This is a genomic window from Pantoea sp. SJZ147 (assembly GCF_007828605.1).
Taxonomy (GTDB): Bacteria; Pseudomonadota; Gammaproteobacteria; order Enterobacterales; family Enterobacteriaceae; genus Pantoea; species Pantoea allii.
In genome coordinates, this window is sequence record NZ_VIVB01000002.1 from 115,344 (window position 1) to 173,014 (window position 57,671).

The window sequence follows — 57,671 nt, forward strand, 5'->3', positions numbered from 1 at the left end:
CACCACGTCCAGCGCGTCGTGAATTCCGTGAGCGTGACGATCGTCGTGAGAGCCGTGATTCACGTGAAGCACGTGGCCCACGCGAAAACCGTGAGGGCGGCGACCGTCCACGTCGCGAGCGTCGTGACGTTGGCGATATGCAGCTGTACCGTATTGAAGTGGGCCGTGATGACGGTGTTGAAGTTCGTCATATCGTGGGCGCTATTGCTAACGAAGGCGATATCAGCAGCCGTTACATCGGTAACATCAAACTGTTCGGTACGCACTCCACCATCGAGCTGCCGAAAGGCATGCCTGGCGATGTGCTGCAGCACTTTACCCGTACACGTATTCTGAACAAGCCGATGAATATGCAGTTACTGGGTGATGCTCAGCCGCATGAAGGTGGCCGTGGCGAACGTCGTCCGGGTGCCGGTGCTGGCGAGCGTCGTGGCGGTGCTGCGCGTCCTGAAGGTCAGGGCCCGCGTCGCTTCTCTTCTGAGCGCCGTGAAGGCGGTCGTGATGGTGCACGCCCTTTCAATCGTGAAGGCGGTCGTGGTCCACGTCGTGAAGACGGTGCTGCTGCACCACGTCGTCGTGACGCGTAAGCGAGCTTATTCGGTGTAATAAAAAGGGAAGCCTACGGGCTTCCCTTTTTTTTGTCTTGTCGTTGACCCATCACAGGATCACCGCCGCTGGCTACAGGCTGCTGGCAGCTTCCATGGCCAGCTTAAACGAATGCAGGCGCGCTTCGGTGTCGTAAATTTGCCCGTTAACCATCACCTCATTTGCCTGAGTTTCACGCAGCAGTGAAGCCAGACCATGCCGCACCTTATCCACATCGCCAACCAGAGACATGCTCAGCGCCTGCTGCACGCCATACTGTTCTGACGGCGACCACAGGCTGTCCATATTCTGTACCGGTGCAGGCAGCGGACCCGGTTTACCACGACGCAGGTTAATAAATTGCTGCTGCATGGAGGTAAACAGAAAACGCGCTTCACTTTCGGTGTCAGCGGCAACAATGTTTATGCACACCGTGGCGTACGGCTCGGCAAGGCGCGCGGAAGGCTTGAAGTTCTCACGATAGACGTGCAGGGCCTGGAACAGCTGGTCCGGCGCAAAGTGTGAGGCAAAGGCAAACGGTAGTCCCATTTTGGCCGAGAGCTGAGCGCTATAAAGGCTGGAACCTAACAGCCACACCGGAATTTTCATTCCTAAGCCGGGAACCGGCTGCACCGGCGGCTGCGCACCTGCTTCCGCATCAAACCAGTCGATCAGCTCGGCAACATCGTCCGGGAAGGTATCGGCATGAATGCCCGACAGATGACGACGCAGTGCCAGCATCGTGCGCTGGTCCGAACCCGGTGCACGGCCTAATCCCAGATCGATACGATCGGGATACAGCGAAGCCAGGGTACCAAACTGCTCTGCAATCATCAGCGGTGAGTGATTAGGCAACATAATGCCACCAGAACCCAGACGTAGCGTGGTGGTGTTGGCGGCCAGATAGCCAATCAGCACGGCGGTGGCCGCACTGGCAATGCCAGTCATATTGTGGTGCTCGGCGAGCCAGTAACGTTCAAACCCCAGTTTTTCTGCCTGACGCGCCAACGCGAGTGAATTATGGAAAGCATCACGTGGCGTCGCGCCCTGCGGAACAGGGGCAAGATCCAGAACGGAAAGGCGAACGTTTTTTTTATCAGACATGGGTACTCCAGAGTGTATAGCGCAGGTGTCAGACCCTGCACCATCAAGTATTGCGTAACATCCGCCATATTAAAACTTTTTACACTCTCAGTATGTTGCCTGTATGTGCCTTTCAGTCGGTGGTCAGTAAAACCATCCCCGCCAGCTTGCGCCAGTAGCCGTTACAATCCCGATTTTTCTCCAGATCCAGCGGGGCCTGGCCTTCCTCGTTTTGGCGAAACCGGTCAATAAGACTTAAGGTTTGCGTGTCCTGAGGCGACAGCCGCACGATATCCACCCAGTTGCGCATGCCCACCAGATCGTTCCCCAGGTTATAGCAGTAACCGCTCATGGTCTGGATACCGTTTAAGACGAAGACCTGCTGTTGCTCCTGCGACAGGACCTTGCGGCCGTTAGGGTAATGAATGCAGCAGGTTTCGCAGTCATCTTTGGCGCGATTCTCCGAGCGAGCCGTAAAGCAGCGAGCCGACAGCGCCAGTGGCAGATGGCCATAGCCCAGCACTTCCACCTCGAACTGCTGGCGTATGCCTTTGGTTTCGCACTGCTGTAGCAGTTGCACCAGCCAGTCGCGTGGCATTTCAACCGGCAAACACCAGCGCGTCATTCCCTCTTTCACCAGAAGCTGCAGCGTATCAGCGTTATACACATTCAGCGTGGGGCCCGCGACAAAGGGCAGCTTGCGTTCGGCTGCCATGTTGACGGTGCCAACGTCGTTGGCCTCAATAATAAACTCGCCATTTTCAACATAGCGCTGCAGCTCTTTGAGCTCAGAAGGGGATTGCAGCAAAGCCAGCGTACTGATGACCACCTGCTTACCACTGGCTGACAGCTCACGCGCCAGGCTCATCCAGGCAGCAAAGGGCGTCGCACGCCGCTTGCTGCAGACCGTTTCCCCAAGATAGATGATATCGGCGCTGCTGCTGGCGGCGAGTTGATAAAAGTGTTCCAGCGTGGCGGTTGGCCAGTACCATAGCACTGGCCCAAGGGCGTATTTCATGGGTTTTCCTTACTGCCAGTCACGATGATAAGCGCCTAACGTGGTTTGCGAGCCCTCAGACAGCGCGCCCAGCGTCTGCATCCACTGCTGCGCCACGTCAAAGTTATCCGGCTCGGCTTTACAACGATCGATCGCCTGACGCCAGACGCGGGCCACATCGGAAACATAGGCAGGGCTGCGCTGGCGCCCCTCAATTTTCACCGAGGCAATGCCTGCCCGTAGCAACTCTGGCAACAGTTCAAGCGTGTTCAGACTGGTGGGTTCTTCCAGCACATGGTAGCGCTGGTCGTCGACCTGATAGCGGCCTTTGCACAGCGTGGGATAGCCCGCGCTCTCCTCCGCGTCATAACGATCGATCAGCACCTCATTGAGACGTGCCTCCATGCCGGCTGGCGTCTGTTGCCAGCGCACAAACTTCGCGGGTGAGCAGGCACCTTTACTGTTCGGGGATTCACCCGTTAGCCAGGAGGAGAGATAGCAGCGGCCCTCCGCCATGATACACAGGCTGCCAAAGGCAAAGACCTCCAGCGGAACAGGGGTACTGCGCGCCAGCTGTTTTACCTGATGAATCGACAGAACGCGCGGCAGCACCACACGGTGCAAATGAAAATGGCGATGGTAAAAACGAATGGCTTCAAGGTTAGTGGCGGAAGCCTGTACTGACAGATGGCGTTCAACATGTGGATAGCGTGCGGTGGCATATTCCAGCGTCGCCATATCGGCCAGGATCAGCGCGTCCGCGCCGCTGTCTGCCGCCACGTCAATGGCCCGCTGCCAGCGATGCATGCCATCGGGATGTGCAAAGGTATTGATCGCCACGTGCAGCTTACGACGATGCTGATGGAGATAATGTGCCGCCTCAAGCAGCTTCTTATCAGTAAAGTTTAACCCGGCAAAGTGACGCGCATTGGTGTCATCTTTCAGCCCGACATAAACCGCATCGGCACCATTCTCAACGGCGGTTCGTATTGCAGGCAGGTTCCCGGCCGGACACAGCAACTCCATACTCAATCCTCTCGACATGCAGATGGAGCACGAGTCTAGTCATGGCGCTTCGGGGAAATGTTGATTTGGGGCAGTGAAACCGTCATTGATGAGATAGCCTGGCATTTTTTTTAACCCTTCAGCGGCGGGTTTTATTGATCTCACCAGCGGCGAGAACCGCTGTCTGTGGCAATATAGCTAAAATTTTTTGACGGGAGTGCAAAGCGTGTTCCAGCGGTTATCTGCCAGTTTAGTGAAAAATGGCCCTAAAATCCTCAGCTTACCTGTAACATTCGCCCCGTTCACGTTGAAGCAGCGGCTCTTGCAACAACTCTTAAACTGGCAATTTCGTCATGTTTTAGCCGAAGGTGAGTTAGACTTCCTTCAGGGACGCTTTTTGGGTATTGAGATTAGCGATGTTAATCTCACGTGGATCACCACGCTGGAAGGCGGTCGACTGAGGGTGTTGCAGAATGCCGAAGCAGATGTCTGGTTCCGGGGCAACGCCAATGATTTGTTGCTGGTAGCAGCACGCAAAGCGGATCCAGATATGCTTTTCTTTCAGCGCCGACTGCTGATTGAAGGGGATACGGAACTGGGACTGGAGGTTAAGAACGTAATGGATGCAATTGAACTCGACACCATGCCCAAGGGGTTACGTACCGCCATTCAGCAGATGGCTGCAATCGTGGAGACAACAATGCAACAGGACGCGAAAGCCGCACAGGCACGCGCGGGTGGCTCATGTTAATACGCACAGAAATTGGCGTGGATGCCGCCGGTATCGATGCATTACTGCGACGTTGCTTTGCCACTTCAACTGAAGCTGAGCTCACTCAGGCCCTGCGCGAAGACGGCCTGTTAACGTTGGGCGTGGTCGCGACTGACGATGAAGGTCAGGTGCTGGGTTATGCCGCGTTTAGCCCGGTCACCATGCAGGGCGAAGATCGCAATTGGGTCGGGCTGGCCCCGCTGGCCGTGGATGAAAGCCTGCGTGGACAGGGCATCGCGAAACAACTGGTTTATGAAGGCCTGGATACGCTGAATGAGTTTGGCTACAGTGCGGTTGTGGTGCTGGGCGACCCCGCACTGTATCACCATCTGGGCTTCGAACCTGCGGCCCGGCACGGTTTGCACTGCCGCTGGCCGGGCAGCGAAGCGGCCTTCCAGGTTTATCGTCTGGCGGACAACGCGTTTGACGGCGCTGAAGGACGTATTGAGTATTCCGCGCCCTTTAATCAGCTGAGCTAAGCCACGCTTCAAGGCGAGTGGGTTGCTCGGCAACCAGCTGCAGTTTTCGTTGGCGCGTCAGCTGCTTAACCTGATATTCCAGCACGGAAGCCTGCGCGCGGTCACCCGCCGCGCAGGCATAAACCAGCGTTAACGGGCCTTTACCGCGCAAGGCTCGGGCACCGCGACCCTGCTCATGCTGCCCAAGGCGGCGCGTGACGTCAGTCGTGATGCCGGTATACAGGCTGCCTGCGGCCGTTTGTATCAGGTAAAGTTGCCAGTGCTGACTCATAATCTGTCCCAGAAATGCCTGCCCGGCAGTGTATCGTGCTTCCTTGCGGTGCGCTATCCATCGCCCTTACCGGAGTTGATTGTGTCTGATCTTTCCCATCTTGTTCGTTACCTGAAAAAGCAGCATGTGCTTTCATTATGCTGCTGTGCCGACAACGATTTGTGGTGTGCAAACTGCTACTACGTGTTTGATGAGTCACGCATGGTATTCTGGCTGATGACCGAGCCAGATACGCGTCACGGCCTGCTGGCGATAAAGCACCACAGCGTGGCGGGCACCATCAATGGGCAACCGAAGACGGTATTGCTAATAAAGGGCGTGCAGTATCGTGGTCAGATCAGGCAGCTCAGCGACGTAGAGGCAACGGAAGCGCGCACCGCCTATCAACGGCGTTTTCCGGTTTCGCGCAAAGTCGCCGCGCCCTTATGGGAAATTACGCTGGATGAGCTGAAAATGACGGACAATGCATTGGGATTTGGTAAAAAAATTGTCTGGCAACGTGGGGCGTAAATAAAGCGCCCCCTTCCTGGCGGAAAAGGGCGTAAGGCCGTTACAGCGCCTGCAGAATACGCAGGGATTCACGGTTAAACGCGGGCAGGTCCGCAGGCGTGCGGCTGGTGACCAGTTTGTCACTGTCAACCACCACTTCCTCGTCGCGGAAGTCGGCACCCGCATTGATCAGGTCAATGGCAATGGCTTTTACGCTGGTCATTTTACGACCGCGCACACCATTCGCACTGATCAACAGTTGTGGCCCGTGGCAAATAGCAAAAATGGGTTTGCCGCTCGCCACAAATTCTTTGGTAAAGGCAACAAAGCGATCGTCACCGCGCAATGCATCCGGTGAGTGTCCGCCTGGCAACAGCAGGGCATCAAATTCTGCCGGACTCACTTCGTCGATGCTGCGATCGATAGTGACTTCAGCCTCACCCTGTTTGCCTTTCACGGTTTTGCCCGCTTGCTCCTCAATCGTTACCACTTCATAGCCTGCGCGTTTGTAGATCTCGGCTGGCGAGGTAAACTCAGAGTCTTCAAATTCATCGGTGATCAGAACCGCAATTTTGGTGCTCATCTTTACCCTCCTTTAGGCATGTTAGGCGCATACTGCGCTATCCTGATTACCTGTTAAGTCTGGTTGTCGATTCTGAGAACGCAAGCCAGGCGGCTCACATTGGCCAGATTTTGCACGGCTGGCGGCGAAACAGGGAATATTCCGAGATGAATCGTATATTACTGACGGGCGCAACCGGGTTAGTGGGATCGCATCTGCTGCGTTTACTGATCGATGACCCGCGCGTTGATGAAATTATTGCGCCGACTCGCCGTGCGCTGCCGGCAATGGATAAGGTGATCAATCCGGTTGAAGCCGATCTAACCGATGTCCTGCGCCCGCTGGACACACCCTTGACGACGGTATTTTGCTGCCTGGGCACGACCCGCAAACAGGCGGGCAGTAAACAGGCATTTATCCACGTAGATTACACGCTGGTGGTGGATACTGCGTTGAACGGTTTACGTCTGGGCGCCAGACAGATGCTGGTGGTCAGCGCGCACGGCGCAAATCGTCATTCCCCTTTTTTATACAATCGCGTTAAGGGTGAGATGGAAAATGCGTTGCGCCATCAGGACTGGCCGCACCTGACGGTGGTCCGGCCTTCACTGTTGCTGGGTGAGCGAAAAGATAAACGCCGTGGGGAAAGCCTGATGGCCCCGCTGTTCGCCTGGCTGCCTGGCAACTGGCGCGCCGTCTCGGCCCAGGATGTAGCGCGCTGCCTGCATCACCAGGCGTTTGCTGAGGAAAAATCCGGGTTCACGCTGATCGCGTCGGGTGATATACCGCGTGCGTCAGCGTAAGTACCAGATTTGCTGATTGCGGCTGCCACGCCACAGAAGCGTGGCATCTTTCTCTGCCGCTTCAAACCGCCCGTCAATCATGACGTCTATCCAGGGCAGGACTGCCCGCTGCGCCGGGCTGAGCGTCTGCATCTCATAGCCGGTCCACAACCAGATGTCTTTGCCGGCGCACTCCTGTTTGACCCGTTTCACCAGGCGACGGATATGCGGCACATTGTGGGGATGCAGCGGATCGCCGCCGCTCAGCGATAAACCCTGACGCGGGATGCGCGTATCTTTCAAGTCAGCCAGTAGCTGCTCTTCCATCGCCAGTGTAAAAGGCACGCCAGAATCCAGCCGCCAGGTGCTCTGATTGTAACAGCCACGGCACTGGTGCTCGCAGCCCGAAACAAACAGCGTACAGCGTGTGCCGGGACCGTTAACAATATCGACATCATAGTAGCGATGGATGCGCATCATCCCAGCTGTCCGCTATCAAGGTGTTTAACCCGACGCTGAACCTCCTGCTGTTTACCGGCGTTGAACGGACGGGCATCCGGGCTTCCCAGGTAACCACACACGCGCCGCGTAACCGAAACCCGCGCAGGATCGTGATTGCCACAGTTGGGACAGGTAAAGCCACGGCTGGTGCAGGTAAACTCACCGTTAAAACCGCAGTCGTAGCACTCGTCAATGGGCGTATTGGTGCCGTAGTAAGGCACCCGGTCGTAGCTGTAATCCCAAACGTCTTCCAGCGCTTTCAGGTTGTGCTGCACGTTGGGATATTCGCCGTAACAGATAAACCCGCCGTTAGCCAACGAAGGATAGGGCGCTTCAAAATCGATCTTATCGTAAGGATTCACCTTCTTCTCGACGTCCAGATGAAAGCTGTTGGTGTAGTAGCCTTTATCGGTAACGCCGTTTACCACCCCGAACTGTGCGGCATCCAGACGGCAGAAACGGTCACACAGGTTTTCACTGGGCGTGCTGTAAAGGCTGAAGCCATAGCCGGTTTCGTCTTTCCAGGCGTCGGTCGCGGCGCGCATCCGTGCCACGATGGCAACGCCTTTGGCACGCAGTGTCGCATCATCGAAAGGATGCTGTTTTGCGCCACTCAGGGCGTTCAGGGTTTCATGCAAACCGATGTAGCCCAGCGACAGCGAGGCGCGACCGTTACGAAAAATCGGGCCAATCTCATCATCGGCATTGAGCCGGACGCCGCAGGCTCCTTCCATATAGAGGATCGGCGCAACGCGGGCTTTGGTTTTTTCCAACCGGGCGACGCGCGTCATGAGTGCCCGCTTTGCCAGCGCCAGCCGTTCATCCAGCAACGCCCAGAAACGGGTTTCGTCGCCAGCGGCTTCCAGTGCAATGCGCGGTAAATTCAGGCTGATGACCCCGATGTTGTTGCGGCCTTCATGAATCTGCTTGCCGTTTTCTTCATAAACGCCCAGGAAGCTGCGGCAGCCCATCGGGGTTTTAAAGGAGCCGGTGACCTTAACGACCTGATCGTAATTAAGAATATCGGGATACATCCGCTTGCTGGCACAGGTCAGCGCCAGTTGCTTGATATCATAGTTAATATCGTTCGCACGGCGGTTAATGCCTTCACGAATCGTAAACACCAGTTTAGGAAACACAGCGGTTTTGTGGTTTTTACCCAGCCCAGCCAGGCGGTTACGCAGAATGGCGGTCTGAACCAGCCGTGCTGCCCAACTTGTGCCCAGGCCAAAACCAAAGGTTACAAACGGCGTTTGGCCATTCGCCGTATGTAACGTGTTCACTTCGTATTCCAGCGACTGAAAGGCGTCATAGCACTCTTTTTCCGTGCGCTCGCGGGCATAGGCTTCCGCCTGAGGAATGTGCCAGCTCTGAGCCACGGCAAGGTGCTTAGCGAAGCTCTTTTCCACATAGGGTGCCAACACTTCATCGATGCGATTCAGGGTGGTACCGCCATAAATATGGCTGGCGACCTGAGCAATAATCTGCGCCGTAACGGCCGTTGCGGTGGCAATGGATTTCGGCGGCTCGATCTCGGCATTCCCCATTTTAAAGCCGTTGGTCAGCATGCCTTGCAGATCGATCAGCATGCAGTTAAACATGGGAAAGAAGGGCGAATAGTCGAGATCGTGATAGTGGATCTCGCCGCGCTCATGCGCCTGCACGACATCTCGTGGCAGGATCTGCTGCTGGGCGTAGTGTTTTGCCACGATCCCGGCCAGCAGATCGCGCTGTGTCGGGATCACTTTGCTGTCTTTATTGGCATTTTCATGCAGCAGGGCGGCGTTGGTCTGATCCACCAGACCGCGAATGGCGTGATGCAGCTGGCTGCGGCGTTCGCGCTCTACGTCGCGATCGTGACGATACTCAATATAGGCGCGTGCCAGCTGAGGATAAGGCCCCGCCATCAACGTTTCTTCCACCGCATACTGGATATCACCAATATCCACTTCCTCGCGATCGGCCAGTTGGGTACTGACCCGATCGGCCACCGTAGCGCACCAGGGTGCATCTTCCACATTTGCTGCCCGTGCCGCGGCCGCCACCGCTGCAGCGATACGCTGTGCGTCAAAGCCTACGCGGCATCCGTCGCGCTTCACCACCACCGTTGCCATTTTCTCTCCATTAACTACATATAGGTGTGTTTTTGGATTTTAGGCTCAACATGTAGTAATTGCAGCGAATTAATTGGCTTGTTTTTGACCTGAAGCAAAGAAGCCGTGAACAAGGAGATAAAACCAGCGCCGGAAAAAAACGACCCAGGATCGCCTTACTCTGCGCGCTAATTTGCTTACCGCCGCAAAATGGCTTAACTCTGTTTATCGTTCTTTTTTGCCATTGGCTCGCAGGGAACCGCGTGCCAGTGTCGTCACGCCGAAAGATGCTGTGCATTGACCTTTTCCGTAGCCTTCCTGCAACACCAATGCCCTGGCTGAGTCCACAGAACGCAACGGCTGAAAGAGGAGGACGGGAAAAGCACTCTGCACACGGGGGTGGCGCGCTCCGTGTGGGTTGAATGCCGCGCTGAGCGCGCGGCATGATAAAGGTGAAATCAGGATGAGGTAATCGGGCCACCAACCGAATGGCGACGTACCAGCGTAGGGCTGAACATATTGGTCACTTCGGGCAGCGGCTGTTGATGCGCGAGAGCCAGAGCCAGTTCGGCGGCCTGCTGGGCCATCGTGACAATCGGGTAACGCACGGTGGTTAAACGCGGGCGAACGTAGCGGGAAACCAGCACGTCATCAAAGCCGATCAATGACATCTCTTCCGGCACCTGCACGCCGTTATCGCTCAGCACCGCCAGCGCACCGGCTGCCATGGAGTCGTTGTAGCAGGCCACGGCGGTGAAGTTTTTACCCCGTCCCAACAGTTCGGTCATGGCCTGTTCACCGCCGACTTCGTCCGGTTCGCCCCAGGCGACCAGCCTGTCATTGCAGGGCAGACCATGCTCCTGCAGCGCATCGTAATAACCCTGCAGGCGATCTTCGGCATCGGAAATGGTGTGGGTGGAGCAGATAAAGGCAATATTCTGGTGGCCCAGTTGAATCAGATGGCGCGTGGCGAGCCAGGCACCGTAGCGGTCATCGAGCGCGATACAGCGCTTTTCAAACCCTTTCAGCAGCCGGTTCAGCAACACCATGCCCGGCATTTGCTTCATCAACACTTCCAGCTCGCTGTCGGGGATTTTTTTGGCGTGAACCACCAGCGCCGCGCAGCGATGCCGCATCAGTTGTTCAATCGCCTGGCGCTCTTTTTGCTCATTATGGTAACCGTTACCAATCAGCAAAAAGTTGCCCGTCTGGCCTGCCACCTCATCAACGGCTTTAACCATCGCGCCGAAAAAAGGATCGGAAACATCGCCAACCACCAGCCCCAGGGTTTCGGTTGACTGCTGGGCCAGCGCCCGTGCATTGGCGTTTGGATGATACTGCAGCGATTCCATGGCCTGACTGACAGCCTGACGTGAACTGTCACTGGCTTTAGGTGAATTATTGATCACGCGGGAAACCGTGGCGACAGAAACACCCGCCAACCGGGCAACATCCTTAATGGTAGCCATGCGTTTACCTGATTTTGGGGAAACGTTTACACATCGCACCAGTGTTACGGAAAAGCGGGCGCACATCAAGACAACAGAATGCCAGCGCTGTCGCAAACAGGGTAAAATCAGACGGTTGGTGATGCCTTCTGCCAGGGGCCTGGCCCATGCTATGCTGCTTATCCCAACACCTGCCAAAGCGATGACCATGAAAATAAAAGTGCCACATCTGGCGCACTGGGGCGCCTTCACTGCGGTAAGCGAAAATGACCGTCTTATCGGCTGTGAACCTTTTTTTGCTGACGCCGATCCCTCGCCGATGCTCAACACCATTCCTGAACTGGTTTATTCAGACAAGCGCATTCGCCAGCCGATGGTGCGCCGCTCATGGCTGAAATCCCGCGAAAACAGCGACCGTACGCTGCGCGGACGCGAAGATTTTGTTGCCGTTGACTGGGATACCGCACTGGATCTGGTGGCAGAGGAAAATCGCCGCATTCGCGAACGCTACGGTGCGTCGGGCATTTTTAACGGCTCTTACGGCTGGTCATCGGCAGGACGGGTTAACCATGCGCGTACGCTGGTGCGCCGCTTCTACTTCCAGGGCGGCGGCGGGGTCGATCAGCAAGGCAACTACAGCTGGGGCGCCGCGCAGTTTTTCCTGCCCTACGTGATGGGCACCTACATGCCGCTGACCGGGCGCGTCACCGACTGGCCGCAGGTGGTGGAACATGCGGAAGTGTTTGTCGCCTTCGGTGGACTGGCGCTGAAAAACGCGCAAATCGCATCCGGCGGCGCAGGCCAGCACAGCCTGAAACCGGCGCTGGAGCAGCTGGCGGCGAAAGGCACGCCGGTGATTAACATCAGCCCGATGCGCGACGACTGTCCTGCGTTCGTTAACGCAGAGTGGATACCGATCCGGCCCAATACCGATGTGGCGTTGATGCTGGCCCTGGGCTATGAAATTTATCAGCGCGGCGCGACCGACGAGGCGTTTCTTTCCCGTCACTGCACCGGCTGGCCGCAACTGCGTGCCTATCTGCTGGGCGAAAGCGACGGCATCGCCAAAACTGCCGGCTGGGCAAGTAAGATCACCGATATCCCGGCGGATCGCATTGTGCAACTGGCACAGCAGCTGATCGGCAAACGCAGTTTTATCACCTGCTCCTATTCCGTCCAGCGCGCCCACCGTGGCGAACAGCCTTACTGGATGATGATCGCGCTCTCTTCCATGCTCGGGCAGCCGGGCTTGCCGGGCGCGGGCTTCTCGTTTGGGCACGGCTCAATGAACAGCGTAGGCAATCCGCGTCAGGAAGGCCCCGCGCCGATGATGAGCACCGGGCCGAATCCATCGGGTCTGTCCATTCCGGTGGCGCGCATCAGCGACATGCTGCTTAACCCCGGCCAGCCTTACGGTTTCCAGGGCGACACTCTGCACTATCCGGACATTCATATGGTGCACTGGGCGGGCGGCAATCCGTTCCACCATCATCAACAGCTTAACCGGCTGGTGGAAGGCTGGCAGAAGCCCGATACCGTGGTGGTTCAGGATATTGTCTGGACGGCTGCTGCACAGATGGCCGATATCGTACTGCCCGCTACCACCACGCTGGAGCGCAATGATATCGGCGGTTCATCGCGTGACCGTTTTGTGCTGGCGATGCATCAGGCGATTAAGCCGCAGCATCAGGCGCGCAATGACTTTGATATTTTTGCCGATCTGGCAGAGCGCTTAGGCTATCGCGACACCTTCACCGAAGGGCGCAACGAGATGCAGTGGATAGAACATCTCTACCAGCAATGTGCGGTGGCGCATGGCCGTCGTGGCATTCCTTTCCCTGAGTTCGCTGAGTTCTGGCAGCGTGGCTTTGTGGAGATTCCCGAAGGCGGCAAGCCCTACATTTTTATGGAAGATTTCCGCGCCGATCCCGAGGCCAACCCAATTCAGACCGCGAGCGGTAAAATTGAGCTGTTCTGTCAGACCATCGCGGATTACCAGCTGGAAGATATGGCCGGGCATCCGGAATGGCGTGAGCCTCAGGAATGGCTGGGCGCGGCAGCCAGCCGTGATTATCCGCTTCACATGATCTCCATTCAGCCATCGGACCGGCTACACAGCCAGTTAGATGCGACGGCCAGCGTTCAGGGCAACAAAACCGCCGGGCATGAAACCCTGTATATGCATCCGGCGGATGCGGCGGCGCGTGATATCGAGGACGGCGATGCGATTGAGGTCAGTAATGCGCGCGGTAAAATACTGGCTGGCGTGCGGTTAACAGAAGGGCTGAAGCAGGGCGTGGTGATCATTGCCACCGGCGCGTGGTTTGATCCCGGCTTTGGCAAAGCGTGGCAGCCCTATGACCGTGCAGGTAACCCGAACGTGTTAACCCTGGATATCGGCACATCATCCCTGACGCAGGGGCCCAATGCCATGAGTTGCCTGGTTGACATTAAAAAACATGCCGTTTGCACAAAAGCGTAAGGATCTCATGGCTGGTTACATTTTGCAGGCATCTGTTGCGTTTCAGTCGTGGCAAAAAAGCCGCACCGCTTGCTACAGTCAGGGTCCCAGAGGTATTGATGGGTGAACATCAATTGATTTTTTCTTGATTACACCGACCTGCGTAGATACGCAGGTTTTTTTTGCCCTGAACAAAATGAACGATAACGAACTGATACACAGTTTTCCTGTGTTTTTGCCAGCGCTTTGATTATAACTGCTGGATTGACCTCTTTTTTTTTAAGCGCAGCGGATTGCCATGCCCCGGATTAAAAAATTACTGGGTAAAGACCAGATAAAAGCCCCGTTTAACCCTTTCCGTTTTCGTCTGATCTGCCTCGGCGTATTTACCTGCCTGGCGGTTCTGCTGGCGCGCGTGGCTGATTTGCAGTTTCTTAACCAGCCGATGCTTGAGCATGAGGCCGATCAGCGCTCGCTGCGCACCGTCACCTTGCCCACCAGCCGCGGCACGTTGCTGGATCGCAATGGCGAAGCGCTGGCGCTCAGCGTGCCGTCGCGGGACGTGATCGCCGACCCGCAGCGCGTGCTGGAGAGCAATCCTGATTTTACCAGCGCCAAATGGGCCTATCTGGCGGCGGCGTTGAGTATGCGACCCGAAGAGGTGGCGGCGCAAATCACCGCGAACCCAAAACGTCGTTTCCTCTACCTTGGTCGCAAAGTCGAGCTGGGGATCGCCAAAGACATCAAAGATCTGAAGCTTAAGGGCATCAGTGAAGTTTACGATGACAGCCGTTTTTATCCGATGAGTGAAGCCTCCGCACCGCTGATAGGGATTGTCGGGGCCGATAACACGGGCCTGAACGGTCTGGAAAAAGGCTTCGATAAAGTCCTGCAGGGCCAGCCGGGTAAAGAAGTCTATCGCCAGGATGCGGCGGGCAATATCATCTCAATGATCAGCTATCAGCCGCCCACGCAGCCGCCCACGGTCCAGCTCAGCATCGATAAATTCAGCCAGTACACGCTGTACAGTAAGCTGCGCGATGGCGTGCTGTTAAACAAGGCCGATTCGGGCGCGGCGGTGTTGGTCAAAATTGACACCGGCGAGATTCTGGCAATGGCCTCTTATCCGTCGTTCAATCCCAACAACTATCAGGGGGCAACCCCGGCGCAGATGCGCAATACTGCCATTAACGACAGTTACGAACCGGGCTCGACGGTAAAACCGCTGGTGGTGATGGAAGGGCTGGAGCGCCACCTGGTGCGGCCGGATTCTGTGCTGGATACCACGCCTTACCGGGTTAACGGCCACCTGATTCGCGACGTCGGCCACTGGCCACGTCTGACCATGACCGGTATCTTGCAAAAATCGAGCGACATCGGCGTGTCGCATATTGCCCTGGCGATGCCGGCAGAGGCGCTGGTAAACACCTTCTATGCGTTTGGTCTTGGCAAACCGACCGGGTTAGGCTTAACCGGTGAAAGCGTGGGCTACTTCCCGTTGCACCGCACGCGCTGGGCGGATATCGAACGCGCGACCTTCTCCTTTGGCTATGGTTTGCGCGTCACGCCGCTGCAAATTGCCCGGGAATACGCCACGCTGGGTTCCTATGGCGTTTATCGTCCGCTGTCGATCACCAAAGTCACGCCGCCGGTGCTGGGCAAGCAGGTCGCGAACCCGGAAACGGTGAAGGAAGTCGTGCACATGCTGGAAAGTGACGTCTTACCGGGCGGGACCGGCGTCAAGGCGGCGGTGCCGGGCTACCGTCTGGCCACCAAAACCGGTACGGCGGAAAAAATGGGCACCAGCGGGAAGTATGACGGTGGCTATGTCAACTACACCGCCGGGATTGCCCCGGCCAGTCATCCCGAGGTGGCGCTGGTGGTCATGATTAACCATCCGACCGCAGGCGATCACTTCGGCGGCTCCGTGGCTGCGCCGGTGTTCGGTAACATCATGGGGCCGGTGCTCAAGCACATGAATATTGCCCCGGATGCTATCTACAGCAAGCCTGTGGATAGCGGTTCAGATAAATCCTAACCAAATCAAACTGTAAGCGAGGTGTGGATGTTTTTACACCTCGTTTCATTTCGCCGAATTCATTTTCCTTTTTCATCTGTCCCTGTCCCTCACAGAGTGAGAAGATGGAAATCCCAGAGGTATTGATGGGTGTGAAAACGGGCACTGCTCCGGCAAGGCCAATCGTTATTACACCAACCCACGCAGATGCGTGGGTTTTTTTTGCCTGAAGCACAGGCCTGCCTTCGTCTCCGGCATGGTCAGCCATCGTATCCACGCGCCCTTTCTCTGCGCGCTCGCCTTGCTGACAGCAGACTGGTAAGGTTTCTTAACGCAAACCTTACGGTTTGGCGATGGAAAGTCGTAACACAAGTAGCTGATAATCTTTGCTGATGCCGTTTCGATGAATCCTCCTCCTGATGAGGATTCCCTTTTTCCTCAATATCTGAAGAGTTCGATGACTACTTACGTCTCCCGTTCCCGTGGTTCCCGCTGGCTGAAATGGCTGCTTCTGCTCATTGTGCTGCTCATTGTCGCCGGCGTGGCCTGGCGCTTGCTGGGCCATAGAGGCGCAGGGGGCAATATGCCCGCCGGTGGTCATGCGCGCCACGCGGGTCCCGGTATGCTGAAGGGCGGTACGACGCTGGTGCACAGCGGCACCGCCAGCACGGCCGATGTGCCGGTCTATCTCAACGCGCCCGGCACGGTTATTCCTAACGCCAGCGTGACGGTCACCAGCCGGGTGGACGGTCAACTGGAAAAGGTTTACTTCACCGAAGGGCAGAAAGTTGAAGCGGGCCAGCTGCTGGCGCAGATCGATCCCCGCAGCTACGAGGCAACGCTGAACCAGTATCAGGGCGAGCTCAGCGAAAACGCGGCATTGCTGAAAAGCGCCGAACTGACGCTGGCGCGCTACCGCAAACTGGCGGCTCAGGACTCCCTGTCCCGACAGGATTTGGATACGCAAATCGCGACCGTGGGGCAGTATCGTGGTGCGGTTGCCGCCGATCAGGCCCAGATCGCCAGCGCCAGGCTTAACATCGGCTACGCGCGCATCACCGCGCCCGTCAGCGGTCGGGTAGGGCTACGTCAGGTCGATCCGGGCAATATGATTCAGAGCAGCTCAACCACCGGGCTGGTAACCATTACCCAGATGCAGCCTGCCGCCGTCACCTTCAGCGTGCCACAAAGCCATATCCCGACGCTGGTGAAAGCCCTTCATCACGATCAGACGCTGCCCGCCACCGCCTTCGATCAGGATAATCAGCATGTGCTGAGTCAGGGACAGGTGAAATTTATCAGTAATGAGATCGACACGGCGACCGGCACCATTGCACTGAAAGCGATGTTTGCTAACGACGACGAGGCGCTGTACGCCAACCAGTTTGTCAACGTTCGCCTGCAAACCAGCGTGCTGAAAAACGCCACCATCATTCCGGCGCAGGCGTTGCAGCTGAGCAGCGACGGCAGCTTTGTCTTTATCATCAATAAAGACAACACCGTCACCCGGCAGCCGGTCACCGCAGGCCCGGCGTATGGCGAAGCGTGGCAGGCTGTTCTGCAGGGCGTGAAGCCCGGTGACCGCCTGGTTACAGAAGGGATCGATCGCCTGACCAACGGCAGTAAAGTCGCGGTCGCAGACAGCACTCAACCGACCGCACCTGCCGAGGCCCAATGAATCCGTCACGCCTCTTTATCCTGCGACCGGTCGCCACCATCCTGCTGATGGCCGGCGTGCTGATCGCCGGTATTTTTGCCTACCGGTTTCTCTCCACCTCGGCGCTGCCGCAGGTCGATTACCCCACCATCCAGGTGACAACGCTCTATCCCGGCGCGAGTCCGGATGTCATGGCCTCGACGGTGACTTCGCCGCTGGAGCGCCAACTGGGGCAGATGTCGGGACTCAGCCAGATGACCTCGACCAGCTCCAGCGGATCGTCCATCATCACGCTGAAGTTCAGCCTGGATCTGTCGCTGGACGTGGCCGAACAGGAGGTGCAGGCCGCCATTAACGCAGCCAGTAATCTGCTACCGACCGATCTGCCGAATCCGCCCACCTATAAGAAAGTCAATCCGGCCGACAGCGCGGTGATCACCTTAGCCGCCAGCTCGGACACGCTGCCACTGACGCAGGTTCAGGATCTGGTGAATACGCGCGTGGCACTGAAGCTGTCGCAAATTTCCGGCGTGGGCATGGTGACGCTCGCGGGCGGCCATCAACCGGCGATTCGCGTACAGATGAACCCTCAGGCGCTGGCGGCCCATGGCCTGACGCTGGCAGACGTGAATACGTTAATCAGCAACAGCAATGTTAAAGGTTCCAAAGGCGGATTTGACGGTCGCTATCACTCGGTGACGATCGATGCCAATGACCAGCTGCGCACCGCTGCCGAATACGGCAACCTGATCCTGACCTACCAGAACGGGGCGGCGCTGAGGCTGAAGGATATCGCGCATATAGAACAGGGGCCGGAGAACAGCTTTCAGTCTGCCTGGGCCAACGGCAGCCCGGCTATCGTGATCGGCGTGCAGCGGCAGCCCGGGGCCAACGTTATCCAGGTGGTCGACAGCATCAAGGCGCAGTTGCCGACGCTGCAGGCCGCGCTGCCCGACGGCGTGAAAATGACGGTCCTGTCCGATCGTACCCAGACCATTCGTGCTTCCATCAGCGACGTGCAGTTTGAGCTGATGCTCTCGATTGCGCTGGTGGTGATGGTGACGTTTCTGTTCCTGCGCAACGTGGCAGCGACGCTGATTCCCAGCGTGGCGGTGCCGCTCTCGCTGGTGGGAACCTTTGGCGTCATGTATCTCGCGGGCTTCAGCCTCAATAACCTGTCGCTGATGGCGCTGACCATTGCCACCGGCTTTGTTATCGATGACGCGATTGTGGTGGTCGAGAACATTTCCCGACGGCTGGAAGCGGGCGAGCCACCGATGGAAGCGGCGTTAAAAGGATCGCAGCAGATTGGCTTTACCATTATCTCGCTGACCTTTTCCCTGATTGCGGTGCTGATTCCGCTGCTGTTTATGGGCGATGTCGTAGGACGCCTGTTTCGCGAGTTTGCCATCACGCTGGCGGTGTCCATTCTGGTCTCGATGCTGGTCTCGCTGACCTTAACGCCAATGCTCTGTGCCTACCTGCTGCGCCATATTCCGCCAGAGAAACAGTCCCGCTTTGCGCGCAAAGGCGGCGAGATTTTCGACCGGCTCATTCGCGGCTATGATCGCCTGCTGACCCTGGTGCTGGACCATCAGAAACTGACGCTGCTGGTGGCGCTGGCGACCTTTGCCCTGACCGCGCTGCTGTATATGATTGTCCCGAAAGGCTTTTTTCCGATCCAGGATACCGGGTTGATTCAGGGCGTAACGGTGGCTTCTCAGGACGTTTCCTTTACGGAGATGGCGAAACGTCAGCAGGCGCTGTCTGCGGTGATCATGCAGAACCCGGCGGTCGAGAGCGTCTCTTCGACAATTGGTATCGATGGCAATAACACCAGCCTGAACAGTGGTCGGTTGCAGATCAACCTGAAGCCCTTAGGTCAACGCGATGACAAAGCCGGTGCGATCATCAAACAGCTCCAGCAGGCAGCAACAGGCGTGGTCGGCATTCAGCTCTACCTGCAACCGGCACAGGATCTGACCGTCAACGATCAGGTCACGCCGAGCCAGTATCAGTTCACCCTTGATGATGCCAACAGCGAAGACCTGGTGACCTGGTCGCCGAAACTGGTGGCGGCTTTGCAGAAACGGCCAGAGTTCAACGGCGTGGTCAGCAACCTGCAGGATCAGGGCCGGGTCGCTTATGTCGAGCTGAACCGGGACAAAGCCGCGCGCGTTGGCGTCACCGCCGCGGACGTGGATACCGCGCTCTACAGCGCGTTTGGGCAGCGTCTGGTCTCGACGATCTTTACCCAGTCGAATCAGTATCGCGTGGTGCTGGAAGTTGCACCGCAGTACCAGCAAAGCCCGGCCTCATTTGATGATGTGTTCCTGAAACCCTCTGCCAGCACGAACAGCAGCGCATCAGGCAGTACGTCCACCAGCACCAGTAGCACGGAAACCACGTCAACTTCGACCGCCAGCAGTCCCACGGCAACAACGACCAGCAGCAGCGGCATGGTCAAACTCACCTCCATCGCCACGATCCACCAGCGGACCGGTTCGCTGATGCATATGCGGCTGAATCAGTTCCCGGCGGTGATGATCTCCTTCAACCTCAGTGACGGCTATTCGCTGGAAGACGCGCAGAACGCCATTAGCGAGGTGACTGCACAGCTGCATCTGCCGTCGGCAGTGACGCTGCGTTATCAAGGGGAAACCTCGGCGTTTCAGAGTGCCACCAGTAACACGCTGTGGCTGATCCTGGCGGCGCTGCTCACGATGTATGTGGTGCTGGGCATTCTGTACGAAAGTTTTATTCATCCGGTGACCATTCTCTCGACGCTGCCCTCGGCGGCGGTCGGCGCGCTGTTAACCCTGCTGCTGGCCAATACGGCGTTCAGCCTGATTGCGCTGATTGGGGTCATTCTGCTGATCGGCATCGTCAAGAAGAACGCCATTATGATGATCGACTTTGCGCTGGAGGCCGAGAATAAGCAGCATCTTTCGCCCCGGGACGCGATTCACCAGGCCTGTCTGTTGCGTTTCCGACCCATTCTGATGACCACCATGGCGGCGCTGCTGGGCGCGCTGCCGCTGATGCTGGCTTCCGGATCGGGCGCAGAACTGCGCCAACCGTTGGGGCTGGTGATTGTCGGCGGATTGATCGTCAGTCAGGTGCTGACCCTGTTTTCTACCCCGGTCATCTATCTGTGGTTTGACGGCATCGCCCAGCGCGGCAATGCCTGGGTGAAACGCCGACAGCAACAGGCGCGGAGCGGGCAATGAACCTGACCCGGCTGTTTATCTTTCGCCCGGTCACCACGCTGCTGCTGACGATGGCGATCCTGCTGCTCGGCGTGCTGGGCTACCGCCTGTTGCCGGTGGCCCCGCTGCCGCAGGTGGATTTCCCCACCATTATGGTTAACGCCAGCCTGGCCGGTGCCAGCCCGGAAACGATGGCGGCAACCGTTGCCACCCCGCTGGAACGGTCGCTGGGACAGATTGCCGGTATTACCGAGATGACCTCGAACAGTTCACAGGGCACCAGCACCATCATTTTGCAGTTTGAACTTAATCGCGATATCAACGGCGCGGCACGTGACGTACAGGCGGCGATCAACGCCGCACGCAGCCTGCTGCCGAGCGCGATGGCGTCGCTGCCGACCTACCACAAAGCCAACCCGTCGGATGCGCCGATTGTGATGCTGGCGCTGACCTCCGCCACCCGCACGCCGGGGGAACTCTACGATCTGGCCGAAAGCAAAATCGAACAGGCGATGGGGCAGGTCAAAGGCGTGGGTGATGTGTCGCTGATGGGGAGCGCACTGCCCGCGGTGCGCATCGATCTGCAGCCGCTAAAACTCATCCATGCGGGTATTTCGCTTGATACGGTGCGCAGCGCAGTGGCCGACAGCACCAGTAATCTGCCCAAAGGCTCGCTACAGGGCAGCAGCCAGTCGTGGATGGTGGACGGCAATGGACAGCTGGACAAGGCAGCCAGCTACCGCAACCTGATTATCAGCAACAAAGACGGCAATGTCGTGCGCCTGGGCGACGTCGCCAGCGTGTACGATTCAGTGGAGGACCGCTATCAGGCGGGCTTCCTCAATGCTCAACCGGCGGTCATGGTGGGCATCAAGCGCCAGGCGGGCGCCAATATGCTGGACACCATTGACGCCATCAAAGCCCAACTGCCAGCCCTGGAAAAAGATCTGCCTGCCGATACCCAGCTTAAAGTGGTGGTGGACCGTTCACCGGGCGTGCGCGCCTCGCTTTACGATACCGAAGAAACGCTGCTGATTGCCGTGCTGTTGGTTATTGCGGTGGTGTTTGTCTTTTTACGCAACCTGCAGGCCGTCATGATTCCGGCCCTGGCGTTGCCGGTCTCGCTGATCGGAACCTGTGCGGTGATGTACCTGCTGGGCTACAGCCTGGATAACCTCTCCCTGATGGCGCTCATCATTTCGACCGGCTTTGTGGTCGATGACGCCATCGTGGTGCTGGAAAACATCACCCGCCATATTGAAGCCGGACATCGCCCGCTGCGAGCGGCACTGCGCGGTGCGCGCGAGGTCAGCTTTACCGTACTGTCGATGACGGTATCGCTGATCGCCGTGTTTATTCCCATCCTGCTGATGGGCAGCCTGCTGGGTCGGCTGTTTCGGGAGTTTGCCATCACCTTGACCGTGTCTCTGCTGATTTCGATGTTTGTTTCGCTGAGCCTGACGCCAATGCTCTGCGCACGGCTGCTGAAGCCGAAACCCAGCGTATATAAGCGCCCACATCCGTTCTATCAGTTGATTGAAAATCAGTTAAACCATGCACTTGCGGCTTACTCACGTGGCCTGAACTGGGTGATGCGCCATCAGAAACTGACCCTGTTCAGCCTGCTGCTGACCGTGCTGCTTAACCTGTTTCTTTATACGGTGGTGCAGAAGGGCTTCTTCCCGGAACAGGATACCGGCCTGCTGATGGGAGCCTTACGGGCGGATCAGAATATTTCGTTTCAGGCGATGAAGCCCAAAATGCTGCAGTTCACCAACATCATTCGGTCCGATCCGGCGGTTGAAAGCGTGATGTCGTCCATGGGCAGCGGGATGTTTGGCTCGCGCAACAACGCCGACTTTTTTGTCCGGCTAAAAGATTTTGATCAGCGTGATGCCACGGCCAGCGAAGTGGCCAACCGGTTAAGTCAGAAAACCAGTAAGATCCCCGGTGCGCAGCTGTTTCTGATGGCGGCGCAGGACCTGCACATCGGCGGACGCAGCGCCAATGCCAGCTACCAGTACAGCCTGCAGGCGGACGATCTTGCGCTGCTACGCGAATGGACGCCCAAAGTCCAGGCGGCGCTGGCGGCGATTCCGCAGCTCAACAGCGTCGATTCCGACGCGCAAACCGGCGGTCAGGAAGTGATGCTGACTATCGACCGCGACCGGGCGACCCAACTGGGCGTGAATGTGAAGATGCTGGACACCATGCTGAATAACGCCTTCAGCCAGCGCCAGATTGCCACGCTGTACCACACGCTGAATCAGTATCATGTGGTGATGTCGCTGCAGGACAGCGATACCCGCGATCCGGCGATTCTGCAGCAGCTTTACGTGATTAACGATAACGGCGATCGCATTCCGCTGTCGGCCTTTGTCAGCTTCGCGGGCGGCAATGCCCCGCTGACGGTGACACATCAGGGACAGTCTGCCACCAGCACCATCGCCTTTAACCTGAATGACGGCGTGTCGCTGGAGCAGGCGGAGGCGCTGATCAAGCAGGCGATGGCCCGGCTTGGCTTGCCCTCAACGATTCAGGCGGGCTATGCCGGGACGGCGGCCGAGTTTAACCAGTTAACCGCCACAATGCCGTGGCTGATTGTGGCGGCACTGGTGGCGGTCTATATCGTCCTCGGCGTGCTGTATGAGAGCTACATTCACCCGCTGACCATTCTGTCGACCTTGCCCTCGGCGGGCGTCGGCGCGCTGCTGTTACTGTTACTGACGAACACCCAGCTCACGATAATCGCGCTTATCGGCATTATCCTGTTGATTGGTATCGTGAAAAAGAACGCGATTATGATGATCGACTTTGCCATCGATGCCGAGCGGCGGCTGGGCATGTCGCCACAGCAGGCGATTACCCAGGCCTGCCTGATGCGCTTCCGTCCCATAATGATGACCACGCTGGCCGCGTTCTTCGGGGCGCTGCCGCTGGCGTTGGGCAGCGGCGGCGATGCCGACTTACGCAGCCCGCTCGGCATTGCCATCGCCGGGGGATTAGCGCTGAGCCAGCTGCTGACGCTGTTTACCACGCCGGTTATTTATCTGTGGCTCGATCGCCTGAGCCGTGCCACTCAACGTCAATGGCGTCGTCTGCGCCATGCGGAATCCTGAATCATGAAATCACTTATTCCCGCCGTGCTGGTGGTGCTGTTGAGCGGTTGTACTGTCGGCCCTGATTATCAACGTCCGACGATGGCTATGCCGGTTCACTACAAAGAAGCGAAAGGCTGGCAGCAGGCCACGCCGCAGGACGACCAGCACAAAGGCGCATGGTGGACGGTGTATCAGGATGCCACGCTAAGCAGCCTGGTCAGCCAGGTCAGCATCTCTAATCAGAATGTGGCGGAATATGCGGCGCAGTATCGTCAGGCGCAGGCGCTGGCGGCGCAGTCTCGAGCAGCGCTGTTTCCCACCTTAGGCTATGACGCCAGCACGACGCGGAGCGGCAGCCACGGCGCTACCGACAGTACGCGCACCACCAGCAGCAGCCATCAGGCGGCACTGAATGCCAGCTGGGAGCTGGATTTATGGGGCAAACTGCGTCGAACGCGGGAAGAAAATCAGGCCAGCGCGCAGGCCAGCGCCGCCGAGCTGGCCAATATCACCCTGAGCGCCCAGGCCGAGCTGGCGGAGGACTACTTCCAGTTACGCATCATGGACGAAAAAATTGCGCTGTATCAGCAGAGCATTGCCGCCTATCAACGCTATCTGAGGGTGATACAGAACCAGTATCAGGCGGGGACAGAATCGCGCGCTACGGTGGCTCAGGCGCAGCAACAGTTGGAGAGCGCCAGCGCTTCGGCACAGGATTATCAGTGGCAGCGCGCTCAAATGGAACATGCTATCGCCCTGCTGGTGGGCAAAGCGCCTGCGGATTTCAGCCTGCCTGTGGCAACACTGATGGCGACGCTGCCCGCGGTTCCCGGCGGCTTACCGTCCGAACTGCTGCAGCGTCGCCCGGATATCGCCTACGCCGAGCGTAAAATGGCGGCATCCAATGCGGCGGTCGGTGTGGCGGTTGCGGGTTATTACCCCGATCTCACCCTCAGCGCCAGCGGCGGCGTGAGTGCCTCTGCGCTGCATAACCTGTTCGCCTTACCTAACCGCGTCTGGTCGTTGGGGCCAGAGCTAAGCGGCACGCTGCTGGACTTCGGCGCGACCTCGGCCAGCGTTGAGCAGGCCCGCGCCGCCTATGATGCCAGCGTGGCGAACTATCGGCAGACGGTGCTGACGGCGATGCAGGATGTCGAAGACCGGCTGGTGGAGCTGAATACCCTGCAGGGCGAAATCGCCGCGCAGCAGCGCGCCACCGCCGCCGCGCAGACCTCGGCCCAGGTCACGCGCAATCAGTATGAGGCCGGGATGATTGACTATCTGGATGTGGCGACAACGGAAAACAGCAGCCTGAGCGCACAACAAAGTTTACTGACGCTAAAAAGCACCCAGTGGGTGAGCAGCGTGGCACTTATCGCAGCGCTGGGCGGCGGCTGGCATACCGCACCCTGAAGGCGGACATCGCGCTGAATTCTGCCAATAATCAGTTGTCGATTCCGCCTAAATCCTGCATCGTGAGTGGCTGTTTTTCATGATGCTAAGGAGCCGGCATGTTATTCACTTTTTTCCGCCTGGTATTTCGCCTGCTGTGGCGGGTGGAATTACGGGGCGATACCGCTGAACTGCATAAGCAGAAGGTGCTGATTACGCCCAATCACACCTCGTTTCTGGATGGGGCGCTGCTGGCGCTGTTTCTGCCCATCAAACCGGTTTTTGCGATCTATTCGTCGATCAGCGATCACTGGTTTTTACGTCTGATCAAACCCTATGCGGATTTCGTCCCGCTTGACCCCATGAAGCCGATGGCGCTGAAGCAACTGGTGCGGCTCATCGACAGCGGTCGCCCGGTGGTGATTTTCCCCGAGGGTCGCATTACCGTCACCGGATCGCTGATGAAGATCTACAGCGGGGCAGGCTTTGTGGCGGCAAAATCTGGTGCAACCGTGGTGCCGATGCGCATTGAAGGCGCAGAATTTACCCCGTTTGGTCGCCTGGCGGGCGTCTTTAAGCGCCGTTTGTTCCCCCGCATTACCCTGAACATTTTACCCGGCACCCATATTCCAATGCCTGAGGCGAAGCGCGCCCGTGATCGTCGCGTGCTGGCCGGTGAGCACCTGCACCATATTATGATGGAAGCGCGCATGGCCGTGCGCCCGCGGGAAACCCTGTTCGAGGCCTTTCTCAATGCCCGCCAGCGCTACGGCGCCTTTAAACGCTGCATTGAAGACGTAAATTTCAAACCCGACAGCTACACCGGCTTACTGAAAAAAGCCCTGGGCGTTGGCCGTATTCTGGAACGTTACAGCCAGCCCAAAGAATATGTCGGACTGCTGCTGCCCAACGCGACGGTCACGGCGGCGGCAATCCTGGGCGCGTCTCTGCGCGGGCGCGTGCCCGCGATGCTGAATTACACCGCAGGCGTCAGCGGCATGCGCGCGGCGCTCACCGCCTCCCAGGTGAAAACGGTGTTTACCTCCCGCCAGTTTCTGGATAAAGGTAACCTGTGGCACCTGCCGCAGGGCCTGACAGAGGTGCAGTGGATCTACCTGGAAGATCTGAAAGAGACCGTGACGCTCAAGGACAAGCTCTGGATACTGGCGCACCTGATTGTGCCGCGCCAGGCCCAGGTGGCGCAGCAGCCTGAAGAGGCGGCGATGGTGCTGTTTACCTCAGGATCGGAAGGCCATCCCAAAGGTGTGGTGCACTCCCACAAAAGCCTGCTGGCCAACGTTGAGCAGATCCGTACCGTGGCGGACTTTACGCCGCGCGACCGCTTTATGTCGGCCTTGCCGCTGTTTCATGCTTTCGGCCTGACCGTAGGGCTGTTCACGCCGCTGATGACCGGCGCGCAGGTGTTTCTTTATCCCAGCCCGCTGCACTACCGGATTGTGCCGGAGCTGGTTTACGACCGTAACTGCACTGTGCTGTTTGGCACCTCGACGTTTCTGGGCAATTATGCCCGCTTTGCTCAGCCCTATGACTTTGCGCGCCTGCGCTACGTGGTGGCCGGGGCGGAGAAGCTGCAGGAGAACACGCGCCAGCTGTATATGGACAAGTACGGTATCCGTATTCTGGAAGGTTATGGCGTGACCGAATGCGCACCGGTGGTGGCGATCAACGTACCAATGGCCGCCAAAGCGCATACCGTTGGCCGCATCCTGCCCGGGATGGATTCTCGTCTGATGTCGGTGCCGGGCATTGAAAACGGCGGTCGCCTGCAACTGCGTGGCCCCAATATCATGAAGGGCTATCTGCGGGTCGAAAATCCCGGCGTGCTGGAAACCCCGGCGGCCGATAACGGCGAGGGGCAGATGGAAGCAGGCTGGTACGATACCGGCGATATCGTCAGCTTCGATGATGGCGGCTTCTGCCAGATTCAGGGGCGAGCCAAACGCTTTGCGAAAATAGCTGGCGAGATGGTGTCGCTGGAGGTGGTGGAGCAAATCGCCCTGAAAGCCTCACCGGATAAACAGCATGCTGCCTCGCTGCGCCCTGACGGTAATCGTGGTGAAGCATTAGTGCTGTTTACTACCGACAGCGCACTGGCCCGTGACGGCCTGCAAAAAGCCGCCCGCGAGCTGGGAGCCGCCGATCTGGCCGTGCCGCGCGATATCCGCGTCGTAAAAACGCTGCCCTTACTCGGCAGTGGTAAACCTGACTATGTCACCCTGAAAAAAATGGCGGAAGAGGAACAGGCATGATGGTAGAACGTGATGCGCCGTTATTGTCGCGCGGCATGATAGCGGTAATGGTGGCGCAGTTTTTCTCGGCGTTTGGCGATAATGCCCTGCTTTTTGCCACTCTGGCGCTGTTGAAAAACCAGTTCTACCCCGACTGGAGCCAACCGGTCCTGCAGATGCTGTTTGTCGCGACCTATATCCTGCTGGCCCCCTTTGTGGGGCAGATGGCTGACAGTTTTGCCAAAGGCCGGGTGATGATGTTTGCCAACAGCCTGAAGCTGCTGGGCGCGATGATCATCTGCTTTGGTTTTAATCCTTTCCTGGGTTACACCCTGGTGGGGATCGGCGCGGCGGCGTATTCGCCCGCTAAATACGGCATCCTCGTGGAAATTGCCCATGACGAGAAGCTGGTTAAAGCCAACGGACTGATGGAAGCCTCGACCATTGCGGCCATCCTGCTCGGTTCTGTGGCGGGCGGCATTCTGGCGGACTGGAATCTGGTTGCCGCGCTAGCGGTCTGCGCCCTGACCTATGCCGTGGCGGTAACGGCAAACCTGTTTATTCCCAAACTGCAGGCTGCACGTCCCGGCCAGAGCTGGAACTTTACCGCGATGCTGCGCAGTTTTAGCCGCGCGACGCGCGTGCTGTGGAATAATCCCGAAACGCGCTTTTCCCTGCTCGGCACCAGCATGTTCTGGGGCGCTGGCGTCACGCTGCGTTTTCTGCTGGTGCTGTGGGTGCCGGTGGCGCTGGGTATCCAGGATAACAAAACCCCGACCACGCTGAATGCCATGGTGGCGATAGGGATTGTGGTCGGCGCGGCGCTGGCGGCCAGGCTGGTGACGCTGGAAACCGTGCGCCGCTGTATGCCTGCCGGTGTGCTGATTGGGGTGATGGTAGTGATTTTCTCGCTGCAACATACCATGCTGAATGCTTACCTGCTGCTGCTGGTGATTGGCGTACTGGGCGGTTTCTTTGTGGTGCCGCTTAACGCGCTGTTGCAGGAGCGAGGCAAACAGAGCGTCGGCGCTGGCAATGCCATTGCGGTGCAGAACCTGGTTGAAAACACCGCCATGTTGGTGATGCTGGGGCTGTATACCTTAGCCATTCGGGCCGGTGCGCCTGCGGTGGCGACCGGCATCGGCTTCGGCGCGCTGTTTGCGCTGGCGATTACCGTACTGTGGCTGTGGCGTCCGTCCTCCCGCACCTGATGTAACAACGGCAGGGTGCGCTGGCCCTGCCGTTATCTCCCTCTCTTCTTCCTCTTCCTGACGCTGTCGCCAGTGAAACGGTGTCTCTTTTTTGGCGACGTTTTATATTTACTATTCAAAATAATATAGTTTATTTGGTTATTGTTTTGCCTGTTATTTTATTTTAATTACCATAACTTTTTGCAATGAATAATTAATTTAAACTTGAAATCGAATTCAAGGTTAAAAAATTTGAAATAAATATTTATTTATTATTGCCGATTAATTTCTGGCTTCCTTTGAGAATTCACTCGGGGAAAGAAAGGAGCTTGGTTTAATGAATATGACGCAAAGACTCTCTCTGGCTTTTTCACTTCTGGCAGGTTCGTTAATTATTCTAGGGATCGTAACCATTTCACTTCTCTCAGGTTTTCAGGCGAGATTTGAATATGTGCAGGTAAACACAATTGATTCGCTCAAAGTGCTGAATCGGTTGGTAGATGAAAGTAATCGCCTCTCTGTGGCGTTATATCGACATCAGACTGAAGATGAGAGCGGTAAACTGGCCAGCCTTGAAACGGTGATTCAAAAACGTATTGAGGATATTTCGACATTAACGAAATATTATTTCGATAATGATATTACCAATGACGAAGATCGGGCGATGACGGATAAGTCACTCCGGCTGATCGATGTCGTTAAACAAAGTCTGCCAGCGTTTCTCACGGCCTCCCGGTCGCATCAGAATCAACTCAGCCTGGCACTCTTGAGTGATGATGAAGGCATTGGTGGCGCGATCAGTCAGCTTAAAGCCAGCTATCGCAATCAGTTTGAGTTCAACAGTAAAATTGGTGAAGCGTTACGTCTGCAAAACCAACATATTTATCAGTTGACCAAATGGGGCATGGTGGCCGGTATCGCACTGGCGATTATCGGCCTGGGCATGTTGACGATTTTAACCATCATGCGTGTCCGTCACAGCCTGAACGCCATTGGCGAGCTGATGGAGCGTGCCAGCACCCATCTTGATCTTTCCCTGAAGGCCGATGACAGCCGACGTGATGAAGTTGGCATTATGGCGCGGTCTTATAATCGTCTGATGGAAAGCATCTCCGCCGCCTTGCATGCGGTCAGCAGCGCTTCACAGTCGGTCAGCAGTGCGTCGGGCCAGATTGCGGCGGGCAATGAGGACCTGTCTGCCCGTACGGAAGAGCAGGCCGCCTCGCTGGAGCAAACTGCGGCCAGCATGACCCAAATCAGCGAAACCGTCAGGCAGACCGCAGACAACACGCGCCAGGCAAGCCACCTTGCAGAAAACACGCGCAATCTCTCCGACACCAGTTCAGCCGCGCTCAATACGATGCTGGAGACAATGCAGGCGATTCGTGACAGCTCGGGTAAGGTGGGGGAAATTATTACCCTGATTGAAGGCATTGCGTTTCAGACCAATATTCTGGCGCTGAACGCGGCGGTCGAAGCGGCCCGCGCAGGGGAACATGGGCGCGGCTTTGCGGTTGTGGCGGGCGAAGTGCGCAATCTGTCGCAGCGGTCCACCACCGCCGCCCGTGAAATCAAAGCGCTGATTCAGACGTCCAATGGGTTGATCGCATCGGGAACGTCCCAGGCGGATAACGTGAATCACAATATGGAGACGATGCGCGGTGCAGTCAGTCAGGTCACCGATCTGGTTAACGAAATCGCCGCCGCGGCCACCGAGCAGAGTCAGGGCATTTCGCAGGTTCATCAGGCGGTGAATCAGATGGACGATGTGACTCAGCAGAATGCGGCCTTGGTCGAAGAAGCCTCAGCCGCGTCGCTCTCTTTACAGGAGCAGGCTGATACGCTTGCTGCGCTGGTGCGGAAGTTTACGCTCGCAGGCCCGCAGGCGGCGGTAGCCACGCCTCAGCGTAAATCTGCAGCGGTTGCGGCACCCAGACCGGTGCTGGCCCTGGCGGCAGGCGGGCAGGATAACTGGCAAAGCTTTTAAGATGGCGGGTCTGAAAGCAGAGTAACAGGTCGGCGGTGAGAAGGGCGAATCCGTATTTACGCCAGGCCGAAAGCCGCGTGCGCACTCAGCAGTGCGCACGCTTTTTTATCAACGACGCAGCGCGATCGCTTCAATCTCAATCTTCACGTCTTTTGGCAGACGGGCCACTTCCACGCAGGAACGCGCCGGGAAGGGCGCATTATGCTCGGTAAAGAAGGCTTCGTAGGTGGCGTTTACGGTCGCAAAGTCATTCAGATCTTTCACGAAGACCGTGGTCTTCACGATATCGGCAACCTTCAGGCCCGCGGCTTCCACTATCGCCTTCACGTTTTCCAGCGACTGGCGCGCCTGTGCTGAGACGTCTTCGGCGACGTCGCCCGTGGCCGGGTTCACCGGAATCTGACCCGAGGTGATGATCATGCTGCCGAGATCAACGCCCTGCACGTATGGGCCGATAGCCGCTGGGGCTTTTTCCGTACTGATTTCACGAGACATCATTTCTCCTTAGATAAAGGCCGTGGCAGCAAAGGCGCTGCCCGCCATAAAACGTGGTTCATTATAAGCGCGGCAGGGCCGATTAAAAGTGACCCAATACCACATGACGGGCGAACTCTTTCTCACAGTATTTACATTTCAGGTGCACCTCATCGGCGCGATGCTTCACGGCAAAGCTGGAGCACACCGGTTCGCTGCGGCTGATGCAGTTGCTGTTCGGACAGGTCAGCACCCGGTCTATCCGGTCCGGCAACGTGGGCGCGATCTTGGCGACCACTTCATAATCATCAATGCGGTTGACGGTGGCGTGCGGCGCATAAAACGCCAGCTGATTGATCTGATCTTCCGTAAGGTAAGTGTTTTCGATCTTAATCAGATCTTTGCGGCCCATCTCACCGGAGGGCAGGTTCAGGCCGATGGTAATGCGCTGGTCGGTTTCGGTCAGACGAAACAGCGACAGGAGCTTAAAGCCCACCTGCGCAGGGATATGATCGATAACCGTGCCATTTTTAATGGCTTCAACCTGCAGTTTGTTATCCTGGCTCATACTGTCACTCCTTACAGGGCGGTGTCGCGGTTTAAGACCAGTGCCAGCAAAGCCTGGCGTGCGTAGATGCCGTTACCGGCCTGCTGGAAGTACCAGGCGTACGGCGTGCTGTCCACGTCGGTGGTGATTTCATCAATGCGCGGCAGCGGATGCAGCACCTTCATGTTATCGCGGGCACCGTTCAGGTCTGCCGCGCGTAAAATAAACTGCGCTTTAACGTTGGCATATTCGGACGGATCGAGCCGCTCTTTCTGCACCCGCGTCATGTAGAGAATATCCAGCTCCGGCATCACCTCTTCGAAACTGTCGTGGCGTGACCAGGCAATATTCTGCTCATCCAGCATATCCGTAATATAGGCCGGCATCGCCAGCGCATCCGGGGCGATAAAGAAGAAGCGGTTGCCGTCAAACTTGGCCAGCGCCTGGGTCAGCGAGTGCACGGTGCGACCATATTTCAGGTCACCGACCATCGCCACGTTCAGGTTGCTGAGTCGGCCCTGAGTTTCATGGATGGTAAACAGATCCAGCAGGGTTTGCGTGGGATGCTGGTTGGCCCCGTCTCCGGCATTCAGAATCGGAATGCCGTTGGAAAACTCCGTAGCCAGTCGCGCAGCGCCCTCCTGTGGGTGACGCATTACAATGGCATCCACGTAGGTGCTGATCACGGAAATGGTATCGGCCAGGGTTTCCCCTTTTTTGCCCAACGAGGTATTGCTGCCGTCGGCAAAGCCTACTGCGGACGCGCCCAGGCGATGTATCGCGGTTTCAAATGACAGTCGGGTGCGGGTCGAGGCTTCGAAGAAGCAACTGGCTATCACGTTATGCTTCAGCAGTTCCGGCTGAGGGTGGTTTTTTAGCTGCGCAGCGGTGTGCAGCACCAGCTCCAGCTCGTCGCGGCTGAGATCGTTAATTGAAATGATATGCTTGCGATATAGCGGGTTAGCCATAGCTCTCTCCTCTGCGCGGCCGGATAACGGACAAAAAAAAGCCCCTTATACAGGGGCTTTTTTAAGATCGGTTCGATGACGGAAAGAAACAGCGGTGCCGCCTGCATTGAGGCGAGGTAGCGCGTCACATTGTCCACGATGCTGTTGCATGTTTCCTCCGGCAAATTGTGGCGCATTATACGCCATCAGGAATGGGCATCAAGGAAAAATCGCGCAGCAGGTAAACGTTTGCGGTTGCCCGATCAGCGCTGTCCCAGGGTGGCTACCATTACCGCTTTAATCGTGTGCATACGGTTTTCCGCCTGGTCAAAGACGATGCTGTGTGCCGATTCGAAGACGTCATTGCTGACTTCCATTCCATCCTGCAGGCCATACTGTTCCGCCATCTGACGGCCCAGCGTGGTCTGATCGTCATGAAATGCCGGTAAGCAGTGCAGAAATTTCACCTGCGGGTTGCCGGTCAGCGCCAGCATTGCACTGTTCACCTGGTAGTTGCGCAGCAGGGCAATGCGTTCTTCCCACACTGCTTTCGCTTCACCCATGGAAACCCAGACATCTGTGTAGATGAAATCGGCACCTTTAACGCCTTCAGCGATATCGTCTGTCAGCGTGATTTTGCCGCCGGTCTTCTCTGCGACCTGACGGCATTGTGCCACCAGACCGGCTTCCGGCCAGCAGCTTTGTGGCGCGACCATACGCAGATCTAAGCCAACCTGCGCGGCGGCTTCCAGCATGCTGTTGCCCATGTTGTTACGCGCATCACCCACGTACACCAGCGTCATCTCGCTGAGCGGCTTGCCTGGCAGGTGTTCCTGCATGGTCAGCAGATCGGCCAGCAGCTGCGTTGGGTGGAACTCGGTGGTCAGGCCGTTCCAGACCGGTACACCGGCATGTTCAGCCAGGGTTTCGACCAGCGCCTGGCCGTAGCCACGGTACTGAATGCCGTCATACATGCGGCCCAGCACGCGCGCGGTATCTTTCATCGACTCTTTATGGCCGATCTGGCTACCGCTTGGGCCGAGGTAAGTCACGTTTGCACCCTGATCGTATGCGGCAACTTCGAAAGAGCATCGGGTACGGGTCGAGTCTTTTTCGAAGATGAGCGCGATGTTTTTGCCTTTCAGGTATTGGGTTTCACTGGCGGTTTTTTTTGCGCGTTTTAATTCGGCGGACAGGCTCAGCAAATAGTCAATTTCCGCCGGGGTAAAATCCAGCAGCCTGAGGAAATGACGTTGATACAACTGACTCATACAGCACTCCGGTACGGGTTTCATAATGAATTAAAATTCAATCTAACCGTATGAATATGCATTTTCAACCCTGGCGAGAATAATCTTTTATGTTTTGTGTAGTGGCGCGACAGGCAGTATGGGAAAATAATCACTTATTGCCGAACTCAGAGAGGATATCGCCATGGCATTTGAAGCATTGTTGGAAGAGCAGCGTGAAGAGACGCGGCTGATCATCGAAGAACTGTTAGAGGATGGCAGCGATCCCGATGCGCTCTATACCATTGAGCACCATCTCTCCTGTAACAACTTCGACTCACTCGAAAAAGCGGCGGTGGATGCCTTTAAACTGGGCTATGAAGTCACCGAGCCAGAAGAGCTGGAGCTGGAAGACGGCACGACCGTGATGTGCGTGGACATTCTCAGCGAAGGCGCGCTGAAAGCGGAAATCATCGATGCCCAGGTAGAGCAGCTGGTAAACCTGGTGGCGAAATACAACGTTGACTACGACGGCTGGGGCACCTATTTCGAAGATCCCAATGCCCCGGATGACGATGAAGACGACGGCGAGGCTATCGACGAAGACGACAACGGTATTCGTCATTAATTAACGCCGGGCGGAGCCTGCTCCGCCTTTTCTGTTCCCCTGTGTTGTCTGACCGTCATGAATTACGCACCCTTACTTGAACCCATACATCAGTTTTTACGCTGCCGCACACCTCAGGCCTGGATTGATGAGGCGCGCAAACCAGAAAACCTGACTCTGCTGCTCACCGATCATCTGGTGTGCGAACTCAAAGCGGCCCAGACCGCGGTGTGGCTGATCCGCAAATACGTTGCTGACAAGCCCAGCGGTGACCAGATTCTGGCCTGGCTGAAGCCTTACGAGAATTTTATCTTTCGTGAGGACGGCGACAGCGATTTTATCAATGCGCATAAAACGCTGACCAAAGCCATTATCGTGCGCAACGAACTGCCGTGGGCTGACGATCTGGTTGAGAAGATGGTGCTGCTGATCAAAGAAGAGCTGCACCACTTTTATCAGGTGTGGGAAATTATGCAGTCGCGTGGGCTGGTTTATCAGAAAATCACCTCAAGCCGTTATGCGAAAGGTCTGCTGCGTGAAGTGACCACCCACGAACCCGATACGCTGGTGGATAAGCTGATTTGCGGTGCCTATATTGAGGCGCGCTCCTGCGAGCGTTTCGCCAGCCTGGCACCTTACCTGGACAGCGAATTAGAGAAGTTCTATATCTCGTTGTTGCGCTCAGAAGCCCGTCATTATCAGGACTATCTGACGCTGGCGGCGCAGATTTCGCCAAAAGATATTACGGCGCGCGTGCGGGCGATTGGTGAGGCAGAGGCGAAGCTCATTGCTGAGCCGGACAAGGAACTGCGCTTTCACAGCGGTGTGCCGGATTTTTAACGGCGTTACAGCGTTTTCAGCATCCTGAATTCACAGTCGCCATGTCCCGTACAACCCAGGGCATGGTCGATACGTTCGAACCCCAGCGATTCGTAGAGCTTAATGGCGCGCGTCAGGCTGCCGGTGGTTTCCAGATAGCAGCGGCGAAAGCCACGCTGACGTGCATGGTCCATGGCTAAGAGCGCCAGCTCGCGCGCCATACCGCAGCCGCGCACGTCCGGCAGGAAATACATTTTTTGCAGTTCACAGATATCCGGCGCGCTGCAGGCGAGCGGCGCGATGCCGCCACCGCCCATGACCTTCCCCTGATGTTCTACCACCCAGTAGGCGCTGTGCTCGGCACTGTACAGCTCGTACAGGCTGTCGAGTTGTGGATCGGCCACGGTATAGCCTTTGTCGGCGGTCAGGCCGAACTCAGCCGAGACGTGACGGATTACCTGCGCAATATGAGGATTGTCGGCGGCGGCGATAGGGCGCAGCAAGGGGAGCGACTGAGTATCAGGGATCATAACGGAGTAGTATTACGGAATCAGGTTAGACATTCATCAGAAATAGCATTATCGTCGGGCAAAAGCAATATTCATCACTGTGCATGGAGCCGCATAACGTGTTTCCCCGTTTCCGTTTTAAAATCATCAAAGACCTTTTTCCCTTATTCATTATTGCGGGATTTATAAACGTCTGGGCATATTTTCAGTGGATTGGCAGGCCGGATGTTTTTCCGCTGATAATAAATAACGTGACGGGGGTTATTGCTATCCTTATCACTTCGATACTGTTTTTCAGTGTATTTTCCTGCTCGTTAATTGCGCCTTCGGCACTTTGCTCATTCACCGGTACGCTAAACGGTAAAAAAGCCCGACTGGCAAGGCGCTATAATGAAGGCTGCTGCGCGATTACCGCTTTTAGTGCCTTCCTGGCAGCCTTTACAGTGATCTATTTTGGCAACACGGCAAACGGCTGGTTGATGCTACCAGCGGCCTTTGTAGCCGCGTTGAGTGTACACAGTCTGGTTAATCACTGGATTAACCGGCACCGTCAGCAGCATCAACGCCAACTGCTTGCCCGGTTAAAATGCATGCGGGCGGCGGAGAACGGCTTAACTGCTCACCTTAAAAGAAAATTTTTTCTGGCAGAATTAAGTCTGAACGCGGTTGTCATTAATCTCCGTTACGTTATTTTTTCAGTTTTTATCGCCATGCTCGCTTTTATGCCGCTGTTCTTTTTATTGCCAGGTGATATCTATTTCTCCGCGAAAAATACCCTGACGCAATATTTTATTATTACTGGTTTATATCTGCTGCTCTTTATGCCGGCGCTGCTCTCACTCTTCGCCAATAAAATAAAAGCGCATCATGGCATCAAACCCATTTTGGCGTTTTCACCTGGCCTGATCCTCGGCGTCTTTACGCTGTTTTCTGTTCAACTGGTGCAGATTAATCAGCGTGCGATTGAAATCGTCGGCATGGCGTCCTGGCACGAAAAGGTGTTTTCCGTGCCGTCGAAAGACTTCCCGGCCTATTACTTCCCCACTTCTGTCTGGGGGGCCAGTAAAGCGACCGGTGATGCGCGCTTGATTGCAGGCATTGAGGCATTTACCAATGGCGAAACCCACCTTATCTGCCCAACACGTTTAAAGACGCTCAGGCAAAGGGCGCTGAAAAGAAATGCCTTCCTTTGGCAGGCAGATGAGAAAGCCAAAGCGGAGCTGGTTGCCATGAGTCAGAACTGTCTTCTGATGAAGGGCGATCGGATTATGACGGCGGCGGTGCTGAAAACGCTACTTCCCAATGCGCCGAAAATGCAGCCATAAAAAAGCCCACGCCGAAGCGTGGGCTTTATCGAACACTAACCGGAACGATTACAGCGCCGCAATGACCGCCTGCTGTTCAATCAGTTTTGCTTTTGACTGTTCCATCTCAGCAACGCGCTCGCGCTCTTTGGCGACGACCGCTTCTGGTGCGCGCGAGACAAAGCCTTCATTCGCCAGCTTGGTCTGGATTTTTTCGATTTCCACCTCCAGCTTCAGCAGCTCTTTGGCCAGGCGCTCCAGCTCGGCGGTTTTATCCACCAGATCCGCCATCGGGATCAGCAGCTCTGCGCCTTCGACGATTTTGGTCACCGAAACCGGACCTTTCTCGCCCGCAGGCAGAATAGTCAGGCTTTCCAGCCGCGCCAGGCGTGACAGGAAGTTACGGTTCGCCTCAACGCGGCGCTGGGCAGCAGGGGAGCAGTCACGCAGCAGCACATCCAGCAGCTTGCTGGGCGCGATGTTCATCTCTGCACGAATGTTACGGACGGCGATGATTGCCTGCTTCATCCACTCGATATCGGCCTTAGCTTCAGCATCTTCTTTCGCCGCGTCGTACTGCGGGAACGGCTGCAGCATGATGGTGTCATCGCTGATGTTTTTCAGGCCCTTCACGCGCTGCCAGATGGTTTCCGTGATAAACGGAATAATCGGGTGCGCCAGGCGCAGCAGCGCTTCCAGCACGTGGACCAGCGTATGGCGGGTGCCACGCAGTTCTGCTTCGCTGCCGCTGTTCATCACCGGCTTGGTCAGCTCCAGATACCAGTCACAGAACTGGTTCCAGGTGAAGTCATACAGGATGTTCGCCGCAATATCGAATCGATAGCTGTCCAGCGCCTCACGGTAGGCTTTTACCGTGTGGTTGAATTCCGTCAGAATCCAGCGATCCGCCAGCGACAGCGTCATGTCGCCGCCGTTCTGACCGCAGTCCTGGTCTTCGGTATTCATCAGCACAAAACGGCTGGCATTCCACAGCTTGTTACAGAAGTTGCGATAACCTTCCAGGCGCTTCATGTCCCAGTTGATATCACGCCCGGTCGAGGCCAGCGCCGCCAGCGTAAAGCGCAGGGCATCTGTACCCGATGGCTCGATGCCGTTCGGGAACTGCTTCTCGGTGCGCTTGCGGATTTTTTCCGCCAGCTGAGGCTGCATCATGTTACCGGTGCGTTTTTCCAGCAGTTCTTCCAGTGAAATACCGTCAACCATATCCAGCGGGTCAATCACGTTGCCCTTGGATTTCGACATTTTCTGGCCTTCTTCGTCGCGGATCAAACCGGTCATATACACGGTTTTAAACGGCACCTGCGGCTTGCCGTTTTCATCTTTGATGAAGTGCATGGTCAGCATGATCATGCGGGCAATCCAGAAGAAGATGATGTCGAAGCCACTCACCAGCACGCTGGTCGGGTGGAAGGTGCGCAGGGCTTCGGTGTTTTCCGGCCAGCCCAGCGTTGAGAAAGTCCACAGGCCCGATGAGAACCAGGTGTCCAGCACGTCATCGTCCTGACGCAGCGCGACATCGGCTGCCAGGTTGTTTTCGCTGCGCACCTCGTCTTCTGTGCGGCCCACATAGACGTTGCCGTTATTGTCGTACCAGGCCGGAATACGGTGGCCCCACCACAGCTGACGGGAAATACACCAGTCCTGAATATCACGCATCCAGGAGAAGTACATGTTCTCGTACTGCTTCGGCACGAACTGAATGTCGCCGTTCTCAACGGCTTCCACCGCCACTTTGGCCAGCGGTGCCGTGCGCACGTACCACTGATCGGTCAGCATCGGCTCGATAACAACGCCACCACGGTCACCGTAAGGCACGGTTAAATCGTGAGGTTTGATCTCTTCCAGCAGGCCAAGCGCGTCTACCGCCGCCACGATGGCTTTACGCGCGGCAAAGCGCTCCATGTTCTGGAACGCAGCAGGAATCGCGTCGCTGTAAGCGGTGCTGGCTTCGCCGTTGGTATCGTAAACCTGCGCGCTGTCGCGGATATCGCCGTCGAAGGTCAGAATGTTGATCATCGGCAGCTTATGACGACGGCCCACTTCGTAGTCATTGAAGTCGTGCGCCGGGGTGATTTTCACACAGCCGGTGCCTTTTTCCATGTCCGCGTGCTCGTCACCGACGATCGGGATCAGACGATCAACCAGCGGCAGCATCACAAACTTGCCGATCAGATCTTTATAACGTGGATCTTCCGGGTTAACGGCCACGCCGGTATCGCCCAGCAGGGTTTCCGGACGGGTGGTCGCAACGACCAGATAATCTTTACCGTCGGCGGTTTTCGCGCCCTCTGCCAGCGGATAGCGGATATGCCACATAGAGCCTTTGCTCTCGCGGTTTTCCACTTCCAGGTCAGAGATGGCGGTACGCAGTTTCGGGTCCCAGTTCACCAGGCGCTTGCCACGGTAAATCAGGTTCTCTTTATACAGGCGCACAAAGACTTCTTTCACCGCATTGGACAGACCGTCGTCCATGGTGAAACGCTCGCGCTCCCAGTCAACCGAGTTGCCCAGACGGCGCATCTGACGGGTAATCGTCCCGCCGGATTCGGCTTTCCACTGCCAGATTTTGTCGATGAACGCATCACGACCGTAATCCTGACGGGTTTTGCCTTCTTCTGCCGCGATCTTGCGCTCCACCACCATTTGGGTGGCGATGCCTGCGTGGTCAGTACCGGCCTGCCACAGGGTATTTTTACCCTGCATGCGCTGGTAGCGAATCATGGTGTCCATGATCGTTTGCTGGAAGGCGTGACCCATGTGCAAGCTACCGGTGACGTTCGGCGGCGGGATCATGATGCAAAAGCTTTCCTGGCTGGTGTCGCCATTCGGTTTGAAGTAGCCCTGCTTTTCCCAATGCTCGTAAAGCGGCTGCTCAATATCTTGCGGGTTATATGTCTTATCCATTTCTGCTATGTCGTTTGCGGCTGTGGCGGCGTTGCCGTATTCAATTGGAAGCCAACGCTGCGATAGGCTTTATAGCGATCGCGCGCCAGCTGTTTGAGAGCGTTTTCGTAAGGAACGAAGTCTATCACTTCATGGAAAGCAGTAGCAAAATCTGCGAACTGCGGCAGCAGGCTAATCAGCAGGTCGCGTGGCGAATTCCCCCGACGCTGCGGCCATGCCAGCTCTACCGGTGCGCCGTAGCGCGGACCTTCCCCGGCGAGATTGTGGGGCACAAAGGCGTTGGCGGGGCGCTGCCACAGCGCCTCATCAAGGCGAATGGCTTGCTGCTCATCTTCACAGGCGATGAGCACCCGCTTACCGGCCCGCCAGCGTGTTTCCGCCAGATCGCACACCAGCGCTTCAACGGCGGTTAAGCCCTCGCTGGATGCATCGGTTTCCAACACGTAGAAGGTTGCGTTTTTCATCGAATTGCCTGTTTAACGAAAAGAAGGGCGGAGTAAACTCCGCCCCGATGGGGTCGGTTATCCGTACGATTAATCGTCGCCGTTCAGACCGGCACGATTTAACAGGAACTGAGACAGCATCGGTACAGGACGACCGGTGGCACCTTTGGCCTTACCTGATCGCCAGGCGGTACCGGCGATGTCCAGATGCGCCCAGTTATATTTGCGCGCAAAACGGGCCAGGAAGCAAGCGGCGGTAATGGCACCACCCGGACGGCCGCCAATGTTCGCCATATCGGCAAAATTGGATTCCAGCTGTTCCTGATACTCATCGGCCATCGGTAAACGCCAGGCGCGATCGCCGGACTGCTCGGAGGCACCAATCAGCTCATGCGCCAGCGGGTTGTGGTTCGACAGCAGTCCGCTGACGTGATGACCCAGCGCAATAACGCAGGCACCGGTCAGGGTTGCTACATCGATGACGACTTCCGGATCGAAGCGTTCCACGTAGGTCAGCGCATCGCACAGCACCAGCCGGCCTTCAGCATCGGTGTTTAACACTTCAACCGTTTGGCCTGACATGGTGGTCAGCACGTCGCCCGGCCGCATGGATTTACCGTCCGGCATGTTTTCACAGCCCACCAGCACGCCCACCACGTTCAGCGGCAGATTCAGCTCGGCGACCATGCGCATCACGCCATAAACCGAGGCCGCGCCGCACATGTCGTACTTCATCTCATCCATGCTGTCCGCAGGCTTGATGGAGATACCACCGGAGTCAAACGTCAGCCCTTTGCCGACCAGCACAATCGGACGCGCATCGGTATCCGGGTTGCCTTTGTACTCAATCACCGACATCAGGGATTCATTGTGCGATCCGGCACCCACGGCGAGATAGGCGTTCATGCCCAGCTCTTTCATCTGCTGCTCGCCAATCACGCGCGTCGTGATGTTTTTGCTGTAGGCATCAGCCAGCTGACGTGCCTGAGAAGCCAGGTAAGCCGGATTGCAAATATTGGGCGGCATATTGCCAAGATCTTTGGCTGCTTTCACCCCGGCGGCGACCGCCAGCCCATGTTGAATCGCACGCTCACCGCTGGTTAACTCACGGCGCGTAGGCACGTTAAACACCAGCTTACGCAGTGGACGACGCGGCTCCGCTTTGTTGCTCTTCAACTGGTCGAAGTTATACAGCGCCTCTTTCGAGGTCTCGACGGCCTGGCGCACTTTCCAGTAGGTGTTACGCCCTTTGACGTGCAGTTCGGTCAGGAAGCACACGGCTTCCATCGAGCCGGTGTCATTCAGCGTATTGATGGTTTTCTGAATCACCTGCTTGTACTGGCGCTCATCAAGCTCACGCTCTTTACCGCAGCCAATCAGCAAAATACGCTCTGACAGGATATTCGGCACATGATGCAGCAGCAGCGTCTGACCCACTTTGCCTTCCAGTTCACCGCGGCGCAGCAGGGCGCTGATATAGCCGTCGCTGATTTTATCCAGTTGCTCGGCAATCGGTGACAGACGACGCGGTTCGAAAACACCAACTACAATGCATGCACTGCGCTGTTTTTCCGGACTACCGCTTTTTACACTGAACTCCATGCACTCTCCTGAATCTTAAAGACAACGGCCGCGGCTGCCGCTAGAATGTAGCGCGTTCGTGACCCATTTATTAAGCTAAGCAACATGACAGCGTGCTGCTGGAGGTCATAATGAATCAGGGTGACAAGATGTTGTTTTTTCATCACCCAAACGCGATTACCATACATTTCTAGCGTCGACGACGGCCATTTATGAAGAAAAATGGCTAATAAGCGTTGAAATTAGCGATTTTCCTGCAAAAAGACAAGTTTTCACAGGCGTATTAAGCGTGATCATTATTAGATATCTGGTTCGGGAAACGCTCAAAAGCCAGCTGGCTATCCTGTTTATCCTGTTGTTGATCTTCTTCTGTCAGAAGTTGGTAAGGATTTTAGGGGCCGCGGTGGATGGCGAAGTGCCGACAAACCTTGTTCTGACGTTGTTAGGACTTGGCGTGCCTGAAATGGCGCAACTTATTTTACCCCTAAGCCTGTTTCTGGCGATTTTGATGACGCTCGGGCGGCTGTATACGGAAAGTGAAATTACCGTAATGCACGCCTGCGGCCTGAGCAAGGCGGTGCTGGTCAAGGCGGCGATGGTGCTGATGCTGTTCACCTCGGTGGTGGCAGCGGTGAACGTCATCTGGCTGGGCCCCTGGTCGTCGCGCTATCAGGAGCAGGTCACACAAAATGCCAAGGCCAACCCTGGTACTGCGGCACTGGCTGCGGGACAGTTCCAGACGTCCAGCGATGGCAGCGCCGTGCTGTTCCTTGAGAACGTCAAGGGCAATCAGTTTGGTCACGTCTTCCTGGCGCAGCTACGGCCGAAAGGCAATGCCCGACCTTCTGTGGTGCTGGCGGACAGCGGGCACATGGAACAAAAGAAAGACGGTTCACAGGTTGTGACCCTGGACAAAGGGACGCGCTTTGAGGGAACGGCGCTGCTGCGCGATTTCCGTATCACCGATTTCACCAACTACCAGGCCTACGTGGGCTATAAGCAGGCAATACTCGATCCTAACGATGTGGATCAGGCCACGTTCGGCACGCTGTTAGCCAACAAAACGCCAGAGTTTAAAGCCGAACTCAACTGGCGCCTCACGTTGGTCTTTTCCGTGCTGGTGATGGCGTTGATGGTGGTACCCCTCAGCGTGGTCAACCCGCGTCAGGGCCGCGTGCTCTCAATGTTGCCTGCGATGCTGTTGTATCTGATTTTCTTCCTGCTGCAGAGTTCGCTGCGCTCAAGCGGTGCCAAAGGCCGCCTTGATCCGGCCATCTGGATGTGGGTGGTGAACCTCAGTTATCTGACGCTGGCGATCTTGCTTAACCTGTGGGATACCGTGCCAATGCGTCGAATTCGTGCGCGCTTTACACGCGGAGGATCGGTCTGATGTTTCGCGTTCTCGATCGCTATATCGGTAAAACGATATTTAATACCATCCTGATGACGCTGTTTATGCTGGTTTCGCTGTCCGGCATTATCAAATTTGTCGATCAGCTGCGTAAAACCGGACAGGGTGCGTACAGCGCGCTGGATGCGGGCTATTACACCTTGCTGAGCGTGCCGAAAGATATTGAAATCTTCTTTCCGATGGCGGCCTTGCTGGGGGCGCTGTTAGGTCTGGGTACGCTGGCGCAGCGGAGTGAACTGGTCGTCATGCAGGCAGCGGGCTTTACCCGTATGCAGGTCGCCCTGTCGGTCATGAAGACGGCAATTCCGCTGGTGCTGCTGACCATGGCTATCGGTGAGTTTGTTGCCCCACAGGGCGAGCAGATGGCGCGTAACTTCCGCGCTCAGCAGCTCTACGGTGGTGCGCTGGTGTCAACCCAGAGCGGCCTGTGGGCCAAAGACGGCAACAACTTTATCTATATTGAGCGCGTGAAAGGCGACAATGAAATCGACGGCGTCAGCATTTACAGCTTCAATGACGATCGCCGTTTACAGAGCGTCCGCTATGCCGCGACGGCCAAATGGGATAAAGACAAGAAGCTGTGGGTTCTGTCCCAGGTGGATGAGTCGAATCTGACCGATCCGAAGCAAATTACCGGCTCACAGAGTCTGGGCGGGGAATGGAAAACGAATCTGACGCCAGACAAACTGGGCGTGGTGGCGCTGGACCCGGATGCGCTGTCGATTACCGGCCTCTATGATTACAGTAAATACCTGAAGCAAAGTGGGCAGGAAGCTGGCCGTTATCAGCTCAACATGTGGAGCAAAATCTTCCAGCCGCTGTCCGTGGCGGTCATGATGCTGATGGCGCTGTCGTTTATCTTTGGTCCGCTGCGTAGCGTCTCGATGGGCGTCCGCGTGGTCACCGGGATCAGCTTCGGCTTTCTGTTTTACGTATTGGATCAGATTTTTGGTCCACTCAGCCTGGTCTACGGCCTGCCGCCCATTTTTGGCGCGATCCTGCCAAGCTTTGCCTTCTTTGCCATCAGTCTGTTTATGCTGATAAAACGGCGCTAAATGCTGACAGTCAGAAAGGCCGCGCGATGCGGCCTTTTTTTATGGGCGGGCAGACAATAAAACGTTATTTCAGGCTAAGGATGCCTGTCACAGACATAGGGTGCGATGCCCTGTCACCCTGAACCTGTTTTAGCGACGGGAAGTGCCTGCCAGCGCGGCCTTCAGTTGAGCGCGTGTCATGCGTACGCAATATACTGGCGTCCCGCGTTCGAAACGCCAGCCTTCAGCTAACGGCCCCACATCGACCGGCTCGAAGCCAAACGTGTCGTATAACGTAGCGACACGCTTTTTAGCCTGCTCATCATCCCCTGCCAACGGCAGTGCACGTCGGTTCGCATCGCCTGCGGGCAGCCCCTGAACCTCCAGGTCGGTCATCTGAATGGCATTAAACGCTTTTACGACGGTCGCGTCAGGGAACTGCTGGGCAAGTCTTTCGCTAGTGGTTAGCGTACCGTTATCCAGTTCTGCAATCTGTCCATCGCGCTCGGGATAGTAGTTTACCGCATCAATTATTAGCTTATTTTTTAGTCGTGATGATGGAAGCTGTGCCACAGCGTTAAGTGGCACGGCAATCACCACTATGTCGCTAAAGTCCGCCGCTTCCTCTACGGTGCCAGCTTCGCAGCCAATCATAGGTTTCAGGCTAAATAGCGTCTGCGGTCCGCGAGAGTTACTTAACATCACCTGATGGCCTGCCTGGGTTGCCAGTCTGGCGATCGCTCGTCCAACAAACCCTGCACCAATAATGCCGATTTTCATTATGTCGTCCTCCAGTATTGTCGATAGCACTCACGTTAATTAAAAATATTTGGTTGATAAATACGCAGTTAAGAGCAAGATAAACAACAAAAAGGAGGGAATGATGGACAGGCTTACCAGCATGAATGTTTTTGTCAAAGCCGCAGAGGCCGGCTCCTTTGCTGCGGCAGCCGAGCAGCTTCGACTCTCACCTCAAATGGTGGCAAAACATATCGCCAGCCTGGAAACGCGACTGGGCACGGTGCTGCTGAACCGCACGACGCGGCGGCAAAGTCTGACGGATGTTGGCCGTAATTATTACGAACGCTGCAAGGTTGTTCTGGCAGAGGCGGAAGAGGCCGACGCGATTGCCATGGAGATGAAAAGCACACCTTCAGGCACACTAAAGGTGAGCGCGCCCCTGACTTTCGGGGCGTTCACTCTGGCACCTTTTATTACCCGTTATCTGGCACGCTATACGGAAATTCAGGTTGACCTGGAACTTAGCGACCGCTTAGTTGAGCCGTTCGAAGAAGGGTACGAAGTAGTGATTCGTATTGGTGAATTAACGGACAGTTCATTAGTTGCGTATCCGCTTAAGCCTTATCGGTTGATTGCCTGCGCTTCGCCCACCTATCTGGCACGAATGGGCATGCCCGCAACGCCCGCAGACCTGATGGATCACGTGTGTTTGGTGTATGGCATCTGGTCACCGTCCATGCCTTGTCGTTGGCATTTTCAACGCGCTGGCAGGGTTGAGGAAGTAAAACCACAGGGTCGCTTCCGTTCTAATGACTGGAAGGCGCTGTTGCACGCAGCACTGGAAGGACATGGTGTGACACTCGGCCCGGCCGATGTGCTGAATGAAGAGATCGAAAAAGGCCGACTTATACAGATTTTGCCTGAATACGATGGACCTGCGCGGCCAATGAATATGTTAATCCCCGCAGGTCGACGTCAGACGGTGAAAATTCGCAGTTTTGTTGATGCCATTAATCAGACATTTGGTCTGCACCGCAGCACAACGGACTGATTCCCGAGGCTACTTTTGGCACGCCAGCAGCGCCCCCACATCTTCCGACACAATCTGCTCAAGGTGCGCAGTAATCCATGCCGGTGATTGGTCCCACCACGCCAGCGACTCCAGTTGGGCCACGACCTCTGGGGCAAAGCGGGCACGGACGGGCTTCGCGGGATTACCGCCGACGACCGTGTAGGCAGGCACGTCCGAGGTGACGACGGAACGGGAAGCGATAATCGCGCCGTTACCTACCTTAACGCCGGGCATGATCAGCGCCTCATAGCCTATCCACACATCGTTACCGATCACCGTGTCGCCTTTGTAGGGCAGATCGCCTTCGCCCGGCATCACCTTTTCCCAGCCGTTGCCAAAGATCTGAAACGGGTACGTCGAGATGCCGGACACTTTGTGATTGGCCCCATTCATTATGAATTTCGCACCTTTGGCAATGGCGCAAAACTTGCCAATAATCAGCTTGTCGCCGATGAAGGGGTAATGGTAAAGCACGTTACGCTCGAAGTTTTCCGCGTCCAGCGGATCGTCATAATAGGTGTAATCACCCACGATGATATTGGGATTGCGAAGGGTGTTCTTGATAAAACACACTTGTGGAAAGCCTGGCAATGGATGAGGATTTGCGGGGTTGGGTCCGTTCATAAAGGCTCCTTTTAGCTGACCTCAGGGTAGCGCTAGCGCGCGACGTTAAGGTGATGCGCTCACGTCTGCGGCGGCGACTTCATCAGCATAACACCCTTTCAGAAGAGTACCTGGTGGTCAGCTTATCCCGTCACAAATCAACGCACCATACAGCGTCTCCGCCTCGGCTAACCTGCTCAGCAGGCAATATTCATCGGTCTGATGCGCCATCGACGGCTCGCCAGGGCCAAGAATAATGCAGGGCGGATTGCCCAGCGCGGGCAACAGCAGTGAAGCATCGGTAAAGTAGGGCACAATCCGCGGCACCAGCGGTGCATCATGCAGTGGCTGGCATCGTTGATAAACCGCCTGAATCCATGCCTGATCGCCTTCACTCAGCACGGCAGGCAGATCCACCAGCGTGGAAACCGTCACACTTTCACCCAGTAAGGTGGTGAGCTGCTGGCGAATGGTGGCGTGCTCAAGATTGGGGGCGCTACGAATATCCACGTCGAACTGCGTGCGGTCAGGCACGGAGTTGATGTTCAGGCCGCCAGAGATGCGCCCGACGTTGATCGTCGGCTGCTTCATCAGTGAATGCGGCGCGCCGGGTGAGAAATGTTGAATTTTACCCAGCGCATCAGCCGCCAGGTAAATGGCATTAATGCCCAGCTCCGGCATCGCGCCGTGGGCGGTTTTACCCCGGGTTTCACAGCGCAGCCACAGTGCGCCTTTGTGGCCGATAACCGGATAATTCGCGGTAGGTTCGCCCACGATAAGCGCCCCGACCTCGGGCAGCGTGGCGTTTTCGATGAGCGCCCGCGCCCCGTCGCAGCCGGTTTCTTCACCGCCGGTGATCAGCAGGACAACGCCCGTACCCTGCCGAATCGCCTGCTGGTGCGTAACGCAGGCCACAGCAAAGGCGGCGACGGCCGCCTTCATATCGCTCGATCCCCGACCGTAGAGCCGATCGCCCGCGATCTCACCAAAAGCATCGTGTTGCCAGTCGGCATTGCCAAGCGGCACCGTATCCAGATGCCCGGTAAACGCCAGCGCAGGCCCGTCTTGATCGCCGGACATCCGGGCTATCAGGTTACGGCGGCCTTCACCGAAGGTGGACAGCGTGACCTCAAAGCCGTTTTCCCCCAGCCAGTCGGCAAAAAACTGCATACAGGCGGCTTCGTTACCCGGCGGATTGATGGTATCAAAGCGGATCAGCTGTAACGCCAGATCCGCCGTGCGGGTGATCGTCATCAGTGGCGTACCGTTAACCAGTCGAGGCAGTTGATCCACAGCTGGCGATAGCCCTGCCACTGGGAAAACTCCTGCGGCAGCCAGTGGGCCGACATATCGCTGGTCCACACCAGTGAGCGGCCCTGCTGATATTCGCGCACCGCCAGCAGTGGATGATCTGTGCCGGCGACGGTGGCCAGCAGCTTGCCTTCGGGATGCATTTCCACCTCGTTATAGCCAAGCAGCCACGGCCACTCGCCCGGCAAATCGGCAAACACCGCGTGGGATTCCGTCACGCTGGGATAGCAGCCTTCGGGTGTTTCAATCCGGTCATCCCAGGCCAGACAACGCACCGGCAGCACTTTCTCGACTGCGGTATTGCGATAGCGCGCGCCGCCATTGATGCCCTGGAAACTGAAGTAGCCGCCAATCATCATCAGGGCACCGCCCGCCGCCACATAATCGTGGATCAGCGTCAGGCGATTCGCCGTGCGTTGGCTCTTCAGCCAGGTATCCGGGTGCAGGAGCAACGTGTTTGCACCGATATCCGACAGAATGATGGCGTCCCACTGTTGCAGCCCCGCCAGGGTCAGCGGAAACGCCGTCGCCGCTGCATGGGCGGGCATATAGGTGATTGCATAATCACTGTCTGCCAGCGCCGCCATAAAGTCGGTCGCGCCGTTGTGCCAGGTGGCGGTCGCAAACTGATCGAAGCCTTTAACGTGTACGGATGTGCTGGTCCAGGATTCGCCGACCAGTAAAATGTTCTTCTGCATTACGCTTCTCCCTTACCCACCAAATACGCGCTGTGGGTTAGCAATCATTAAGGTTTCAAGTTGTTCGCCGCTGACGCCGTGGCGTTTCAGGCGCGGAACAAAATGTTTAAGGATGTAGCCATAGCCGTGGCCGCCATAGCGGGTAAGCATGGTTTTCAGGAATACGTCCTGGGACAGCAAAATCTGCTCGATAAAGCCGTCATCAATCAGTTCGCGGATAGCGCGGGCGTTCTCTTCGTCGGACGGTGACTGAGCGGACTCATCGGCGTAGTAATAGCTCATGCCGATCATGTCGTATTCCAGAAACGCGCCGCGCTGGGCCAGTTCACGCTGATAGCGCTTGTCGGCAAAGCTGGGGTTCATATGGCACAGCACCACATGACGCAGATCGGCGCCTTCGTGTTCCAGGATATCCAGCACCTTGTGGCCCAGCCGTTCCCAGCCGGGCAGGTGAACTTCAATCGGCACCCGGGTTGCTGCACTGGCGCGGCCTGCTGCCCGCAGGGATTTCTCCTCGCTGGCGGTAAAGCGGCTGGACACGCCGATCTCGCCGATCAATCCGGCGAGTACGTCGGGTTTGTTTTCAAGGCCGCCAAGGTCGTAAATCAGCTTGTCAGCCAGCTCCTCGATGCTGAGGGTTTTCACCCACTCCGGGTGCGAAGGTTCCAGGTACAGGCCGGTACTCATGATGATGTTCAGCCCGGTCAGACGCGCGATGCGCTGCAGGGCTTTCGGGTCGCGTCCGATGCCGATATTGGTTGGATCGACCACCGTTTCACCGCCGAGTGCACGGAACTTCATCAGCTCCTCAATCGCCAAATCCACATCAAACAGCTGACAGTTGTCGCGGCTGATTAACGGGTTGAGTGAGAGCTCGCCCAGGTTTTCCATGCTCACCGGCATGTCCGCTAAATGGCGATCGCCACAGCAGCAGGGCGGCACCCACTTGCCGGACGCATCCAGCAGAATGTGTTCATGCATCAGCGTGACGCCCATCTCGCTGAGCGGCAGCGGCCCCAGCACCGTCATCACATAACCGCTGTGGATACCAAGCGGCAGAGGGTCCGGATGCCGAAAAATGGAGTGTTTCATCGGCTATCCTTTCGCCGCAGCGCGGGTCGGGTTAAGAATCCGGGTGTTCAGCCAGATCGCCAGCAGAATGATGGTGCCGGTGGCGATCTGGGTATAGAACGGGGAGATATGAGACAGGATCAGACCGTTCTGGATAATGGCGATCGACAGCGCGCCCAGCAGCGTACCGATAACGGTACCGAAGCCGCCGAACAGGCTGGTACTGCCCAGCACCACGGCCGCGATCACCTGCAACTCAAAGCCTTCGCCCTGATTAGACGAACCGCTGCCGAGCCGGGCGGTAATAATCATGCCCGCCAGCGCGGCGGCCATCCCGCTGATGATATACACCTTCATGGTCACGGTTTTGGTGTTAATCCCACTGCGGCGCGCGCCTTCGGCATTCGCCCCAATCGCCGTCACATAACGACCAAAACGCATATGGTTCAGCACGATATGGCCGACAATCAGCACCACAATGCCAATCAGCGCGGGCATCGGCACGCCCAACACCTTAGCGCGTCCCATCAAGGCAAACAGGCTGTCGGCAGGGATGGGAATGGAGTAACCCTGGGTAATCAGCAGCGCCACGCCGCGCACCACGGCTAAAGTCGCCAGCGTCACGATAAAGGCGGGAATGCCTTCATAGGCGATAAAGAACCCGTTGATGGCACCGACCAGCGCGCCCAGCAGCAGGCCACCCAGCAACACGACCGGCCAGGGCAGTCCCCAGCTATTCAGTGCGATAGCCGACAGTGCACCGACCAGCGCCAGCGTCGATCCCACGGAAAGATCGATCCCGCCGGTGGTGATCACCAGCGTCATGGCCGTGGCCACGATCAGCAATGGCGCACTCTGGCGAATAATATTGAGCCAGTTGGCACTGCTGAGAAAGTTGCCGGTGATCAGGGAAAACACCACGCAACAGAACACAAAAAACAGCGCGATGCTGACCACGCCAGAGTGGTTGTGCAGAAGGCGACGCGGCAACGAGTGTTGGGCCATACGGGAACCGCTCAGATTCATGATAGTCATCCTGTTACCTCGCTCAGTGCGTCGCCGCAGAGCGGGCGACAAATTTTTCGCCCACGATCAGATTGACGATCTCGCTCAGGTCGGTGTCCGCCACCCGGCGATCTGCCACGTTCGTGCCTTCGTACATCACCATGATCCGGTCGCAGACCAGGAACAGATCCTGTAAGCGATGGGTAATCAGGATCACGCTGACGCCGCGCGCCGACACCCGACGAATCAGTTCCAGCACCGCTTCGACTTCGGCCACGGCCAGCGCCGCAGTGGGTTCATCCATTATCAGGACTTTGGGATCAAAGGCGGCCGCGCGGGCGATGGCGATAGCCTGGCGTTGTCCGCCAGACAGATTGCGCACCAGCAAACGCGTGTCGGGAATGGAGATGCCCAGACCTTTCAGCATTTCCCGCGCATCGGTATGCATTTTTTCCTGATCGAGAAAGGGGATACCGAGGATCGATTTCATCGGCTCGCGTCCCATAAACAGGTTGCCTGCCACATCGACCGTGTCGCACAGCGACAGATCCTGATAAACCATTTCGATATGGCAACGGCGTGAATCCGCAGGATTACTGAAATGCTGCGGCTCTCCATCAATACGAATCGTGCCGCTGGTGGGCACCACCGCGCCAGACAGCACCTTGGTCAGCGTGGACTTGCCCGCGCCGTTATCGCCCACCAGGCCCAGCACTTCGCCAGGCGCCAGCTGTAAATTGACGCCGCGCAGGGAACGTATCGCGCCGTAGGTTTTGGTGATATTCACCATCTCTACCCGTGCCGGGGCAGTATGTAATTGCTGCATTCGATAACTCCCATCACCACTCACGGGAAAAGCTGAACGGAGGTAAAAAAGCGTTATCCTGCACGGTTTACGCCCTTGTAAACCGGTTTACCTGCCAGATAAAGCCTTTATGCATAACCTCTGAACAACCGCTGTAACGATATTTGCTTGCCAGATACGCTATTGCAGCATCCGTGCCAGCCTGCAACACAGGCATTACACACGCGGTTTAACCATTTTTTTTTAAACACGTTTAAATGTTAATTTCTGGTAAACCGGTTTACTAACTATAACGCTGAGAAATTAAAAAGCTCGTTATTTGCGCTAAAATTGTGCGCTTTTGCGCCATTTTGGGACGCAGTTAGCAAATTTGTATGGAATCACGCGCCACCCATTCCACCGCAAGACGGGTTTCGGCGGGGATATCGGCTTCGTCATTCAGGATGCGCAGCATGATGTTAACCGCGGTCTGGCCCAGTTCCCGGGCGGGCTGGCGAATGGTGGAAATGCGGGGTTGGGTAAAATCTGCATAGGTGGCGTCGTCGAATCCCACCAGCGACAGCGCCTCGGGAGCCCGCAGCCCGCGCGCGCGCAGGCCATCCAGCAAGCCCAGCACCAGATAATCACTGGCGGCAAACACGGCGGTCGGGCGGTGCGTCCGGCTGAACAGATGCTGAAGCGCCTGTTCTCCAAAGGTGCGCTGGTATTCGCCGTACATCACCCACTCGGGCGGAACCTCCAGACCTGCCTGCTTCATGGCGGTGCAGAAACCCTGATAGCGTTCGCGCACGCTCATCAGTTCATCCGGCCCGCCCACAAACGCGATGTGACGATGACCGGCAGCGATCAGTTTTTCGGTGGCAATACGACCGCCCTGCACGTTATCGGCAAAGACTTTTGGCACCAGGCTGCCGGGAATATCTTCATCCAGCAGCACGATGCGCTGATGGCGGTTAATTTCCTTACGCAGCAGCCCGTTATCCGGGTGGTTGGTGGTAAACAGCAGGCCATCCACCTGGCAGGTATCCAGCCAGCGAATAAACTGGCTTTCTTTGCCGGGATGGTTACGGGTGATGCACAGCACCAGGCTGTAGCCGTGGGCCGAAGCGGCTTCTTCCGCCGCGTCCGCCAGTTCGGCAAAGAAGGGGTTGGTAATATCGGGCAAGACCAGCCCTAAGGTTTCGCTGCCGCCCTTGCTCAGACGGCGCGCCAGGCTGTTGCCGCGATAATCCAGTTGGCGAATGGCGGCTTCGATACGGTCGATGGTGTCCTGCGGCAGCATAATGCTTTGATTCATATAGCGGGATACGGTCGCTTTTGACAGCCCGGCCAGCGTCGCTACGTCGGATAACAGCACCCGTTTTTTGATCATATCCACAGCCATGTTGCCCAGAGTCGGCTATCTGTAACACAGTTACGCGCAGCGGATACAGTATTTTTGAGCCAGACCCGGCGATAAAATAATCGCTTGACAAAATCTGAGCGGAAGAGAATGGTAGAGTCAGTTTACCGCATTACCCGGGAGTCACTCCCAAACCGGCTTAACCCGTTTCAGGTGTTCACCATAATGGACAGTGAACAGAAATGACGTTATTCAGGTTCAGGCTGAATAAGCCCTTCCTACGATATTTGCCCGCCAACAATAATCCCTCTGCATTTCGATGCGGAGATCGACTGGTTATCGCGTATTCCCGACGAGGAATTTTATGATGATGTCATTTAACACCAGAAAATTGCGTTCTGTTGCGCTGGCAACGGGCTTACTGGCAGCGGGTTCTGTTTTTTCTTTGGCTCACGCAGCACCGACTTATGCGCTGGTACAGATTAACCAGCAGGCCCTGTTTTTTAATCAGATGAATAAGGGCGCACAGGAGGCGGCGAAAGCCAGCGGTAAAGAAGTAGTGATTTTTAACGCCAACGATAATCCCGTATCGCAAAACGACGCCATTGAAAATTATATTCAGCAGGGCGTAAAGGGCATTATGGTGGACGCGATTGATGTGAACGGCATCATGCCTGCCATTAAAGAAGCAGCTGCCGCAAAAATTCCGGTAATTGCGATTGATGCGGTATTACCGGCCGGTCCACAGGCGGCGCAGGTGGGCGTGGATAATCTGGAAGGCGGTAAGATTATCGGTAAATATTTTGTCGACTATGTGGCAAAAAATATGGGCGGCAAAGCACGGCTGGGGATTGTGGGAGCACTGAATTCTGCGGTCCAAAACCAGCGTCAAAAAGGCTTTGAAGACACCATCAAGAGCAATCCTGGCATCACCGTGGCCGATGTGGTTGACGGTCAGAACGTACAGGATAACGCGATGACGGCGGCTGAGAACCTGATCACCGGGAACCCGGACTTAACGGCCATTTATGCCACCGGCGAACCGGCCTTACTGGGGGCGATTGCGGCCGTGGAGAACCAGGGACGCCAGAAAGACATCAAGGTGTTCGGCTGGGATCTGACCTCAAAGGCTATCACCGGCATTGATAACGGTTACGTCACGGCGGTGTTGCAGCAGGACCCGAAAAAAATGGGGGAAGAAGCCGTGAAGGCGCTGAACCAGATTACCGCAGGTAAAAGCGTACCCAAAACCATTCTGGTACCGGCCACGGTCGTGACCAAAGCCAACGTGGACAGCTATCGCGCGATGTTTAAGTAACTGCTTACTCGCCGCCTGCACGCAGCAGCGCGGCGAGTTCGTGGACGGAGGGGAAGGCGCTTAGCGTGCCACGGCGACTCACCGTTATGGCGGCGGCCTGGCTGGCATGAGTAAGCGCTAACTTATCTGTCTGAACCTGACGGATGAGCGCCGACGCCAGCATCACCGCAAGAAAGGTATCGCCTGCGCCGGTGGTATCCAGCGCCTGAACGGGCTGGGCCGGGCAAAACGTACGCTGGGTGCCCTGAATCAGCCAGGCACCCGCGCTACCGTGAGTAACCACTAACGTTTTGACCGCTTCAGGCTGCAACTGCCGGGCTTCGTGCTGATTCACCACGGCAATATCCACCAGCGGCCAGCAGGCACTAAATCCGGCATGGACCGGCGAAGGGTTAAACACGGTGATCAGGCCGCGCGATTTCGCCAGCCGGAACAGCGCATGGGTTTTCTCTGGCGAGAAATTGCCCTGTTGTAGCAGCATATCGCCCGGACGAGCCGCCGCCAGATGGCTGACGATCGTGTCGAGGCTCAGCGCCTCGGCGGCCCTGGTACTGGTAATAATGGCGTTGTCACCGTCCGCGCTGTTTAAAATAAGCGAGGTATCGCTAAAGGGGTGAACAGGTTCAGCCGGCACTAAATAAAGCGGCTCCTGCGTGAGCTGCTGGCGAATCCATATTCCATTACTGTCTTGTCCCGTTGCGGCAATTAAATGGGTTTCAATACCGCAGCGGGATAACAGAATGGCCTGATTCGCGCCTTTGCCGCCGATATCCTGCGACATTTTATTTCCATGAATGGATGCGCCTTTTAGCGGAATATCGGCAATGGACCAGGTTTCATCGACAGTGATATTTCCGGCCACATACACACGCATAGTGTTTCCCTGAACAGGATGAAGAAAAGATGGTTGCTATATCAGCAGGAAAAAATGATGCAATACAAGCGATATTTTCCCGCCCAAAAGCGGTGATTGGCGTTATTCACTGTGACCCGTTTCCCGGTGCGCCACAATATCGGGGGAAACCGGTCAAGGCGATAATTGAGCGCGCCCTGCGCGATGCGGAAAATTATATTTGCGGCGGCGTTCATGGCCTGATCATTGAAAACCACGGCGATATTCCGTTTTCAAAACCCGAGGATATTGGCCCGGAAACGTCCGCCCTGATGGCGGTCATCACGGAAAAAGTACGTGAACGTTTCGGTGTGCCATTGGGGATTAACGTATTAGCCAATGCGGCACTGCCGGCTTTTGCCACCGCGCTGGCGGGCGGAGCCGATTTTATCCGCGTTAATCAGTGGGCCAACGCCTATATCGCCAATGAAGGCTTTATAGAAGGCGCTGCCGCCAAAGCCCTGCGCTATCGCAGCCAGCTGCGCGCCGAACATATCCGGGTGTTTGCGGACAGCCACGTCAAACACGGCAGCCATGCGATTGTGGCCGACCGCTCTATCCAGGAACTGACGCGCGATGTCGACTTCTTTGACGCGGACGCGGTGATCGCCACCGGACAGCGCACCGGCGACAGCGCCACCCTGGACGAGATCGACGAGATTCGTGCCGCCACCGCCTTGCCGCTGCTGGTGGGCTCGGGCGTGACGCCAGCCAATGTCTGCCAGATTCTGGGCCGCACCCAGGGCGTGATTGTGGCCAGCGCGCTCAAGGTGGATGGCGTGTGGTGGAACGATGTGGATCTGGAAAGGGTGAAACACTTTATGGCCGTGGCGCAGGCGGCGCTGGATAAGGCGTAGCCGCCGTTTAGCGCCAGCCACAGACAACAAAAAACCCCGCTGGTGAGGCGAGGTTTTTTGTTTACATCAGCACGGTTAAGTGCGGTGCACACCATGCAGTATCAACGTTTTGAAATATACGAACAAATCCGCTATAGCGCAAGTGGGTGAGGTTTTATTGTTCGTTCTTCCTTAGCCGTTATGCGGCAGCGCTCGTAATAACGGGTCTTAACGCTTTGTCTATAAAGTTATTTTGTTATGCTTTTCCGAGTTGATAGTGATGTGCTCTGAGGCCGCACCGGGTTGTGAAAGCGGCATTCCATGACAGACAAGTCCTGGCTGAAACGGGTGGTGCCGTCAGTGCCTTAACCTCCTGGGGCACATCATGCAGTATCAACCTGATCAGCCTGTCACAGGCAGCGGAAAGGTACGCAGGCTGAAAGTGCTCCTGACCACAGGAGTCAGCGTATGAGATGGATAGAAATCGCACGCGTATTTCTGAAGCTCATGGTTGCGCTACTGCAACTGCTTGAAATTATCGTGAAGACGTTCAGGTAAATCACGTTCAGGCCGCACCTAAGGGAGGTGATATTCACCTCCCTTTAACAATGCGGTTGAAAAGAGGAACAGCGCCGTTGTAACTCAGGCCAGCCAGCCTTTTACCACCGGCAGCACCGCCGGAATCTGCGACAGCAGGTAGAGAATCAGGCCGATGGTGCCACCCACCAGCGTCCCGTTGATGCGGATAAACTGCAGGTCTTTACCGATGTTGAGTTCGATCTGCCGGGACATATCACGGGCATCCCAGCTTTTCACGGTGTCGCTGATATGGCGCGTCAGAAAGCCGGCAAACTCAGGCGCGACGCTGCGGGCGGCGTCTTCCAGATGCTGATTCATGGAGCTGCGCAGCCCTTCATCGGCGGCCAGGGTTTCACCCAGCCACAGCGCCGCCAGACGGACTTTGTCCTGCACTTTTGAATCGTCGCTGCTCAGATCGGCTTTCAGCCAGTTACGCAGATCGCCCCAGAGTTCACCGATATAGCGGTTGAGCGTGGGATCGTCTTTTAACCAGCCTTTGATCACCTCTGCGCGCTCGGTCATCTCGGGATCGTTTTTCAGTTTCTCAATCAAACGATCCACCGCGCGGTTAAAACCCAGACGCAGCTCATGGCCCTGATCCAGCGCCACATCGTCCAGCAGGGAATCCACCGCATTGGCCACCAGCTCTGCGCTGTGCTCGCCCAGCCATTCAGTTGGCAACATTTTTGCTTTGATAGGGTGCTCGCGCTTCAGCCAGCGCACCAGCTGGCTGGCGATAAACTCCCGGGTACTGGGCTTATGTAGCAGACGCAGCAGCTGATCCACCGCCGCATCCAGCAGTTCCTGATGACGGTTGTTTTTGGTCAGGCTTTCCAGCATTAGCGCGCCGCTCTGACTGAGATCGACTTTATCGATCGCCTTGTGCACTGCCCGGCGGATAAAGTGCTGAATCCGGGCATCATCTGTCAGATCAAGAAAGCCACGCATTACCTGTAACAGATGGCGGCCGATCCGATCCGCATTGCCGGGGGCGCTCAGCCACGAAGCTAACATCTGAGAAGGAGCGTGACGGCGGATCAGGTTCAGCAGCGAATCGGTATCTAAAAACTTTTCCTGCACGAAGCGGCCAAGATTTTCCCCGATACGATCTTTATTCCGCGGGATGATCGCCGTATGACGGGCGATAAAGGGCACCGGCACGCGCCGAAACAGCGCGACCACCGCAAACCAGTCGGCCAGCGCACCGACCATCGCGGCTTCGGCAATGGCTTTGATGC

At 56.6% G+C, this 57,671-nt stretch carries 48 protein-coding genes (2 of these 48 cut by a window edge); 22 read left to right on the forward strand and 26 right to left on the reverse strand.

Translation table 11 applies throughout. The features are described 5' to 3' along the window. Nucleotides 1-587 carry the 3' end of a DEAD/DEAH family ATP-dependent RNA helicase gene (locus tag FBY13_RS03285; RefSeq protein WP_063878164.1) on the forward strand. It extends 1,318 nt beyond the left edge of the window, so only the last 587 of its 1,905 coding nucleotides appear in the window; the start codon falls outside the window, past its left edge; it ends in the stop codon at nucleotides 585-587. Between the two features lie 91 nt (nucleotides 588-678). Here FBY13_RS03285 and FBY13_RS03290 read toward each other — a convergent pair whose 3' ends face one another. The 3 genes from FBY13_RS03290 to FBY13_RS03300 all read right to left on the reverse strand — a co-directional run bounded on the left by FBY13_RS03290 (nucleotide 679) and on the right by FBY13_RS03300 (nucleotide 3,691). Beyond that, nucleotides 679-1,689, reverse strand: a complete 1,011-nt coding sequence (locus FBY13_RS03290) for a luciferase-like monooxygenase (RefSeq protein ID WP_063878165.1) — start codon at nucleotides 1,687-1,689, stop codon at nucleotides 679-681. 112 nt (nucleotides 1,690-1,801) lie between these two features. Next, nucleotides 1,802-2,686: a U32 family peptidase gene (locus FBY13_RS03295; protein WP_063878166.1), complete on the reverse strand. Its 885-nt coding sequence runs from the start codon at nucleotides 2,684-2,686 to the stop codon at nucleotides 1,802-1,804. Nucleotides 2,687-2,695: 9 nt separating this feature from the next. After that, on the reverse strand, nucleotides 2,696-3,691 hold the full coding sequence (locus FBY13_RS03300) for a peptidase U32 family protein (RefSeq protein ID WP_096011467.1): 996 nt from the start codon (nucleotides 3,689-3,691) through the stop codon (nucleotides 2,696-2,698). A 205-nt stretch (nucleotides 3,692-3,896) separates the two neighbouring features. Between FBY13_RS03300 and FBY13_RS03305 the strand changes: the two genes are divergently transcribed. Next, complete coding sequence (locus FBY13_RS03305; protein ID WP_063878168.1) at nucleotides 3,897-4,421, forward strand: SCP2 domain-containing protein; 525 nt, start codon at nucleotides 3,897-3,899, stop codon at nucleotides 4,419-4,421. Next, on the forward strand, nucleotides 4,415-4,921 hold the full coding sequence (locus tag FBY13_RS03310) for a GNAT family N-acetyltransferase (protein ID WP_145393455.1): 507 nt from the start codon (nucleotides 4,415-4,417) through the stop codon (nucleotides 4,919-4,921). Before FBY13_RS03305 ends, FBY13_RS03310 begins: the two co-directional genes overlap by 7 nt. Here FBY13_RS03310 and FBY13_RS03315 read toward each other — a convergent pair. Beyond that, entirely contained in the window at nucleotides 4,905-5,192 is a 288-nt protein-coding gene (locus FBY13_RS03315) for a GIY-YIG nuclease family protein (protein WP_063878170.1), read from the reverse strand. The genes FBY13_RS03310 and FBY13_RS03315 overlap by 17 nt on opposite strands. 81 nt (nucleotides 5,193-5,273) lie before the next feature. Between FBY13_RS03315 and FBY13_RS03320 the strand changes: the two genes are divergently transcribed. Next, complete coding sequence (locus tag FBY13_RS03320) at nucleotides 5,274-5,702, forward strand: YhbP family protein (protein WP_145393456.1); 429 nt, start codon at nucleotides 5,274-5,276, stop codon at nucleotides 5,700-5,702. Nucleotides 5,703-5,742: 40 nt separating this feature from the next. On the opposite strand, the gene FBY13_RS03325 is transcribed toward FBY13_RS03320, so the two are convergent. After that, nucleotides 5,743-6,264 (reverse strand): type 1 glutamine amidotransferase domain-containing protein, encoded by a 522-nt coding sequence (locus FBY13_RS03325; RefSeq protein WP_063878171.1) that lies wholly within the window; start codon nucleotides 6,262-6,264, stop codon nucleotides 5,743-5,745. Nucleotides 6,265-6,410: 146 nt separating this feature from the next. Here FBY13_RS03325 and FBY13_RS03330 point away from each other — a divergent pair, with 146 nt between their 5' ends. Beyond that, the gene (locus FBY13_RS03330) at nucleotides 6,411-7,046 is read left to right on the forward strand and encodes an NAD(P)H-binding protein (RefSeq protein ID WP_145393457.1); all 636 of its coding nucleotides are present in this window, start codon (nucleotides 6,411-6,413) and stop codon (nucleotides 7,044-7,046) included. Here FBY13_RS03330 and nrdG read toward each other — a convergent pair. From nrdG to galR, 3 genes are all read right to left on the reverse strand, one after another. After that, on the reverse strand, nucleotides 7,038-7,505 hold the full coding sequence (gene nrdG / locus FBY13_RS03335; RefSeq protein ID WP_096011472.1) for an anaerobic ribonucleoside-triphosphate reductase-activating protein: 468 nt from the start codon (nucleotides 7,503-7,505) through the stop codon (nucleotides 7,038-7,040). The two genes, FBY13_RS03330 and nrdG, sit on opposite strands and share 9 nt — an antisense overlap. Next, nucleotides 7,502-9,640, reverse strand: coding sequence for an anaerobic ribonucleoside-triphosphate reductase (nrdD, locus tag FBY13_RS03340; RefSeq protein ID WP_145393458.1), 2,139 nt, complete (start codon nucleotides 9,638-9,640; stop codon nucleotides 7,502-7,504). Before nrdD ends, nrdG begins: the two co-directional genes overlap by 4 nt. Nucleotides 9,641-10,077: 437 nt before the next feature. Beyond that, nucleotides 10,078-11,088, reverse strand: a complete 1,011-nt coding sequence (gene galR / locus FBY13_RS03345; protein ID WP_063878175.1) for an HTH-type transcriptional regulator GalR — start codon at nucleotides 11,086-11,088, stop codon at nucleotides 10,078-10,080. Between the two features lie 187 nt (nucleotides 11,089-11,275). On the opposite strand from galR, the gene FBY13_RS03350 reads away from it, so the two are divergent. The 9 genes from FBY13_RS03350 (at nucleotide 11,276) to FBY13_RS03390 (ending at nucleotide 30,330) form a co-directional block, all read left to right on the forward strand. Then, nucleotides 11,276-13,549 (forward strand): molybdopterin guanine dinucleotide-containing S/N-oxide reductase, encoded by a 2,274-nt coding sequence (locus FBY13_RS03350; RefSeq protein WP_063881088.1) that lies wholly within the window; start codon nucleotides 11,276-11,278, stop codon nucleotides 13,547-13,549. Nucleotides 13,550-13,826: 277 nt separating this feature from the next. Then, the gene (locus FBY13_RS03355; protein WP_063878176.1) at nucleotides 13,827-15,566 is read left to right on the forward strand and encodes a penicillin-binding transpeptidase domain-containing protein; all 1,740 of its coding nucleotides are present in this window, start codon (nucleotides 13,827-13,829) and stop codon (nucleotides 15,564-15,566) included. Between the two features lie 436 nt (nucleotides 15,567-16,002). Beyond that, nucleotides 16,003-17,223, forward strand: a complete 1,221-nt coding sequence (locus tag FBY13_RS03360; RefSeq protein WP_063878177.1) for an MdtA/MuxA family multidrug efflux RND transporter periplasmic adaptor subunit — start codon at nucleotides 16,003-16,005, stop codon at nucleotides 17,221-17,223. After that, nucleotides 17,220-20,432 carry an efflux RND transporter permease subunit gene (locus FBY13_RS03365; RefSeq protein ID WP_145393459.1) on the forward strand — a complete coding sequence of 1,071 codons (3,213 nt, stop codon included), beginning with the start codon at nucleotides 17,220-17,222 and terminating at the stop codon, nucleotides 20,430-20,432. Before FBY13_RS03360 ends, FBY13_RS03365 begins: the two co-directional genes overlap by 4 nt. Beyond that, nucleotides 20,429-23,530 (forward strand): efflux RND transporter permease subunit, encoded by a 3,102-nt coding sequence (locus FBY13_RS03370; RefSeq protein ID WP_096011476.1) that lies wholly within the window; start codon nucleotides 20,429-20,431, stop codon nucleotides 23,528-23,530. Before FBY13_RS03365 ends, FBY13_RS03370 begins: the two co-directional genes overlap by 4 nt. A 3-nt stretch (nucleotides 23,531-23,533) precedes the next feature. Beyond that, a complete protein-coding gene (locus FBY13_RS03375) occupies nucleotides 23,534-24,925 on the forward strand; it encodes an efflux transporter outer membrane subunit (protein WP_096011477.1) in 1,392 nt (463 codons plus the stop codon). A 98-nt stretch (nucleotides 24,926-25,023) separates the two neighbouring features. Beyond that, the gene (aas, locus tag FBY13_RS03380; protein WP_063878181.1) at nucleotides 25,024-27,174 is read left to right on the forward strand and encodes a bifunctional acyl-ACP--phospholipid O-acyltransferase/long-chain-fatty-acid--ACP ligase; all 2,151 of its coding nucleotides are present in this window, start codon (nucleotides 25,024-25,026) and stop codon (nucleotides 27,172-27,174) included. Further along, entirely contained in the window at nucleotides 27,171-28,364 is a 1,194-nt protein-coding gene (lplT, locus tag FBY13_RS03385; protein WP_145393460.1) for a lysophospholipid transporter LplT, read from the forward strand. The genes aas and lplT overlap by 4 nt, the downstream gene beginning before the upstream one ends. 316 nt (nucleotides 28,365-28,680) lie before the next feature. Continuing rightward, a complete protein-coding gene (locus FBY13_RS03390) occupies nucleotides 28,681-30,330 on the forward strand; it encodes a methyl-accepting chemotaxis protein (protein ID WP_145393461.1) in 1,650 nt (549 codons plus the stop codon). A gap of 108 nt (nucleotides 30,331-30,438) precedes the next feature. On the opposite strand, the gene ridA is transcribed toward FBY13_RS03390, so the two are convergent. The 4 genes from ridA to argF all read right to left on the reverse strand — a co-directional run bounded on the left by ridA (nucleotide 30,439) and on the right by argF (nucleotide 33,569). Beyond that, entirely contained in the window at nucleotides 30,439-30,825 is a 387-nt protein-coding gene (ridA, locus tag FBY13_RS03395) for a 2-iminobutanoate/2-iminopropanoate deaminase (RefSeq protein ID WP_014606727.1), read from the reverse strand. Nucleotides 30,826-30,907: 82 nt separating this feature from the next. After that, the gene (gene pyrI, locus FBY13_RS03400; protein ID WP_063878184.1) at nucleotides 30,908-31,372 is read right to left on the reverse strand and encodes an aspartate carbamoyltransferase regulatory subunit; all 465 of its coding nucleotides are present in this window, start codon (nucleotides 31,370-31,372) and stop codon (nucleotides 30,908-30,910) included. An 11-nt stretch (nucleotides 31,373-31,383) separates the two neighbouring features. After that, entirely contained in the window at nucleotides 31,384-32,319 is a 936-nt protein-coding gene (pyrB, locus tag FBY13_RS03405) for an aspartate carbamoyltransferase (protein WP_063878185.1), read from the reverse strand. Nucleotides 32,320-32,561: 242 nt separating this feature from the next. Beyond that, a complete protein-coding gene (gene argF, locus FBY13_RS03410; protein ID WP_063878186.1) occupies nucleotides 32,562-33,569 on the reverse strand; it encodes an ornithine carbamoyltransferase in 1,008 nt (335 codons plus the stop codon). Between the two features lie 163 nt (nucleotides 33,570-33,732). On the opposite strand from argF, the gene rraB reads away from it, so the two are divergent. Then, nucleotides 33,733-34,155: a ribonuclease E inhibitor RraB gene (gene rraB, locus FBY13_RS03415; RefSeq protein WP_063878187.1), complete on the forward strand. Its 423-nt coding sequence runs from the start codon at nucleotides 33,733-33,735 to the stop codon at nucleotides 34,153-34,155. 57 nt (nucleotides 34,156-34,212) lie between these two features. Then, nucleotides 34,213-34,974, forward strand: coding sequence for a tRNA-(ms[2]io[6]A)-hydroxylase (locus FBY13_RS03420; protein ID WP_145393462.1), 762 nt, complete (start codon nucleotides 34,213-34,215; stop codon nucleotides 34,972-34,974). Nucleotides 34,975-34,979: 5 nt separating this feature from the next. Here FBY13_RS03420 and FBY13_RS03425 read toward each other — a convergent pair whose 3' ends face one another. Then, the gene (locus FBY13_RS03425; RefSeq protein ID WP_145393463.1) at nucleotides 34,980-35,483 is read right to left on the reverse strand and encodes a GNAT family N-acetyltransferase; all 504 of its coding nucleotides are present in this window, start codon (nucleotides 35,481-35,483) and stop codon (nucleotides 34,980-34,982) included. 83 nt (nucleotides 35,484-35,566) lie between these two features. On the opposite strand from FBY13_RS03425, the gene FBY13_RS03430 reads away from it, so the two are divergent. Then, a complete protein-coding gene (locus FBY13_RS03430; RefSeq protein ID WP_145393464.1) occupies nucleotides 35,567-36,787 on the forward strand; it encodes a hypothetical protein in 1,221 nt (406 codons plus the stop codon). Nucleotides 36,788-36,835: 48 nt separating this feature from the next. Here the strand turns inward: FBY13_RS03430 and FBY13_RS03435 are convergent, their stop codons facing one another. The 3 genes from FBY13_RS03435 to pepA form a co-directional block, all read right to left on the reverse strand. Continuing rightward, nucleotides 36,836-39,691, reverse strand: a complete 2,856-nt coding sequence (locus tag FBY13_RS03435) for a valine--tRNA ligase (RefSeq protein ID WP_145393465.1) — start codon at nucleotides 39,689-39,691, stop codon at nucleotides 36,836-36,838. 5 nt (nucleotides 39,692-39,696) lie between these two features. After that, nucleotides 39,697-40,155: a DNA polymerase III subunit chi gene (locus FBY13_RS03440; RefSeq protein ID WP_145393466.1), complete on the reverse strand. Its 459-nt coding sequence runs from the start codon at nucleotides 40,153-40,155 to the stop codon at nucleotides 39,697-39,699. A 69-nt stretch (nucleotides 40,156-40,224) separates the two neighbouring features. Continuing rightward, a complete protein-coding gene (pepA, locus tag FBY13_RS03445) occupies nucleotides 40,225-41,736 on the reverse strand; it encodes a leucyl aminopeptidase (protein ID WP_013024392.1) in 1,512 nt (503 codons plus the stop codon). Nucleotides 41,737-42,004: 268 nt separating this feature from the next. On the opposite strand from pepA, the gene lptF reads away from it, so the two are divergent. Beyond that, the gene (gene lptF, locus FBY13_RS03450; protein WP_063878194.1) at nucleotides 42,005-43,105 is read left to right on the forward strand and encodes an LPS export ABC transporter permease LptF; all 1,101 of its coding nucleotides are present in this window, start codon (nucleotides 42,005-42,007) and stop codon (nucleotides 43,103-43,105) included. After that, complete coding sequence (lptG, locus tag FBY13_RS03455) at nucleotides 43,105-44,181, forward strand: LPS export ABC transporter permease LptG (protein WP_063878195.1); 1,077 nt, start codon at nucleotides 43,105-43,107, stop codon at nucleotides 44,179-44,181. Before lptF ends, lptG begins: the two co-directional genes overlap by 1 nt. Before the next feature lie 129 nt (nucleotides 44,182-44,310). On the opposite strand, the gene FBY13_RS03460 is transcribed toward lptG, so the two are convergent. After that, entirely contained in the window at nucleotides 44,311-44,940 is a 630-nt protein-coding gene (locus FBY13_RS03460) for an NADPH-dependent F420 reductase (RefSeq protein WP_145393467.1), read from the reverse strand. A gap of 103 nt (nucleotides 44,941-45,043) precedes the next feature. Here FBY13_RS03460 and FBY13_RS03465 point away from each other — a divergent pair, with 103 nt between their 5' ends. Beyond that, a complete protein-coding gene (locus FBY13_RS03465) occupies nucleotides 45,044-45,952 on the forward strand; it encodes a LysR family transcriptional regulator (RefSeq protein WP_109716677.1) in 909 nt (302 codons plus the stop codon). Between the two features lie 9 nt (nucleotides 45,953-45,961). On the opposite strand, the gene FBY13_RS03470 is transcribed toward FBY13_RS03465, so the two are convergent. The 7 genes from FBY13_RS03470 to FBY13_RS03500 form a co-directional block, all read right to left on the reverse strand. Next, the gene (locus FBY13_RS03470; protein WP_145393468.1) at nucleotides 45,962-46,597 is read right to left on the reverse strand and encodes a Vat family streptogramin A O-acetyltransferase; all 636 of its coding nucleotides are present in this window, start codon (nucleotides 46,595-46,597) and stop codon (nucleotides 45,962-45,964) included. Nucleotides 46,598-46,714: 117 nt separating this feature from the next. After that, on the reverse strand, nucleotides 46,715-47,824 hold the full coding sequence (locus FBY13_RS03475) for a M20 family metallopeptidase (RefSeq protein ID WP_186440785.1): 1,110 nt from the start codon (nucleotides 47,822-47,824) through the stop codon (nucleotides 46,715-46,717). 5 nt (nucleotides 47,825-47,829) lie between these two features. Then, the gene (locus FBY13_RS03480; RefSeq protein WP_145393469.1) at nucleotides 47,830-48,585 is read right to left on the reverse strand and encodes a glutamine amidotransferase; all 756 of its coding nucleotides are present in this window, start codon (nucleotides 48,583-48,585) and stop codon (nucleotides 47,830-47,832) included. A gap of 12 nt (nucleotides 48,586-48,597) precedes the next feature. After that, on the reverse strand, nucleotides 48,598-49,677 hold the full coding sequence (locus FBY13_RS03485; RefSeq protein ID WP_145393470.1) for a phosphotriesterase: 1,080 nt from the start codon (nucleotides 49,675-49,677) through the stop codon (nucleotides 48,598-48,600). Nucleotides 49,678-49,680: 3 nt separating this feature from the next. Then, nucleotides 49,681-50,682, reverse strand: coding sequence for an ABC transporter permease (locus FBY13_RS03490; protein WP_186440782.1), 1,002 nt, complete (start codon nucleotides 50,680-50,682; stop codon nucleotides 49,681-49,683). Between the two features lie 22 nt (nucleotides 50,683-50,704). After that, nucleotides 50,705-51,451: an ATP-binding cassette domain-containing protein gene (locus FBY13_RS03495; RefSeq protein ID WP_162287595.1), complete on the reverse strand. Its 747-nt coding sequence runs from the start codon at nucleotides 51,449-51,451 to the stop codon at nucleotides 50,705-50,707. A 376-nt stretch (nucleotides 51,452-51,827) separates the two neighbouring features. Then, nucleotides 51,828-52,850, reverse strand: a complete 1,023-nt coding sequence (locus FBY13_RS03500; RefSeq protein WP_145393472.1) for a LacI family DNA-binding transcriptional regulator — start codon at nucleotides 52,848-52,850, stop codon at nucleotides 51,828-51,830. 325 nt (nucleotides 52,851-53,175) lie between these two features. Here FBY13_RS03500 and FBY13_RS03505 point away from each other — a divergent pair, with 325 nt between their 5' ends. After that, the gene (locus FBY13_RS03505; RefSeq protein ID WP_063878204.1) at nucleotides 53,176-54,126 is read left to right on the forward strand and encodes a substrate-binding domain-containing protein; all 951 of its coding nucleotides are present in this window, start codon (nucleotides 53,176-53,178) and stop codon (nucleotides 54,124-54,126) included. A 4-nt stretch (nucleotides 54,127-54,130) separates the two neighbouring features. On the opposite strand, the gene FBY13_RS03510 is transcribed toward FBY13_RS03505, so the two are convergent. Next, a complete protein-coding gene (locus tag FBY13_RS03510) occupies nucleotides 54,131-55,000 on the reverse strand; it encodes a ribokinase (RefSeq protein ID WP_145393473.1) in 870 nt (289 codons plus the stop codon). 29 nt (nucleotides 55,001-55,029) lie between these two features. Between FBY13_RS03510 and FBY13_RS03515 the strand changes: the two genes are divergently transcribed. Beyond that, nucleotides 55,030-55,875, forward strand: coding sequence for a BtpA/SgcQ family protein (locus FBY13_RS03515; protein ID WP_109716668.1), 846 nt, complete (start codon nucleotides 55,030-55,032; stop codon nucleotides 55,873-55,875). Nucleotides 55,876-56,496: 621 nt separating this feature from the next. Here FBY13_RS03515 and FBY13_RS03520 read toward each other — a convergent pair. Then, nucleotides 56,497-57,671: the 3' portion of a DUF445 domain-containing protein gene (locus tag FBY13_RS03520; RefSeq protein WP_145393474.1), read on the reverse strand. Its footprint extends 115 nt past the window's final position; 1,175 of the gene's 1,290 nt are visible here — the last part of the coding sequence; its start codon lies off the right edge, out of view; the stop codon is at nucleotides 56,497-56,499.

Bases quoted from the DNA above. Each gene is read 5' to 3' on its own strand.
- FBY13_RS03290 (WP_063878165.1), bottom strand. From the start codon at position 1,689: ATGTCTGATAAAAAAAACGTTCGCCTTTCCGTTCTGGATCTTGCCCCT.
- FBY13_RS03295 (WP_063878166.1), bottom strand. From the start codon at position 2,686: ATGAAATACGCCCTTGGGCCAGTGCTATGGTACTGGCCAACCGCCACG.
- FBY13_RS03300 (WP_096011467.1), bottom strand. From the start codon at position 3,691: ATGGAGTTGCTGTGTCCGGCCGGGAACCTGCCTGCAATACGAACCGCC.
- FBY13_RS03310 (WP_145393455.1), top strand. From the start codon at position 4,415: ATGTTAATACGCACAGAAATTGGCGTGGATGCCGCCGGTATCGATGCA.
- FBY13_RS03315 (WP_063878170.1), bottom strand. From the start codon at position 5,192: ATGAGTCAGCACTGGCAACTTTACCTGATACAAACGGCCGCAGGCAGC.
- FBY13_RS03325 (WP_063878171.1), bottom strand. From the start codon at position 6,264: ATGAGCACCAAAATTGCGGTTCTGATCACCGATGAATTTGAAGACTCT.
- FBY13_RS03330 (WP_145393457.1), top strand. From the start codon at position 6,411: ATGAATCGTATATTACTGACGGGCGCAACCGGGTTAGTGGGATCGCAT.
- nrdG (WP_096011472.1), bottom strand. From the start codon at position 7,505: ATGATGCGCATCCATCGCTACTATGATGTCGATATTGTTAACGGTCCC.
- nrdD (WP_145393458.1), bottom strand. From the start codon at position 9,640: ATGGCAACGGTGGTGGTGAAGCGCGACGGATGCCGCGTAGGCTTTGAC.
- galR (WP_063878175.1), bottom strand. From the start codon at position 11,088: ATGGCTACCATTAAGGATGTTGCCCGGTTGGCGGGTGTTTCTGTCGCC.
- FBY13_RS03350 (WP_063881088.1), top strand. From the start codon at position 11,276: ATGAAAATAAAAGTGCCACATCTGGCGCACTGGGGCGCCTTCACTGCG.
- FBY13_RS03355 (WP_063878176.1), top strand. From the start codon at position 13,827: ATGCCCCGGATTAAAAAATTACTGGGTAAAGACCAGATAAAAGCCCCG.
- FBY13_RS03360 (WP_063878177.1), top strand. From the start codon at position 16,003: ATGACTACTTACGTCTCCCGTTCCCGTGGTTCCCGCTGGCTGAAATGG.
- FBY13_RS03365 (WP_145393459.1), top strand. From the start codon at position 17,220: ATGAATCCGTCACGCCTCTTTATCCTGCGACCGGTCGCCACCATCCTG.
- FBY13_RS03370 (WP_096011476.1), top strand. From the start codon at position 20,429: ATGAACCTGACCCGGCTGTTTATCTTTCGCCCGGTCACCACGCTGCTG.
- FBY13_RS03375 (WP_096011477.1), top strand. From the start codon at position 23,534: ATGAAATCACTTATTCCCGCCGTGCTGGTGGTGCTGTTGAGCGGTTGT.
- aas (WP_063878181.1), top strand. From the start codon at position 25,024: ATGTTATTCACTTTTTTCCGCCTGGTATTTCGCCTGCTGTGGCGGGTG.
- lplT (WP_145393460.1), top strand. From the start codon at position 27,171: ATGATGGTAGAACGTGATGCGCCGTTATTGTCGCGCGGCATGATAGCG.
- FBY13_RS03390 (WP_145393461.1), top strand. From the start codon at position 28,681: ATGAATATGACGCAAAGACTCTCTCTGGCTTTTTCACTTCTGGCAGGT.
- ridA (WP_014606727.1), bottom strand. From the start codon at position 30,825: ATGTCTCGTGAAATCAGTACGGAAAAAGCCCCAGCGGCTATCGGCCCA.
- pyrI (WP_063878184.1), bottom strand. From the start codon at position 31,372: ATGAGCCAGGATAACAAACTGCAGGTTGAAGCCATTAAAAATGGCACG.
- pyrB (WP_063878185.1), bottom strand. From the start codon at position 32,319: ATGGCTAACCCGCTATATCGCAAGCATATCATTTCAATTAACGATCTC.
- argF (WP_063878186.1), bottom strand. From the start codon at position 33,569: ATGAGTCAGTTGTATCAACGTCATTTCCTCAGGCTGCTGGATTTTACC.
- rraB (WP_063878187.1), top strand. From the start codon at position 33,733: ATGGCATTTGAAGCATTGTTGGAAGAGCAGCGTGAAGAGACGCGGCTG.
- FBY13_RS03420 (WP_145393462.1), top strand. From the start codon at position 34,213: ATGAATTACGCACCCTTACTTGAACCCATACATCAGTTTTTACGCTGC.
- FBY13_RS03425 (WP_145393463.1), bottom strand. From the start codon at position 35,483: ATGATCCCTGATACTCAGTCGCTCCCCTTGCTGCGCCCTATCGCCGCC.
- FBY13_RS03430 (WP_145393464.1), top strand. From the start codon at position 35,567: ATGGAGCCGCATAACGTGTTTCCCCGTTTCCGTTTTAAAATCATCAAA.
- FBY13_RS03435 (WP_145393465.1), bottom strand. From the start codon at position 39,691: ATGGATAAGACATATAACCCGCAAGATATTGAGCAGCCGCTTTACGAG.
- FBY13_RS03440 (WP_145393466.1), bottom strand. From the start codon at position 40,155: ATGAAAAACGCAACCTTCTACGTGTTGGAAACCGATGCATCCAGCGAG.
- pepA (WP_013024392.1), bottom strand. From the start codon at position 41,736: ATGGAGTTCAGTGTAAAAAGCGGTAGTCCGGAAAAACAGCGCAGTGCA.
- lptG (WP_063878195.1), top strand. From the start codon at position 43,105: ATGTTTCGCGTTCTCGATCGCTATATCGGTAAAACGATATTTAATACC.
- FBY13_RS03460 (WP_145393467.1), bottom strand. From the start codon at position 44,940: ATGAAAATCGGCATTATTGGTGCAGGGTTTGTTGGACGAGCGATCGCC.
- FBY13_RS03465 (WP_109716677.1), top strand. From the start codon at position 45,044: ATGGACAGGCTTACCAGCATGAATGTTTTTGTCAAAGCCGCAGAGGCC.
- FBY13_RS03470 (WP_145393468.1), bottom strand. From the start codon at position 46,597: ATGAACGGACCCAACCCCGCAAATCCTCATCCATTGCCAGGCTTTCCA.
- FBY13_RS03480 (WP_145393469.1), bottom strand. From the start codon at position 48,585: ATGCAGAAGAACATTTTACTGGTCGGCGAATCCTGGACCAGCACATCC.
- FBY13_RS03485 (WP_145393470.1), bottom strand. From the start codon at position 49,677: ATGAAACACTCCATTTTTCGGCATCCGGACCCTCTGCCGCTTGGTATC.
- FBY13_RS03490 (WP_186440782.1), bottom strand. From the start codon at position 50,682: ATGAATCTGAGCGGTTCCCGTATGGCCCAACACTCGTTGCCGCGTCGC.
- FBY13_RS03495 (WP_162287595.1), bottom strand. From the start codon at position 51,451: ATGGTGAATATCACCAAAACCTACGGCGCGATACGTTCCCTGCGCGGC.
- FBY13_RS03500 (WP_145393472.1), bottom strand. From the start codon at position 52,850: ATGGCTGTGGATATGATCAAAAAACGGGTGCTGTTATCCGACGTAGCG.
- FBY13_RS03505 (WP_063878204.1), top strand. From the start codon at position 53,176: ATGATGTCATTTAACACCAGAAAATTGCGTTCTGTTGCGCTGGCAACG.
- FBY13_RS03510 (WP_145393473.1), bottom strand. From the start codon at position 55,000: ATGCGTGTGTATGTGGCCGGAAATATCACTGTCGATGAAACCTGGTCC.
- FBY13_RS03515 (WP_109716668.1), top strand. From the start codon at position 55,030: ATGGTTGCTATATCAGCAGGAAAAAATGATGCAATACAAGCGATATTT.